This window comes from Oscillibacter sp. (assembly GCF_031978065.1).
GTDB lineage: Bacteria > Bacillota > Clostridia > Oscillospirales > Oscillospiraceae > Oscillibacter.
The window spans coordinates 1-41,072 of the sequence record NZ_DALZCH010000017.1 but is presented as its reverse complement, the minus strand read 5'-3'; the positions used below and the strand labels follow the sequence as shown (position 1 = coordinate 41,072).

Sequence of the window (41,072 nt, the reverse complement as noted above, 5' to 3'; positions counted from 1 at the left end):
GCGGGGGACCCTGTAAACCAGATTTTTTCTATCGCCGCCGTCCCCACCGACGCTCATGGCGCTGCGCAAAAGGTCTTTAAGGATAAGCTGGAGGAAATCTCCGGCGGCAACATGACTGTGGAGTGCTACGATTCCGGCACGCTGTACGGTCAGGACACGGAGACAGACGCCCTGAAAAACGGAGACGTGGACATGATTTACAGCTCCGCCTCCTGGCTGACCGATGGTTCTCCCTGGGTCTCCATGTTTACCGCGGGCTATGTGTTCCAGAGCTATGACCACATGACCAAGGTTCTCAACGGCGACATCGGCAAAGAGGTTTTCGAGAAGGTCGCCAGTGAGCAGGGCATTCTTCCCTTGGGCGCGTTTTATCTGGGCACCCGCCAGATCAGCCTTTCCGAAGACCGCGCCATCAAGACCCCTGATGATCTCAAGGGCGTGAACCTGCGGATGCCCAACTCCGAAGCGTGGGTCTTTTTGGGCAAGGCCATGGGCGCGAACCCCACCGCCATCGCGTTCAACGACTTGTATCTGGCGCTGCAGACCGGCACCGTGGACGGTCAGGATAACCCCCTGCCCACAGTGCAGTCCGCCAAGTTCTATGAGGTGCAGAAGTCCATTTCTCTGACCAACCATCTGGTGGATTCCGTGTGGCCCACCATGAACCTGAAGAAGTGGAACTCTCTCACCTCCACCCAGCAGGATTGGGTGATGCAGGCTGTGGAAGCCGCCCGGCAGTCCTGCGACGATCAGAACCTGAAGACGGAGTCCGAGGTTCAGGATTTCCTGAAGGAAAAGGGCCTGAATATCTATGAGGCCGACGTAGCCACCTTTGCCGACCATGTGCTGTCCGTCTATCTGAACGATCCCATCTCCGATAGCTGGGACAAGGATCTGCTGAGCGAGATTCAGGCAATGGCCTGATCTGAACCGCTACATCCCGACCGGGGGGCTGGCAAACCGGCCTCCCGGCCTTTTTAAAATTCTTTGGGGCGCTTACGCCGTGCCCCCTGTTCCTATCGGCAAGGTTCGCTTTCAGAGAGGAGAGATGTTTTTGGACGGTCTGAAAAAAATAGGGCGGTTTATCCGCAACTGCGTGGAATTGTATATTCCCATCGTGGCCTTTGTGGCGCTGTTTTTAATCTTCTGTTTTCAGGTTTTTATGCGCTATATCGTCAACAACCCCCAGTCCTGGACGCTGGAGGTGGAGCAAATGTGCTTTTTATGGCTGGTGCTTCTGGGCGCCTGCTTTGCGCAGCGGGAAAAGGCTCATGTGTCTTTCACGCTGCTGTATGACATACTGGATGTCAAGGGAAAGGCGATCACCGCCATGCTGGGCAATCTCCTGATTGCCGTGACCTTTGCGGTGGCGTTTATTCCCTCCCTTCGGTATATCTGGGGACTGATGAGCCGGGCGCAGGTCACCAGCATCCTGAAAATCCCCAAGACATTGGTGTTTTTCCCCTATGTGATTTTCCTTGGATTCATTTTGGTGTACTCGCTTTTGGATATTTACGAGGAAATCCGGGTTCTTCAGGGAGATCAACGGTATATTAACAAGATGCTGAATGAAGGCAAAACCGAGGCGGAGCAGGCCGTTGAGGATGCCATCCAGCAGGAAAACGGCGAAGCCAAAAAGGAGGAGCAATAACATGGAATATTTGCCTTTGATTGGCTTTCTCGTGGTGTTCGTCCTGATTTTTCTGCTGCGGATGCCCATTCCCACCGGCATGATCGCCGCGTGTATGACCTATTTTATTCTCGGCGCAATTCAGTCCGGTCAGCCCATCGGCGCGGTGCTAATGGGTGAGGCGGGCAGCTTGCATCTGGTGGCGCAGAAAACTATTGAACAGGTGTTTACCAACGGTACGCTGATTGCCGTCCCCCTGTTTATCTTTGCGGCCAACATCATGAACGCGGGCAAAATTACGGAGTATGTATTCGGCGTGTGCAAAGGTATCGTGGGCCGGTTCCACGGCGGATTGGCGCACGTAAATGTGCTGGCCTCGCTGGTGTTTTCCGGGATGACCGGCTCCGCCGTGGCGGACGCCTCCGGCCTTGGTAAAATGGAGATCGACGCCATGCGGCAGGAGGGCTATGATGACGGGTTTAGCTGCGCCATCACCGCCGCCAGCGCCACCATCGGGCCCATTTTCCCGCCCTCCATCCCCATGGTCATCTACGCCATGCTGACCAACGCCTCCGTGGGCGCTCTGTTCATGGCGGGCATGGTTCCCGGCGTTTTGCTGGCGCTGGCCCTCGGAATATATGTGTTCCTGATTGCCAGAGTTCGCAAATATCCCCGCAGCGAACCGCCCAAGCTGCGCGCTTATTTCCAATACTGCCTGAAGGCCTTCTGGGCCATGCTGACCCCGGTCATTCTGCTGGTGGGCATTTATACCGGCGTGATGACGCCCACCGAGGCGGGCGCCATTGCGGGACTGTACGCTCTGATCGTGGCGATTTTCGGTTATCGCGTCCTGAGCTGGGACGGTTTCAAGCAGGTTCTGATCGACACGGTGCGTTCCACCGGCTCCGTTTCCATTATGGTGGGCGCGGCCTCTGCCATCTCCTTCATCTTCGCCAAAGAGCAGATCGGCGTTATGATTGGAAACTGGTTGCTGGGCATTACGGACAACAAATATCTGTTCTTGCTGATTGTAAACATCGTCATCCTGATTTTGGGCATGTTTGTGGACACCTCGGTCATTCAGCTGGTGATGATCCCCATTCTGTGGCCCGTGGCCAACGCTTTGGGCGTGAATATCATTCACTTCGGACTGATCATCGTCTTTAACATGATGGTGGGCCTCTCCACACCGCCCTTCGGCATGTGCCTGTTCATCACCTCCGGGATTTCCGGCACGCCGCTCAAGGATGTGGTGAGAGAAATTAAGTGGCCCATCGTGGTGATGCTGATTGTGTTAGCCATCATCACCTATATTCCCGAGGTGGTGCTGTTCCTACCCCGGATGTTCCATATGATGTAAATACAGACCGAAGGAACGCCTATCATTTTTAAGGAGAAGAATCATGGCTTTTTCTATCGCTTCCGGCGTCTGGCCGGTGATGATTACCCCGTATCACGACGATAAGACAATTGATTACAAGGCGATTGAGCGCCTGTGCGACTGGTATGTTGAAAAAGGCTGCGCCGGCGTTTTCGCCGTGTGTCAGTCCAGCGAGATGCTTTATCTCACCCCTCAGGAGAAATTGGATATCGCCAAGGCCACCGTGGACGCGGTGGGCGGACGCATCCAGATCGTGGTTTCGGGCCACACCGCCGACGACAAGCCCTCCCAGTTCCGGGAGCTGGAGGATATGATGCGGATTCCCGGCATCGGCGCGTATGTTCTGGTAAGCAACCGGATGGACCAGAATCACGAGGGCGAGGCCGCCTTTGAGGCCAACGCCCGGGAGATTTTTGACCGGTATCCGGAGATAGACTTCGGAATCTATGAATGTCCCGCCCCATGGAAGCGCCTGGTTTCCACGGAGTTTCTCCGCAAGGCCGGCAAGGAGGGACGGATGGTGTTCTTGAAGGACACCTGCTGCGACTATGAGTTGGTTCGGGAACGTCTGAAAGCCGTGGAGGGTACGTCGCTGAAGATTTTCAACGCCAACGCCCAGTCTTGGTACGACAGCGTGCTTCATGGCGCGCAGGGCTACTGCGGCGTGATGGCAAACTTCCACCCCGAGCTTTACAAGTGGGTTTATGACCACAAGGACTCCGACCCCGAACGGGCGCAGATGGCGGCCCACTTCCTGACCATGGCGGGGATGATCGAGATGCGTATTTACCCCTGCAACTGCAAATACCATCAGAAGCTGGAGGACGTGCCCATGAGTGTCTACTCCCGCAGCGCCGACATGGCCAAGCTGGACAAAAATGCCCGAGGCGAGGTGGAATCGCTGATTGCCATGGAGAAATACGTTCGCAGGCAGTTGGGAATTTAAAAACCGAACGCTGCACCGTTTTCCAAAGGGTCGTCCACGGACGGAAATTTACGCAGGTTTTCCCTTGCATTTGGCGGTGACCCGGCCTTTGATGGAAGCGGCCAAAAATCAGCGGCGACCCCGCGCGAAGCAGAAAGAGAGGAGCGATTCTATGCTGAAAAGACCAAAAATTTTGGTGGTCGGCAGCTTTATGATGGATTTGATCGCGTCCGCGCCCAAAGCCCCCGCCTCCGGTGAGACTGTCATCGGCACCGATTTCCGCACCGCGCCCGGCGGCAAGGGCGCAAATCAGGCCGTTCAGTGCGCCCGGCTGGGCGCGGAGGTTGTGATGGCGGGACAGGTGGGCGACGACGCCTTCGGAAAAGAGATGCTGGAGACTGCGGCGCGGGCAGGCGTGGACGTAAGCCATGTTCAAAAGGATCCCGACAAATCCTCCGGCGTGGGGCACATTCTTTTGGAGGTCACGGAGCGGGGAACGCAGAACCGCATCACCGTGGTACCCGGCGCCAACTATTCCACCACCGTGGAGCAGGTGGCGTGGCTGAAAGATGAAATCGGGCGTTTTGACATGGTTATGCTCCAACTGGAGATTCCCATGGAGGTCAACATGGCCGTGGCGAAATATGCCAAAGCGGCGGGGGTTCCCGTGATGCTGAACCCCGCTCCGGCGGCAGCGCTGCCGGAGGAATTGCTGCGCTGCGTCACCTATCTCTCTCCCAATGAGCATGAGGCTGCGGCCATCGCGGGCCTTCCCCTGCGGGCGGATGAGAGCGGCGTCAGCAAAGACGATGTGGAGGCCGTCTCGGCGGTCTTGCGGAGCCGTGGCGTGGAAAACGTGATTATTACGCTGGGGGAGAACGGTTCCTCGGCGGCAGGTCCCGGTGGCATTGACTACACTCCCTGCGTGAGAATGCCGCAGGTGAAAGACCCCACCGCTGCGGGGGACTCTTTTGTTGCTTCGTTTTGCACGGCTCATGCCGCGGGACTGCCACGGGCGCAGGCGCTGGCCTTTGCCGGCCATGCCGCCGCCATCACCGTTTCACGAATGGGGGCTATGCCGTCTCTCCCCACCATGGAGGAAGTGCAGGCCCTGCTGCGGGAGCGGGAGTACCGCGAAGTTTATCTGGCGGAGCTGGACGCTCTGCGATAAGCGATACAAACAAAAGCTTTCGTCAGCAGCCCGGCTGCTGACGAATATGCTTTCCGTATAGAAAGGAAACAGCTATGAAACATGAGAGCAAGCAGGCGGCGGCAGCGTTTTTGTCCTCCGTCCGGGAGGAACTTCCCGCATTTGTGGAGAAGCTGGACGGCGAGACTTATGAACAGGCGGCGGATCTGATCCTCGCGTCCCGGGCCGGGGGCGGGAGACTGCACGTCACCGGCATCGGTAAGCCGGGACACGTGGCGGCGTATATGGCGTCCCTGTTTTCCTCCACCGGAACCCCGTGCTATTTTCTCCACGGAACCGAAGCGGTCCACGGCTCCTGCGGTCAACTGGCAGCGGGGGACGTGGTGATTGCCATTTCCAATTCCGGCGAAACGGCGGAGCTGAAAAGCACCGTTCTGGCAATTAAAAACAACGGCTGCAAAGTCATCGGCGTATCCGGAAATCCGGAGAGCTGGCTGGCTGGCCAGTCCGATGCGTTTCTCTATGCCGGCGTGGGCGCGGAGGGCGGCCCCATGAACCGCGCGCCCCGGAATTCTATTCTGGCGGAACTGGTGACGCTGCAAGCTTTAAGCGTGGCGCTTCAGGCGGAGCAGAACTGGACCGCGCAGGAATACGTCCGCTGCCATCCCGGCGGAAAGCTGGGCCAGCTCCGAGACGGCGAGAAGTGAGAGGAGGCGGTCTTATGCTGACCGGAAAACTGATTCACCCTGAGCTTTTGTATGCCCTGTCCCGCTGCGGACACGGAGATAAGGTGCTGATTGCCGACGGAAACTATCCTCTGGCGTCTAAAACCGGGGATGCGGAGAGGGTCTTTTTGGGTCTTGCGCCCGCTCTCCCCACCGTCACGCAGGTGTTGGAGGCCCTTTTGTCCGTATGCAACTTTGAAAAGATGGAAGTGATGCAGCCGGAGGACGGTTCCACACCGGAAATCTTCGGCGAATTTGAACGGCTCTTACCTGCCGCAGCTATGGAAAAGCTGGATCGCTGGGCATTTTACAGCGCCTGCGGTGAAAAATGCCTGCGTGTGGCAGTCTCCACCGGAGAAGGAAGAGCCTTTGCCAATGTGCTTTTGACGGTGGGCTGTGCGTAAAACGCCGGGCGCAGAGCCGATGAGAGGAGATGTGCCGGATGCAAACTCTGAATAGCCCCTTTCCAGATGTGTCGCTGGACGTTTATCCCGCAGAGGGGGCGGAGGCCGCAGTGGTGATCTGCCCCGGCGGCGGATACGCGTTCCTCTCAAAGTGGGAGGATTCGTTTGTGGCCCGGGCCTTTAACGAAGCCGGATACCACGCCGTTGTGCTGCATTATGGGGTGGAGCGTCCGCCGCTGAGGTGGCGTCCGCTGTGCCAGTTGGCTTGGGCGGTCGCGGCGGTGCGCGGGGGAGAGATTCCCGTGCTGCCCGCCATTCAAAAAGTAGCGGTCTGCGGCTTTTCCGCCGGAGGGCATCTTGCTGCTAGTCTTGGCGTGCAGTGGCACAACCCGGCGCTGTTTCCACATGGAACGGACTTGCTTTCCCACAGGCCGGACGCGCTGATTTTGGGGTATCCTGTGATTTCGGGCGGAGACTATGCCCACCCGGGCAGCTTCACCCAACTGGCGGGCGATGACCGCTCCGTATGGGCAGAGTTTTCTTTGGAGCGGCTAGTGGATGAAAAGAGCGTACCTGTCTTTTTGTGGCACGCCGTGCCGGATGAAAGCGTATCGGTGCAAAACAGCCTGTTGTTTTTTCAGGCGCTTTTGCGCAGCCGCATTTCGGCGGAGCTGCACCTCTATCCTTTTGGCACCCACGGGATGTCGCTGGCAACCCCGGAGGTTGCCCGTCCGGCAGAAAATCGTCTGGCGGACGCTCATGTGGCCACTTGGCTCCCCTTGGCGGAGCGGTGGCTGGCGGATATCTTTTCCTGCCGGGCGGAAGGCTGACGCGGGCCTTTCTATGGAAAGCGGCGGGTTTTCCGAACAATTCCCACGTCCTGCCATTTAAAAAACGCTCCCTGCCTTCGTCGGCAGGGAGCGTTTTGGGTGTGTTCTTCAAAGACCGCCGCAAACGGCGGATGGCGTTGCGGATTGCAGCCGCAGCCCGGGCCGGAGACGAAAAGGAAGCCGGACTGACAGTCCGGCTTCCTTTTGATATTGTAGGACACTCTCCGCGCGATCAGACGGTTTTAAATTCCGACACCATGTCGTCCAGCATCTGCATCTGCCCCAGCAACTCTTCGCTGGTGGCGGCGCTTTCCTCAGCCGTGGCGGAGTTGGCCTGTGTCGCATTGGAAATCAGCCGAACCCCCTCGCTCAGCTCGGACACGCTTTGGGATTGGCTGCCCAAGGATTTGGTGACCTCGTCCACCAGTGCGCCCACGCTGCTGGTCTGCTCCACAATTCTCTGGAACGCCAGCGCCGCGCCCTCGGCGGTCTGCTTGCCGGTTTCCACAGAAGCCAGCGTGCTGTCAATCAGCTCGGCAGAGTTTTTCGCGGCCTCCGCACTCTTGGACGCCAACTGGCGCACCTCGTCCGCAACCACGGAAAAGCCCTTTCCGGATTCGCCCGCGCGGGCGGCCTCCACGGCGGCGTTCAGCGCCAGAATATTTGTCTGGGCGGCAATGTCGTCGATGTAATGGATGATGGCTTGTATCTTCGTGGTAAAATCGTCAATGCTCTGCATAGCATCCAGCATCTTCTGCATTTTTTCGCGGCCCGTCTGGGTTTCCTGCAAGGCGGTCTGGGTCATATTCTGCATGGATTCGGAATGGTGCGCCGTCTCCTGAATTTGCTTGGAGACGAACTCCAGCGAATTTTCAACCCGCTCCGCCGCAGACGCCTGCTCGGAAGAATTTTCCGCAAGATTCTGCCCGCCCAGAGCCACCTGCTCCGCGCCGGAGCGAACCTGCGCCGTGGACTGGGAAATCTGCTCCAAGGTGCCATTTAAGGACTGTACGATTTTCTCAAGCGCGGACTGAATGGATACAAAGTCGCCTGAATACTCCACGCTGCTGGTCACCGTCAAATCCTTTTCCGCGACACTGTGGAGAATGCTGGAAATATCTCCGATGTACGTCTGAAGTCCGTGGATGGTATTTTGTATGGCGGTCATCAGGCGGGCGCCCTCGTCCTTGCCCTTCACCGGCTCCACCTCGGTTTGAAGGTCGCCCTGCTCCAGCAGCTCCAGCCGCCGGGTGGCAAGAACGATGGGGCGCGTAATCATCTGTGAAAAAATACGGGTAAAGATAATAGAGATGAGAAGCAGGACAAGGCCTGTACCCACGCAGAAGGCCAGGGTCATTTTCGCGTTTTGCTCCACCTGCGTCAACGGTCTTGTCACGGCAATGGACCAGCCTTCCGGCCCGTCAAGGGGCGTAAAGCCGACCATGCGGCGCACGCCGTTGTAATAGCTGTATCCAATTCCCGTCTCCCCGGAAATCATACGCTTAAACATGGCGGCGGTAGGTGCGTAACTGGAGTCCTTTTCGGCCAGTTCAAAATAGTCCACTGGATCTGCAATGTTGGTTACGTCCGGGTGCAGCACCGTGAATCCGTCGGCATTGATGCCGAACGCATATCCGTTTTCGCCGATTTTGATCTGATCCAGCACGTCGCTGAACACCGTATAGGGAAATTCCCCATACAAAAGCCCCTTGCTGCCGGGAATGGGGGCCGCTACATAAAGCACCAGCTCCTGCGCGCTGTTGAGAGCGGGGCTGGAGATATAGGTCTGACCGGATTTTGCCTGCTGGAAAAACGTTTGATCCGCCAATGCGACCCCGTGGGTGTTGCTTCCCTGTGCGTCGGCGATGGCCAGATAATTAAACCCGTTCTGCTTGGCCTCCTCCGTCAGGTATTGTTGGAGCGCCTGCGTGGAAACCTCAGGATTTGTCAGTTCACTCCGCGCGGCCTCAGCCTGAATGGCACTGCGGTAAGATTCCATCACAATATTAAGTCCCTGACTATACGCGGACACCAGCGAGGAAGAGGTGGCCTCCTCCTGCGCCATGGAGCTTTTGTAGTAAAGCATAGAAGAAATCGCGGTCAGAGAAAGTATAGTGAAAGCCAAGAGCAAAGAGATGTAAAGCAGCAGCTTGTTTTTCAGATATTTCATATGGTAATTCCTTTCAGGCCTGATGATAGGCGGCTGGCGCACGCGCATTCTGCTTGCGCTCCTTGTAAAAATAAAGTGCAACCCTAGCAATTTTTTGGGAAATACAGAAATGGCAGATTAAAGCAAAAAAAGTACCAATATCTATCATTTGTCCCGCAATAGCTAATACTAACTTATTTCGACAAAAAGTGCAAGCAAAATACATGTAAAGCCCGCAGAAAATTGCAATTAAAAGCCGCTTGCCGGGCGCCTTCTGCGGGTGTTATTTAAGCTTTATAGAGAAGTCCGGGTTTGATGCTTGTTGACAGCCGCTGCGCAAAAGGGAAAGGAAACCTTTTCTTTACGCGACCATGCGCTCAGGCTCACAAAGGATAAGCCAGTCGAGGCCATACATAAGCTCCCCGCCGGGTGAGCATGCTGGCGGTGAGGAAAAAGGCACGTCCCAAACGACAGGTGAAATGCCTGCCGTTTCGGACGTACCCGTTCTACTAATAGCTGGTCACTTTAAATACGTTTACGCTTTCCTTCAAGCAATCGGATTGACTTAAGAGTTCTTCGCTGGCTGCCGCGCACTCCTCGGCGGAGGCGGCGTTGGTTTGGACAACCTGTGAAATCTGCAGTAATCCCTGATTGATCTGTTCCAAGGCAACGGCCTGCTCGTTTGAAGCAGAGGCAATTGCTCCAACCAATTGGTCGGCCTGCAAAACCCCCTCTACGATATTGCTGAATGCGACCGCAGTCTCTTTAGCAATATTTGTGCCGCCATCTACCTTTTTTATGGAGGCTTCAATTAATTCAGTGGTCTCTTTCGCCGCCTGCGCTGACTTGGCGGCGAGATTTCGGACTTCATCCGCCACCACGGCAAAGCCCTTTCCCGCGTTTCCGGCTCTGGCCGCTTCCACCGCTGCGTTCAGCGCCAAAATATTCGTCTGGAAAGCAATATCATCAATTACTTTGATGATTTTACTGATATTTACGGAAGAAGTGTTGATTTCATCCATAGCACGAAGCATTTCCACCATTTGCGCATTGCCGGAGGTTGCATCGCTTTGAATATTTGCTACCAGTATGTTGGTTTTTTGTGCGTTTCCGGCATTTTGTTTCGTCTGCGACGTGATTTCCTCCATCGACGCCGACAGTTCTTCAACGGAGCTGGCTTGTTCGGTGGCGCCTTGGGAAAGGGCCGTGCTGGAATATGCCACCTGATTTGCTCCGGAATTGACCTGTCCGGCAGAGGAAATAATGCTTCCCGTAAGAATATTAAATTTTTTCACTAACCCGAACAGCGCGCTGCCCAGCACATCGTCTTCCGAACGAATTTCAATGTCAATGGTCAGATCCCCGTCTGCAATTTTCCCCACTTCTTCTGCCATTTTAGCGGTGCTTGACGTCATGTTCACGTATGCGCGGGCAAGCATTCCGCATTCATCTTTTCTAAATTTGGTATACCTGTCCCTGTCCTCACACACAGCGTTAAAGTCCAAACCTCCAACTGCGATCAGGTCTGCAATTGCCACAAATTTTCGCATGGGATCGCTGATAATATCCGCCATATACAAAGCCAGGGGAATGGAAATCGCAATAGATATAATTAGGAAAGCAAATGTTGCGATGGTAAAATTTCGGGCGGTATTGCTGTTATTCTCATTTTTTTGGTATGCTGCTTGGGAAATACTTTCAAGCAGCATAGAAAAGTCTTCACATAGCGTATCTGCCAACACGGCTGTGGCTGAATCTACCATAGGCGCCTGCTTATGGGCATCTTTATTCTCTGTGGTTACTGCTGACCTAAATGTACTCCAGCCCTCTTCAATTTTGTCCAGGAGGGCGATGGCTTCCGGAGTCTTTACCGTATCGCGGCATTGGGCAAGCAGCGCATCCATTTGATTAAGGGAAGAATTGTCATGGCTTTCCGCCGCAGAATGCCCCATGTTAATTTTTAAAAGTAGTGAGACGGCATCCCCGGCATATTTAAGGCTCATCGCATCTTGATTGTAAAGCACGTCACTTCTGTAATTTACGGCTGAAATACCAACTATTCCGGCAGCACCTATAAAGATTGACAGGATCAGCACCACCGAAAAGCCCATCAGAAGCTTTTTTGAAATTTTTAGGTCCATTAACCACTTTTGAAGATAATTATATTCTTTCATTTAATCTCTCTCCTAAGAATAAAGCTGGCACGTTTTATGCCCGCTAAATAATTTAACCTCAAGAAATACATGGTTACGCGGCCAACTTTTTATGCTGGGCGCAGAAAAAGCGACCAAAACCAAATAGCAGCGTACACGCCGGTTATGGTTCCCTTATATAAATTAAAAGAAGAATTGTTCTTAGTTAAAATCTTTAAGTCTTCACTTTTCCTGTAAAATCCGTATTCTGGGATTGAAGCCAATTTTTCTTCCAAGGAACAAAAAAGGCCTGTATCGCATGCAATACAGGCCTTTTTTAAATTATAGCTGTGCTGGTGACAAACTTTTCCCGGACCTGAATAACAGCTTGTCAACTCTTGCTGTGTTTAGCCATATTGGGCGAAATCGGGCGTGCCATCTTCCAACGCAGCGCAATGGGAATCAATCCTCGGTAATTGGGCACTCTCCAAAATCGTCCCAGTCGCCGTCTTTCCATGTGCGCCGATTTTTTAGGGTCACGCTTACCCGGGTTGTATTCATCAGGTGATACCAGGCCAAGTTTTCAGAGATGCTGTTGTTGCCCCAAGTGCCGCAGCCCAGAGTGGACGTGGTGGGCATGCCGTTGTTGATTCCGAAGGGGGTCTGGTTGATCTGGAAGCGGGAAACAGGCAGCAGGTTTGCGGCATACTCAATTTTATCCTGATTGTGGGTCCAGATGCAGCTATTGTGTCCGGCTCCCTCCATCTCCAAATTGGCGACTGCGGCGGCAACTGTATCCTCAAACTTATCATAGGTAACATAGCGCACCAGCGGGAACAGAATCTCTCTGGAAAGGACATCGTCCTCTGCGCTGCCGGAATACTTGGTCATCAGGGTTTTACAGGTTTCCGGAACAGCAATTCCCAGCATCTCGCCCACAGCCTGGGGAGAACGTCCGACCACGGCGCGGTTAATATGCTCTCCGTCGGGGAACACCAGCTTGCGCAGGCTGTCCTTCAACTCGTCCCCTTCAATAAGATATGCGCCGTTTTTCTGCATGGACTTCAAAAAATTCGCTTCCATAGCGGTGGGGACATGAATGGTCTGTTCGCTGGTGCAGGGTACACCGTTGTCATAAGAGCGATTGTTGATTGCAACGGTTGTCATAAATTCCAGATCATCCCAGTCCTCACAGATGATCTCCTGACAGTTGCCCTGACCCACGCCGAAGCCAGGGCGTCCGCAGGAGTATACGGACTTCACCATGCCAGGGCCGCCGGTGGCAATATTGCAGTCGCACTGGGCCAGCAGTTCACTGGTTGCTTCAATGGAAGCGTGCCCCGCGTCAACAATCTGTATCAAATCGGCAGGCGCACCCAGCGCGGCAATGGCCTCGCGCACCATATCAACGGTTTTGGCGGAAACATTTTTTGCGGAAGGATGAGACGCAATGATACAGGCGTTTCTGCACTTAATGGACATCATGCCGTTTGCGGCAATCGTAATAATGGGGTTGGTACTGGGCATTACGCAGCCGATGACACCCATCGGCTTTGCCATTACCTTCACGCCCGGTTCGTCGCGCAGGTTTTTGATGTAGCCGACGGACTTCTTCCCGCGCATAATATTCCACTGTGACGTGGTGGTGGCCACAATTTTGCTCTCTTTCATCTTAACGGTGCCATACTGCGTCTCATCGCAGGCATCCTTTGCGAGAACCGCGCGATTGTCGTAAATGGTCTTTCCGATTGCACGAACCACCTCGTCAATTTTGACCTGATCAGTGTAGGTTTTCTCGAACTCCTTTTGAGCCACCTTTGCGCGTTTCACTAATTCGCCGATGTACTCTCTTACGTCTGTTTCAGCCATGTCAATACCTCCAAAAATAAATTACAATACACTTTCCGAAATTCGTCATTCTCTGGAAATTAAGACGCCGGAAACTCGGACGAGCCACGGAAAGCAATGAATGTACTATGTTTTATGGTGGTTTCATAGTAGCATTTTGACTAATTTGTCACAATGTGCACTCTGCTCAAATAAAAAGAGATTTTTGTCTTTTTTTACAGACCGATTCTTTCAGATGTTTAGTTTTTGTGACATTTTTCTATATTTCGGTGCGATTTTTATGAATAATGCAATTGCAAAGCGACCCGTTCTTAATCCATATACAGTAAATCTCCTGTACAATTGCGGGTGCAAAGTAAAGTATCAGCTTGCTTCCTTCAGCTTAAATGGCAAAGACCCATGGCACGGCGGGGTGGGACCATTTGATGATAGGGATTTTTTTCGTGCTGTGCCTTCTCAAAGAGGGCAATTTAACGGTTTGCAAGAAGTTGTTTCATCCCGCAAGTCAGCCCGTCTACGGTTAAAGGATACATGTCAAAGTAGCTGCCTAAAACTTCAAAGGCCTTTGTAAAATAGCTGCATTTAACCGGCCTCGACTGCGGATGCAGCCAAATAATATGCGAATACTTATTTTTAAACCTTAAAAAACTTTGAAGGCTGGAGCCATCCGGGACCGGGCCAATGCTTCCCTGTTTTCCTGAAAGTAGCTCTTCCGGAGGCATAATGGCATCCCCCACAAAGATCACCCGATAATCCGGGGATAGCTGATTAAAAATTAAATTTAAGGGGACGCTGTTTCTCCAATCGCAGGTTGGGTCCAGATAGACATTTTTTTGAAGAACATTATGAAAGTAGTATATTTGCAGCTCTTTAAAGTTTCCCGCTTTTTGCACTGACTGGAATAGTGTGCTGCACAGCAACTGATAGGGCTCCATTGATCCGCCCGAATCTATAAACAGCGCAACCTTGATGGAATTTTTTCGCGGACGGCCCGGCTCGATTTTTAAAATTCCGCCGCTCTCGCATGTCTTTTGTACGGTTGCATCCACATTCACAGTCTCTTTTGAACCGTCCGACTCCGCCGTGAGCTGCCTTAACCTGCGAAAAGCAACCTGAAATTGCCGCGCATCCAGCTTGTTATCTACGCGCCAGTCCCAGTATCTTCGCTCTTCCACGATGTGGTAGGCAGAGCCATACCCAGCTTCTTCCCCAACCCTGATTCCCCCTGCCTTTTTTCCCTGATTCCCATATGCTGTATATCCGCCTGTCCCAATCCAACGTTTTCCCTCGTTATGCTCTTCTTTTTGGTCCCGCAGCCGTTTGGCAAACAGTTGATCAATCAGCTCTTTAGGCAGGTCAGTTAATTCAGGAAGCCCTTCCCGCGTATTTTTCAACAGCTCCGGGTGATTTAGCCAGGACAGCAGCTCTTTAGAAACCTCCGACTGCTCGTCCATGCCTTTAAAGTACTCCCAAAAGGTATAATCAAACTTGTCATAATCCGCCTCACTGTGAATTACGACAGATTTGCACAGTCGGTAAAAGCCTGTCAGCGTGGACGCGTGAAGTCCCATGCTCAGGCCTTCCAGCATGGTGAGCCATTCGTTTGGCGAGATACTTAATCCGCTTTCCCTCAGCAAATAAAACAGTGAAAGAAACATGGGCTTCACGCCCCCTGAAAATTTTTAGCAAGCGTGAGAAGGTCTTCATTTTTCTTAATTAAAACACCGGCAAACGGAATTGAATTCTTCTCCGAATCAAATTCCGTTCCGCTAAGCTGCAAAGCGAGAATCCAGTCCAGAACCTCGCTGGTACTGGGCCTTTTTTGGAGACTGCTTAAATTGCGGACCCGGTAAAAAGTCTCAAGCGCCTGCCCAAGCAATTTTTTATGAAGCTCCGGATAATGTGCGCGGATTATTTTCTCCATCAACTCTTTATCCGGAAACTCGATATAGTGAAAGACGCATCTTCGCAAAAACGCATCCGGCAGCTCTTTTTCTGCGTTGGACGTAATGATGACGATTGGACGGTGCTTGGCAGCTACGGTTCGTTCGGTTTCTGAAATGTGAAATTCCATGCGGTCCAGCTCCCACAGCAAATCATTGGGAAACTCCAAATCCGCCTTGTCAATCTCATCAATCAACAGCACAACTTGCTGCTCGCTTGAAAAGGCCTGCCCCAGCTTTCCAAGCCGCACATACCGTTCAACTTGATCCACACCCTTTATGCCCAGCTGGCTATCGTACAGGCGCTGTACAACGTCATAGACATACAAGCCGCTCTCCGCTTTTGTTGTTGACTTTATATTCCAAACAATCAGTTCTTTACCCAGAAAATCGGCAATGGCCTGGGCAAGAACCGTTTTTCCTGTCCCGGGTTCTCCCTTAATCAATAAGGGCTTTTGAAGAGCCATCGCAATATTCACGGCTTGCAGCAGCTCATCGCCGGCCACATAGTCTTTGCCGCTCTGAAATTGCTCCATTGTAAGCAGCCCCCTGTATTTATGAATTTAAGAATTTGGCGGATGCTATGGTAAAGCAGTCTGTGGGACTTGGCCCCACAGACTGCTTTTACCAAAGGGTTCAATTGGTCTTTTGTGGGAAGTGGCATACCCGCCACCTTTGGGGTTGAAACGGATAATAAGCCTTTGCGCCGTTACGCCTTCAGCTTTTTAATCTCGGCTGTCATTGCCGGGAGAACCTGATACAGATCGCCAACAATGCCGTAATCAGCCACGCCAAAAATGGGTGCGTCGGGGTCTTTATTAATGGCGACAATGCAGTCGGATCCGCTCATACCGGCAAGGTGCTGAATCGCACCGGAAATGCCGCATGCAATGTAAATCTTGGGAGCAACCGTCTTGCCCGTCTGTCCGACCTGATGAACATGAGCAATCCAGCCGGAGTCGACGGCGGCGCGGGACGCGCCAACCGCGCCGCCCAGCGCGTCTGACAAAGGCTTGATGACAGTTTCAAACCCCTCGGGACCACCCAGACCGCGGCCGCCGGAAACGATAATTTCAGCATCCTCCAGCTTCACCATTTCCGCCACGGCTTCCCGAATGGATTCAATTAGCTTGGTGCGAATTCCGCCTTCAGGAACCGAAACGCTCTCCTTGATTATCTCGGCTGTACGGGAAGCATCGGGCGTTATCTTTTTAAACACGCCGGGACGAACCGTGCCCATCTGCGGTCTGGTTCTTTCGCACATAATGGTAGCCATCAGGTTTCCGCCGAATGCGGGCCGCGTCCAGGCCACATTGCCGGTTTCCGTCTCCACATCCAGCTCTGTGCAATCGGCGGTCAGGCCGGTTTTCAGGCGGCACGCCAGCCGGGGACCCAGATCGCGCCCGATGATGGTTGCGCCGATCATCAGGATAGAGGGCTTGTATTTTTCAACCAGTTGAACAAAGCCGTAGGTATAGCCTTCGGTGGTATAAGTTTCGTAATCATCACCCTCCACGGAAATGACGCTGTCGGCCCCATAGATAACAGCGGCTCTTTCAGCCTCGGCGTTGTTTTTCCCAAAAATCACGGCCACAATCTGCTGGCCCAGCCGGTGTGCCATCTGCGCACCGGGATTCAGCAGCTCCAAACCGCCGCTGACTGCCTTGCCGTCGTCGGTCTCAATAAATACCCAAAGGTTTTTGTAATCAGAAAATTCCATTGTTGCTACCCTCCTTAAATTTTCTTGTCATTGCTTAATAAGGCAATTAACTTGATCCCGGAGGCGCTGGGGCTGTCCTCTTCGACAATGTTGCATACCTTGCTCCGGACCGGCGTAAAGCTCTTTTTCACTTTGGTGGGAGAGCCTTTTAATCCGCAACAGGCCAGATCAATCTGAGACTGGGCTTCCATGTCTTCGGGGGTAATTACGGGAATTTGCGCACGGTTGGCGGCCAATCTTTTCTTCACTGTGGGAAAACGCAGTTCAAAAGGAGTTTTGGTGACAGACACCACCGCGGGCAAAGCGGCTTCCAGCACGTCATAGCCGTCGGCGGTTTCCTTGCGGATACGCACCTTGCCATCGGTGCAAGAAACCACCTCGGTGGCATAGGTAATCTGCGTATAGTCCAAATGCTCCGCCATCTCGGGACCAACCTGACCGGTGTCCCCGTCAATGGCCTGCTTGCCGCAAAACACAACATCAAACCTCGCACCGCGCTTTTCTTCAACGGCCTTTATGGTGCATGAGAGAATGTAGCTGGTAGCCAGCGTATCGGATCCGCCAAACGCACGCCCCGAAACAAGATAGGCATCGTCGGCGCCCACAGCCATGCTCTCTCGCAGAACAGCCTCCGCCTGCGCAGGCCCCATGCTGATGGCCGTTACCGTGCCACCGGTCTGGTCCTTCATGCGCAGAGCCATCTCCAGAGCAAAGCCGTCAAACGGATTTAAAATACTGGGAATTCCCTCCCGGATCAATGTATTGGTAACCGGATCAATCTTGACCTGTGTTGTATCCGGCACCTGCTTTACACATACAGCAATATTCATGCAGGTTATTTTCTCCTGTTACTATAAATTAGGTTGAGGACATGGCAACCAGCCATGTTTTTTTCCAACTTGTTGCCTAAGCTGATAGAATGAGAGGACAAAGGGCCTGACGGACACCTCCAAGGACTTAATTACAGCTTGCCTACCAAGGTTTTGCCGATAATATAGCGCTGAATCTCGCTGGAACCCTCGTAGATCGAGTAAATTCTGGCGTCACGGACCAGCTTTTCCAGTGGATATTCCTTGGAATATCCATAGCCGCCATAAATTTGCTGAGCCTGAAGGCAGATATCCAAAACCGCCTCGGATACAAAGCACTTGGTGCAGGAGCCCACCAGAGTATCGTAGATTCCCTGATCGACCAGAGCGGCGGAATAGGCCAGTTGAGAGCGGCAAGCTTGTAGTTTCATCTCCATATCGGCCAGCTTGAACTGAATACCCTCCAGCTTTCCGATGGGAGCGCCGAAGGATAGTCTGGTGCGGGAATAATCAAGCGCCAGGTCCATTGCCCGCTGGGCCACGCCCACGGCGGGCGCCACGCCGGTGGGTCGGGTGAGGGACAGCATTTTCATGATGGTCTTAAACCCGCTGCCCTCGGGGCCAATCATATTGGCGGCAGGTACGCGAACCTCGTCAAGCGCCAGATCGGTGGTGTCGGAGGTGCGAATGCCCATTTTATTCTCGTGCTTTCCCACAGAAACGCCGGGCATATTGCGGTCAATGATAAACAGGGAGATTCCCTTGTTGCCTTTGGTGGGATCTGTGCAGGCGGTCACAGTATACAAATCGGACACACCGCCATTGGTGACAAAGCACTTACTGCCGGTAATGATATAGTCGTCGCCGTCCTTTACGGCCTTGGTTTTGCAGTTGCCCGCATCGGAGCCCGACTGGGGCTCGGTAATGCACATGGACCAAAATTTGCGGCCCTCCTCGGACAGCAGCCGGCCATACTTCTCCTTTTGCTCCTCGCTGCCAGAGAGCAGCACAGGCTTCCATCCGAAGGTTTGGGCGCTGAAGGTATTTGCAAAACCCGCATCATGATAGGCCATGGCCATGCGAATGTACATAATCGTGCTGACATCCAGTTCAGTGCCACCGTACTGCTCGGGTACGTCCAGCCCCCAGAAGCCAAGGTCCATCAGTTCTTTTACCGTGTCAATGGGACAAACGCTTTGCTCGTCCCACTCAGATACATAAGGGTCGACCTTTTTTACGCAGAAATCATGAACCATCGCGCACAAATCTTTTTGATCCTCTGTCATTAGCTGATATTCGCTCATAATCAGTTGCCTCACTTCTTTTAACTATTTATCGCTTCATTTATTGTAAACGGCGCTTTTCGGTGGAAGCGCGAATTTACTTTCCCTGAAACACCGGCTTGCGCTTTTCCAGAAATGCTTCTACTGCTTCTGCGTGGTCCTGAGACAGACTGCAAGCATACTGTGCCTGTACTTCCCGCTGCATACAGGCGTTCCACTGGTCAAAATTCACACTGTTTATCAAGGCCTTAATCTGCGCATACGCAGCGCTGGGGCCGTGAGAGTATTTGTAAATATACTTTTGAACGGTTTCCTCCAACATCTCTTTGGGGACGGCGTCAGTGATAATGCCCCACTCTTTGGCCTCCGCGCCGCTAAAGTGCCTTCCGGACATCAGAAGTTCCGTAGCTCTGACAGGGCCCACCGTTTTGCTGAGCGTATATGTTATGCCGCCGTCCGGGACAAAGCCGATGTTCACAAACGCAAATACCATTTTTGCGGTTTCCTCCGCAATAGAAAAGTCACAGGCCATTGCCATACTCATTCCAACCCCGGCCACAGCCCCTTCGATCCAGGCGATTGTGGGCTTTGAAATCATCCGCAGTCTGGTGATCAGCTCGCCTCCAATGCGAATGGCTGCTCTGGTATTGTTGATCCCCTTGTCCATGCGCTCTTTCATTCCGCGGACATCGCCGCCTGCCGTAAAGTTTCCGCCTGCGCCGCGCAAAACAACCACACGCACGGCGTCGCTGCTCTCGCATTCGTTTAGGCACCGGATCAGATCCTGCATAACTTCAGCAGGAACCGGATTTAATTTTTCCGGCTGATTAAGCGTGATGTACGCAGCGCCGTCCTTTATGTCAAACAGGACCCGGTCTGTCATTAAATTCACTTTCAAAATAATCTTTCCGCCTTTTCACCATCATCAAGCGCAAGGGACCTTGCGAGAGACAACTAGCTTTTGGATTTTGCTTTTTCTTCCCATTCGCCCTCCATAGCGTCAACCTCTTCCGCGCTTAAGCCAAGCTGTTCCAAAATTTCGTGGTTACTTTCGCCCAGATTCGGCGCAGCACCGTATTGGGCCTGAATTTCAGAAAATGTAAACGGGTTGCTGGGAAAGCGGCGCGTGCGAACAGACATCATGTCGTTCGCCATCGGCATATCTGCAATCCAGCCGCACGCATTATAGTGAAGATCTTCGTCGATATCCATCATGTTATAGATCTTCGTGCAAGGAACGCCCGCCTCTATCAGCGCATCAACGGCGGTATTCACGCTGTCGAGGCTCTTCAGCCATTCCTCAATCATCTCAATTAAAATGTGTTTGTTTTCCACCCGCTGATCGTTGGAAATAAAACGCGGGTCCTCTGTCAACTCCGGCCTGTTCATAACATTGCAAAGCTTGGTCCACAGATTTGAGCTCAGCGCGCCGATTACCACGGACTCTCCGTGATTTCCCTGAAAAATACCGTACGGCGCAAGGTTACTGTGATGGTTGCCCGTGCGGGTGGCAACCGTTCCCGTAATTCCATGATCCAGCTTTGCGGCCATCCACATAAGGGAGCGTGCCAGGGCAATGTCAATATGCTGCCCTCTGCCGGTTCGCTCGCGGTAATACAGCGCCGTTCCGATACAGCCAAACGCATTCAGAGCGCCAACCCAGTCACCGATTGCCGAGCCGATTTTTGTAGGTGCGCCATCCGGCTCCCCGGTCATTTCCATCATTCCAGAGACTGCCTGCGCAATGACATCATAGCCCGGCCGGTCGGCATACGGGCCGGTTTGACCGTATGCGGAAACCGAGCAGTAAACAATTTTGGGGTTTATTTCTCTGATGGCCTGATAATCCAGCCCCAGTCTCTCCATCACGCCGGGACGATAGCTTTCTAAAATTACGTCTGCGTCTTTTGCCAGCTTTTTAAACGATTCCGCACCGCGAGGGTCCTTCAAATCCAGCACCAGAGACTTTTTTCCGCGATTTGAGACGCAGTAATTAATGCTGATTCCATCAATTATGGGAGGAAAAAAGCGATTGTCGTCGCCAAGCACAGGCTTCTCAATATGAATTACATCGGCTCCATAATCAGCCAGCATGGCTCCTGCCATTGGCCCGGCATAGTTGTTTGTGGCATCAATTACCTTGAGGCCCTCGTAGAGTTTTCTTTCCATTTATTAAAACCTCGTTTATTTCTGAAAGCAAATTTGCGGGGATGCTTTATAATCAAGCGGACGTTTCGCCCCGGAATCAGACGTCACTTTTTTAATTCAGTGTTCTCTCCCCCTCGCAAGCAAGGGGGAGAGAATGTTTCAAGGGTCACCAGGCCCACATTTCCTCAAAATAGGCGTGAAGCTCGTCCTTATCGGTCACGCAGGCGACGCTGAGCATTCCCTGCTCGTTTGTCCAGCAGGCCAAGTAAGCCGCTTCCATTTCGTCCTTTGTGCCGATGCCATATGTCTTGGGCGTAGGAATGTTCAAAGAAGTGTTCATGTCTCCCACAATCTTGCAGCAATCGACAATTAGCATCTCACGACTTTTACCTTCGGATTCAATCCCCATAAATCTGGCCAGCGCTTGCAGCCGCTCCATATCAACGGATTTACCGCAATGCTGAATAGCAAAGTTCAGGCCCCAGGCGCAGGCAATGCCGTGAGGCACATGCAGTGCGCCGCCAAGCGCATGGGCAATGGCGTGACCGGCTTGCAGCGTGCTGCTTGCAAAGCTGACGCCGCCATAGGTTGCAGCCTGCATCATTTGGCCGCGGGCCTCCAGATTCTTGCCGTCTTCCACAGCCACGGGTAGCCACCTGATAACCCGGCAAATGGTATTTTCACAGAACATGTCCGCAAACTCGTTGTGTCTACCCACCAGATACGCTTCAACAGCGTGGGAAAGCGCATCCATACCGGTGGAGGCAGTCAGCCCCTTGGGCAGGCCCAAAGTCAGCTCGGGGTCCAGATACGCCGCATAGGGACACATTTTTACAACGTCCTTAATGCAGACCTTCCTATGCGTTTCGGTATCTGTTACGATTGACAGCGCAGTTACTTCGGAACCCGTGCCGGAGGTAGTGGGGACAGCCAGCACATGGGGACACATGTTGGCAATGGGCTTTCCGGCACCCAGCACATAATCCAGCAGCCTACCGGGATTTGTCTGCATAACCGCCATGCACTTGGAGGTATCGATAACGCCGCCGCCGCCAATTGCCAAATAGACGTCAACGTTCTTTTCCTTTGCTGCCCTTGCAGCATCCTCAATCATTTTCACTGGGGGGTCTGCGGTTACGCCGCCAAACTCTTCAACGGTAAAGCCGGCCGCGCGAATGGGCCCGATTACACGCTCGGCAATTCCTGCTTTTTGAATGCCCTCGTCATAAACGGCCATCACCGTCGTCACTTGCAGGCTTTTCAAAAGGTCCGCCACCTTTGTGGAAACGCCCTCGCCGTAAATAATCCGCGGCGCATTGTACGCATCAAAAGCAATCATGTGGTAAGCCTCCTCAAAAATATTAATTGTTCGCTGTATCATTAAGGCGCTTGCGCGCAAGCTTTGGAATAGAGAAACCGCAAATGACACCCAGCGTGCACAGAATAAACGCCATGACAAACGCAATGGTATAGGTACCGGTTGCCGCAATCGAAGCAGCGGTAACTCTGGGGATAATCTGTGTCATCGCCATGTAGCCCAGCAGCGCGAACCCATAAATGTTGCCGGCGTAAATAGGCCCGAAGGAAGTCGTGGTAATCACAGGATACACAGAGTTTGTTGAGCCAAAGCCCGCGCCTAGGCAGAAATACGCAATCAGAATTGTAGCCACGGAATTTCCGGTAAGCAGGCAGGCTCCGGAAACCATGCACAGCGTCCAGCACACACCGTAAACCTTCTTGTAGCCGATGTTGTCGGTCAGCTTGCCCAAGCCCAGCCGGCCCACCACGTTTCCGATATTATAAATGGAAACGCCCAGGGTTGCATAGGCCAAATCAATACCCTTGTCCGTCATAAACATGGAAAATCGTGAGAACATAATTAAGTAGAAAGAGGGGAAAAATGCCATCGCGCCCAGTTGAAGCCAAAACTGTCTGGTTTTCCACGCCTTGGAAATCGGAATGCTCTCGTACTGAGAAACCAGACCTTCTCCGGAAGCAGGCGGTACATAGCCCTCCGGAACATAGCCCACAGGCGCGGACTTGATCCCCAGACCGCAGATAATGCAAACCACCATGGCGACTACGCCGCAGGAAATTAGAGTGACCTTTACATTGCTCATGGCGGTGATACTGGCGCACAGGGGCGCCAGAAACGCGGAAGAGCCTCCGTTAAACGCCATGCACAAACCGGTAGCCAGACCCTTTTTATCAGGGAACCAGCCCATGACGCAATACATCGTGCCGCAATATGTAATGCCATTTCCCATGCCGATCAGGAAACTAAAGGTGAAATACAGCATACCGGGATTGCCGACGGGAACCATGGCGGTTGTAATCAGGCCTGTGCCAAATACAATTGCGCCGATCAAGACCACTGTCTTGCCGCCGAGTTTTTGCAGCAGCTTTCCTCCCAGCAGAGATCCAATAGGCCAGAAGGTCAGCATGGTTGTGCCGATATTGGCGATTGCCGATGGGTCCCACCCATAATAAGCAGCCAGAGGAGTGACAAATACGGAGGTGGCGTTAATGATTCCCGCGCAGACCAGAACGATGAGGCCCCTGATCAAAATCGCAGATCTATTTGTGCCTTGCAAATCCTTTGTAGACATAAATAAATTCTTCCTTTCTTTTTGCTCGTAAGAGGCAGTGGCAGGCAACAGCTAGGTGAACCGTTCCTAGTGTTGCGTTTAGTTTAACAAATCCGAGACAAAAGCCCTATGTGCACTAAAAACAGTATTGAACTTCTTTTTGTCTTTTTTGACAATTCATTTATTGCTGCCTTCTGTTAAAATGATTTATAGACTACTTTAACAAGCTTTGGGGTTGCGCTCTATTATAAATTGATATATTTTTATAAAAAACAACAAGGGTGGGAGTCGGTTTATGAAGCTTTCAGTTTTACTGGACATCTTGCAAAACGCCGGAATGATTTCCGATGTCAAAATTGATAATGACTGCGAAATTATGGATTTGACTTTGATGGACAGTGAGTTTCAGGATTTTAATAATTCCACGCTCTATTTCTTTGACGGAACCCAAGTCGGCTATGGAACCAAGCTGCCGCAAACCCTGCTTTATACCGGCGATATTCCGCCTTTTCGCGCCGCCGCGCTTCAGAATGGAGCGAAAATTATGGTCAGCCTCCCCACGGCCTTTCGCTATGTGAAATCGCAACTGGATTCCTCCCCCTTGGCCCAAATTCAATATTCCGAAACTATTTCAAAACTGGTAATGGGGCACGACCTTAATTCCATTTTGACCGAACTGTTTATTAGGAGCGGAAATCAGTTCGCAGCCATTGACCTTTCGGGAAAAATTCTCGCAAATTCTTCGCCGTTTTATGTGGATTACTCTTTGTGGATGCAAAGTGTGCAGCAAGGCTATTGTGACGATGTGCTAATGGACTATATTAATTCCCGCAGACAAAACATCCGGGCTCCAAAGGGCCCCGCGGTGTTCAGCCTGTATTGCTCGAAAATCAATATGTATATTCTTGTCGCACGCATTCTGGACAAGAACGAGCCGCTTGGCTATTTGTTTGCCATTAACTCCAAACCAAATTTTGATAAGCAAACGGAAAAGCTGATGCCGCTGCTGGCCCAACGCATGGGAGAATCTGTTCTCCGTCTTAAAAACGCCAACTACTGCTACAATGTTTTTGAGAACAACATTTTGCTGGATGCGGTAAACGGTGCTTCAAAAAACGAGATTTTTATCCGTGCCAAGCGTGTTAATCTCAAGGTTCCGGCCCATATGCGGATTCTTGTCATTAAGTCGTCGTCAAATTACCACAGCCAATTTCTCTCCAAGTCATTGCTGCCGCAGATTTCGGATGCGATTAATCATCAGCCCTGCTTTGTTTATAAAGGTGCGCTGGTTGCAATTGCCCAAACGGACGAGACGGGCAACCTCTCATCCGAGCTGCTTGCCGCAATTGAACAGTGCATACAGAAAAACCACTTGCTTGCAGGCGTCAGCAATCACTTTTCTGACGTCTCCTCCCTTTTGGAGTATTATCAGCAGGCGATTACGGCGTTAAAGCTCTCCAGCCGTTTCTGTTGTAAAAAGCCTTTAAACTATTATCTTGAATGCTCGGTGTATATATTTTTAGATCTAGTGGAGGATGACGCGCTTTTAGAGCAGTGCTGCCACCCTGTGCTCCCAGCGCTCATAGAATACGATTGCCAAAAGAAAACGGAATTTTTTGATACTCTGCGCATTTTTACGCAAACTGGCTTCAATAAAAACCGCACGGCGCAGATCATGTTTGTTCATCGGAATACCATCAACTACCGTATTCAGCAAGTAGAAAATATCTATAAATTGGATTTTTCTGAAGAACACCTGCTTTTTACCCTGCAGCTTTCATTTATTATTTACGCTTGGCGTAAAAACCAATATCTCACGGATCATTAAATAAAGTCTCAATTGCAGCTTAAATAAATAGTACACAAAAATCGAGCCTTCTCAAGGAAATTATTTAGGAGTTATTTGGTCATGATGAATAACACATGCTCCAACCTTCATTTAGGGTCCGGCTGAATTTTTTAATAAGCAAAGGTCCCCGGCGCATCGCGCCGGGGACCTTGAAAAACGCACTGCTTAAAATAAGCCGGACTGCGCCCGGGCCCTGATTCTTAAAAAGCAGAGCTTTTTAATTGCTCCGAAAAACCTGACAAGACCCGCTGTTTAGCGGCGGATTACTACGAAAAAAACGATCAAACCAGACCCGGAAACAGCGTACACATCAACACAACAGCCGCCGTGCCGAAGGACGTTGCCACAACCGTGGTGATAAACATGGAAGGGTATATCTCCCGCAGTTTCATGTGGCACATCGGAAGCAGCATCAGAATGGAACCGCAATAGGGCATTGAGTCCAGCGTTGTTGCGGCAAATGCGGAGACACGGTGAATCGCGTTTACATTCAGTCCCATATCCAGCAATTTTGGCGCAATTTGCGGTAGTGCAATGAGTTGTCCCGTGGAAGACCCGCCCGTCAGCATACACATCAGAGCAACGACTACCCAACAAATTAAAATGGGTGAGAGATTGATGCTGACAATTGCGTTCAGCATTGTCTGAAACGCATCCGTACTGGTAATAACGCCCGCAAAACCGCAAATACCGCCAACGGTCATGGTCATTGGGATGGAGTCCGTGGCGGCTTTGCTTAAAATCTGCTTCAAGTCCTTTTTTCTCAGTTGCTTCCAGAACAGTGCAATGGACAGCAGACAGGTAAAAATCAGGCAAACTACGATGTTTAAATTAAACGCATTAAATGTCAAAAACAGGATTGCCATGGGAATAACGGATATCAGAAAGCCCGGCGTATCCATATTCGGATCGGTTGCAGGGTCCAACTCGTGCCGCACAAAATGCTCCCCATTATTTCTTGCCTTATTAATCATGATGTTCATTAACACCAGAATTACGATAATTTCTACCACGGCTCCCACAAGCCCGGGAACCATCGCAACCCCCGCACTTGTGTGCAAAACAGACATGGCAGCCACATTTGTTACCTGGGGGCTGCCGGGAATCGTCAGCGTAAACGTATAGCAGCCAGCACCCAAAACGCCCAAAATAAATTTTTTGGGAATATCGCAGCGCTCAAATACCGCCAATGCAATGGGATACATTAAGACAATTACCACACCGGCAATAATTCCGCCGAGATTTAATATGGTGCCAATCACCAAAATAATTGCCATAGCAATTAAGTTTTTTTTGGTGCCGCTGGCGTCATCCCGAATCAATTTTTTCATAATTGAATCGGCAATGCAAAATGCGGCGCCGCTTTCGCGGTACAGATAGGACTGGAGACAGCCAAATACCATGAGAAAAAAGAAACTCTTGATAGCTGTATACACGCCAGCTACATAGGTATCTGTCAGCGCGGTTACAAAGTTCAGCCGGTTCAGCAGAACTACTACACACACACCGAGAAAGGTTGCCAGATATACAGACCAATCCTTATATGTTAAGTAAATGACCACCAGAAAGCCCAAAATACATCCAAGAACGCCCATATAAACGATAGTCCCTCCCAACTTGGTTTTATCAGCCAAAATAAGTATTTTTGCCAGAAACCACTTACGATCTACTAATATAATTACACATTTTGCCTAAATCATCATTGGTTTCTTTGCACAATATGGAGACGGATTTTGTCGAAATTGACAATTGCCTGTTTTATAGAATTTACGCAGCACTACCGTCAGGCCGCAATTTCAATATATCGGCTGGGTAAACTATCGTTCATTTGATCTGTTTTCCTGGAAGTCCGAGGTGAAGGCATATCTGCAGTTGTGCTATATTGGGATCGATATTTCAAATTGTATTGTACAGTGCTGTGCAAAAAGATCCTAGAACCATAATGGTTCTAAGGATCTTTTTTTGTGTATAATACAGGACTTAAACCTGTGACACTCTGCACCTCAAGCAGAAGCGCATATTATCCTTGACTCAGTAATTATAAATTAAAATTCTTTGCTCTGCAAGGTGCATAACGGGTCTAACTTTCTTCCTGTATTTTCGACATTTTTTTGCGGGCATGGAGCGTATCGCGAGCGCTCCCGGATATTTACAATCAGAGGTTGCCTCCCCAAAGCTCTGGGGCTGTGTTTTGGCAGTTGGGTCATTGACACAGATGTCTCCTTACATTCTCTTAATTGCATCCATGGCCAAAGCGGAACGTTCACATTCATCAGCCGACAATGTAATTTGGTAGCAGAGGGGGCTGCCCTTCATTTTTTCCGCCGCATAGCTCAGTCCGTTGGTGCGTTCGTCCAGTAGGGGGTGGTCAATTTGATTCGGATCCCCAAGCAGAATCACCTTTGTGCCGATTCCGGCCCGGGTAATGATTCCTTTCGCCTGCTTGGGCGTCAAGTTCTGCGCTTCATCAATAACCAGATATGTTTTGGTGACCGAGCGGCCTCTGATAAAATTGAGTGCCTGCGCGATAATAATACCCCGGTCGAACAGCTCTTCCACCTTCCCGGAAAGGCTGCGCTCATCCTTAAACCGCTCCTTTTCATTTTGATCAACCAGCAGCTCCAGATTGTCAATGGCGGGGCGCAGAAGGGGCGCGATTTTTTCGGACTCGTCGCCCGGCAAAAACCCGATATCGTCATCGAACTGGACATTCGGGCGGCAAATAAGGATTCTTCTGTAAGCCGACTCCTCCAACTCCATCACGGCGTTCAGACCAACTGCCAAGGAGTAAAAGGTTTTTGCGGTTCCCGCCGTTCCCCTCACGATGACCAAAGGCGCCTTGTCTGTATCGGTCATCAGGGCCTCCTGCAAAAAATACTGCCCCACATTTCGCGGCGTAACGCCGTAAGGTCTCTTCTTCCCGTATGCCAGCGGGACGATCTTTTGCCCGTCAAACCGCCCCAGCTGAGTTTTGCGGTCGGACTGATCCGCCCTGAGGATAACAAACTGATTCGGTACGAGCTCAACAGCGCGCTTCTGGCCCGCTTCATCCATCAGGTACAGCTCGTTGGGAGAAATGTGCTTTTTCTTGAAGGATTCAAACTTTTTTTCGGAGACGTACGCTTCGCAGCGCCCGGTGTACTGTTGGTCGCCGATGGGGGCCTGTTCTGTTGTAAAGTCCTCCGCCTCTATCCCCATCATCTGGGCCTTTATCCGCACAAGAATGTCTTTTGTGACCAAAATCACGGGTGCCTGCGTTTCTTTCAGTGCCTGACAGACCTTTAAAATGCGGTTGTCGCTTTTGTGCTCCGGAAAGCCTTCCGGAAGCTTCACATGAACACAATTGACCTCCAGACGCAGCGTTCCACCGTCCGGCAGAGATACGCCTTCAAGGAGATTGCCCGTGGTCCGAAGCGATTCCAGATAGCGAATTGCCTGCCGCGCGTTGGCTCCTTTTTCTCCATCACTGGTCTTTAGGGCATCCAGTTCCTCCAGAACCGCAATGGGCAAAACAATATGGTTATCCTCAAAGGATTGAAGTGCATATGGGGCCTGAATTAAGACGTTCGTATCCAAAACATAGGTTTTCGGCATCATCGTCATTCCTTTCCTGTATTCATTCAAGAAATAGCTGCGGCAGACAAAAACGGCCCCAGTCGGACAGGGTACGTAACTGCGCACACTGTCCCATTGGAAGCCGCTATTGCATGGGCGTCTCCGATTTTAAGTATCTCTCTTTTATGAGAGAGTCCAACCTGAGCCACGGACAAAGATACATTCACGCACTCACCCCTAATAGAATATTGCTGCGGAGATTTTTATTGTACTAAATTAAGAATAGCCGCCGTATGCAAAATCTGTTATCACATTTGTGTAAAAGCTGTAAACAGATTCGCATTCATATCTCCTTAACAGACCGGTAAATTACCTCATGGCCGCTGTGGCGCTGCCTTTTGGGCTGCGTTTATGCTTTACCTGCGCTTCACACAGGCTTTACTGCTCCGGGATATTCCGCGCCGCGTTTTTCGGGGTATACTAAGCCATCATAGGAGGCATTTGTCTCCTATACGACGTGGGAAGATAGAAAGTAAAAGTAGAGGAAGATCACATGAAACAAGCCATGATTGACATTGGTTCCAATTCCATGCGTTTGACGGTTTATGAAACGGAGGGCAACTCCTTCAAAATCCTGTTCCGGGAAAAAAGCATGGCCGGTCTTGCCGGTTATGTGGAAAACGGAACGCTGTCCGACGAGGGGGTTTTATGTGCCTGCCGGGGTTTGCTGAAATTTAAAAAGATGCTTACGTCTCTGAATATTCGGGACGTGGTCATTTTTGCCACTGCCTCTTTGCGGAATATCAGCAATACCGAAGCGGCCGTCTCGGCGATCCGGGACCGCACCGGCTGGGAGGTGGAGGTGATCAGCGGGGAGGAAGAAGCGTTGTACGGCTATATCGGCGCCATGCGGGAATTTCAGCTCTCTCGCGGCGCGGTCCTCGATATTGGCGGCGCCAGCACGGAGCTTGCGCTGTTTGACGAAGACCGGCCGCTCCGTTCTCTCAGCCTCCCCATCGGGTCGCTAAATCTGTATCGAAGCTGTGTCAAGAAAATTCTTCCGGGCAGGCATGCTCTGAAAAAAATACGGGAGACGATTCAAGCCGAGCTGGACAGGAGCAGTCTGCCCGATTTTGAGAGGCAGTTGCCGCTGGTCTGCGTGGGCGGCACGGGGCGCGCCGTCTTAAAGCTGGCGGGCGCGGTGTACGCGCAGCCGGAGGGCTGCCGCGCCATTGGCGCGGAGCAGCTGGACGGGCTGTGCGCCATATTGTGCCGGGGAGACAGACAGGCCATAGACCTGATTTTAAAGCTGTCGCCTGATCGGATTCACACCATTGTGCCCGGAATTCTCGTGCTGCACAGCCTGTTTCATCTGCTTGACGCCAAAACTCTTGAAATCGGAAAATACGGAGTGCGGGAGGGATATTTGTGCCGCAAGATTCTGTAATTGACCCGGGACAGTACGCCTATACCCAGAATCGGGAGCTGAGCTGGCTGCGATTTAACCAGCGGGTGCTGGAGGAGGCGGATGATTGCACCAATCCCCCTTTGGAGCGGCTAAAATTCATTGCCATCTTCTCGGGTAATCTGGACGAGTTTTTTATGGTCCGGGTGGGCAGCCTGTTTGACATCGCCCTCGTCTCCCCCTCCGAAGCGGACAATAAAAGCGGCATGACCGCCTCAGAGCAATTGGGAGGAATCTATCGCTCTATACCGGGCCTGATCAAGCTGAAGGAACAGCTTTACGCGTCGGTGATGGTGGATTTGGCGCGGCAGGGCGTGGCGGATCTCGCTTTTTCTCAGCTCACGCACTGGGAACAAAATACGGTTAACGCCTATTTCAAGTCGAATATCCTACCCATTATTTCGCCCATCATCATTGGAAGCCGTCACCCGGCGCCTCATCTGGTGAACAAAGCCCTGTATGCGGCGGCGCTTTTATCGGATAAGAAGGGGAAGCCCTCCGTGGGGCTGGTTCCCATACCCGAGATCCTGCCTCCCTTTTTCAGGCTGGAAGGTGGGGTTCTGCGGTATATCCGCGCGGAAACGATGATTTTGCATAGAGTTTCATCTCTGTTTGGCGCTTACCAGGTGGAGGAATCCTGCATTGTCAGCGTCACTCGCAACGCGGACATCGGCTTCGACGATGAAAAATTTGAGGACAGCGAGGAAGATTTTCGCATTCGAGTGACAAAGCTTTTGAAGAAGAGAGGCAGCCTGTCGGCAATCCGGCTGGAAATCAGCAAAAATATATCAGACGGATTTTTAACCCGGCTGACAAAGCTGGTGAAGGTAGAAAGGCAGCAGGTCTACGTGGATTCCTGTCCGCTGAATATGCGGTATGTATTTGAGCTTGCAAAGGAGCTGCCGGACTCAAAGGCCGCGGCCCTGCTCCATCAGCCGTACCGCTCCCGGTGGCCGGAGGATATCCGCCCGGAGGAAAGCATTATGGAGCAGGTGCAGCGGGGGGACAAGCTCCTGTTTTTCCCCTTTGACTCTGTGACCCCGTTTCTGCGCCTGCTGAGCGAAGCTGCGGAACATCCTGATGTGCTGTCTATCAAAATCACCATTTACAGACTGGCGTCCTCTTCCAAAATCGCCCACACCCTGTGCCGCGCAGCCGAAAATGGCAAGGAGATTATTGTCCTGATGGAGCTGCGGGCCCGATTTGACGAGGCCAACAACGTCTCCTGGTCCAAACTGCTGGAGGATGCGGGATGTCAGGTCATCTATGGGATGGACGGCTTCAAATGTCACAGCAAGATTTGTCTCATCACCCTGCGGGGAAAACGGAAGGTGCAATATATTACCCAGATCGGAACCGGAAATTACAACGAAAAGACCAACGCCATGTACACCGATCTGAGCATTATGACCGCTTCCGACACCATTGGAGAGGATGCCACGGCCTTTTTCCGAAATATGCTGGTAAATAATCTGAACGGAGAATACCGTGAGCTTTTGATCTCCCCCAACGGAATCAAATCAGCCGTTTGTGACCTCATTGACGAGCAGATTGCGCTGGGGTATAATGGATACATCTGCATTAAGGTCAATTCCGTCACGGAACGGGAGGTCATCGACCGGCTCCGCGCCGCCTCCCAAGCGGGAGTGGAGGTGCAGATGATTGTCAGGGGGATCTGCTGCATTCTCCCCGGAGTTCCCGGGGAAACCGAAAACATCCATGTGACCAGTATCGTGGGCCGCTTTCTGGAGCACGCCCGCATCTATTGCTTTGGAAAGGGCGCGGAGGCCAAGGTGTACCTCTCCTCCGCGGATTTGATGACCCGCAATCTCAGCCGACGGGTGGAGATTGCCTGCCCCGTTCACGACAGGGATCTGAGGGATCAGCTTTTATGGATTTTGTCCTGCCAGCTCAGGGATACCGCAAAAGCCAGCTTTATGACGCCGGACGGGCTGTATTGCCGGAAACGGGGGCAGCAACCTATTCCCTATGACAGTCAGGTCCAATTTATGGAGGCTTCGATTCACAGTGCGGCCCCCTGCCTTCCCCCAAAGCCTACTCTGGCGGAGAAAATTACCGGGCTGGCCCACAGGGCGCTACGCGGCCTTTATTAGAGCTATAAAAGAAAAGTGAGGCGTATAGATTTGAAACAGCTTCTTGAGAAAAAGGGATTTATCTGCGACATGGACGGCGTGATTTACCACGGGAATCGCCTGCTGCCGGGGGTCAAGGAATTTCTCGACTGGCTGAAAAAGGAGGAAAAGAATTTTCTTTTCCTCACCAATTCCGGCCAGAACACGCCCCGGGAGCTGCAGCAAAAGCTGGAGCGGATGGGCCTTGCGGTGGACGCGTCCCATTTTTACACCAGCGCCCTGGCCACGGCGCATTTCCTGAACAACCAGGCTCCCGGATGCAGTGCCTATGTCATGGGGGACCACGGTCTTCAGAATGCGCTGTACGACGCGGGTGTCACCTATAACGATGTGGACCCGGATGACGTGGTGGGGGGGGAACCGGCGGGATATGGCCTTGCCATGAGTACAAAAGCCATCCGGCTGGTGAACGGCGGCGCAAAGCTGATTGCCACCAATTACGACCTGACGGGCCCCACGGAGTCGGGCATTGCCCCGGCCTGCCGGGCGCTGCTGGCGCCGATTGAGTTGGCCACGGGAAAGCAGGCTTACTATGTGGGCAAGCCCAACCCGCTGATGATGCGCACAGGGCTGAAGCTTCTGGGAGTGCATTCGGAAGACGCCGTCATGATCGGAGACCGGATGGACACCGACATCGTGGCGGGCATCGAATCGGGACTTGACACCGTGCTGGTTCTCTCCGGCGTCACCACCCGGGAAGAGTGCCTGAACTTCCCCTACCGGCCCCGGCTGATTCTGGACGGTGTGGGCGACATTCCCGCCGCCGCGGAGACCCTCCTCCTTTGAACATGCGTGTTCACGGGAGAGAGACGCTCTGCGCGATAAAATTTCACCTGATCCTTACACAAATGCGGTGACATGCTTCTTAAAACGGAGGTAAACTGGTACTATCCGTGGGAAAGGAGTCTGCTTTGATGTCGTATGCCTTGATTTTCCGGGCGGGCGCGCCCTGCTTCTTTCCTGTGCCTGAATGGACTGCCGCACAATTTGCGGGCAGGCCCGTTCAGGTATTTTTTTATCATAATTAAGAATAGGAGCGATGAAAAATGCTGCCATGTCAAACCGATTGTCGCGAGTATCAGGAGGGCTGCCACAAGGGCTGTGCCCGCTGGCGCAGCTTTCAAGAGAGACAAAGTGCCCAGCGTCAGGCGAAAAAGCAATATTTGCGGCTCCACGACCCGCGGCGTACCCAGACGATTCACCAATACGCGTCCATGATGGCAAGAGCCCCCATGCGGTGAACCGCAGGGGGTCGATCATACAAAAATTCTCAAAAACCGGGCAATGCCGCCTACCGCGTCTTTCATGCAGGCGGCGTGTTCCTTACAAAATTTCAATATAATTCCCTGGCTGTTTTTTACATTTCTTTTTTAGCTGGGCAATGTCCTGTGAAAAATCCCCGATGTTTTTGTAGTCTCTGGCCCGGTTTGAAATCCCCGCGACGGAAAGTCCTGCAATGGGGAAGCTTTCCGTCACGCCATTTCTGTTCTTTGAAATGATGTAGCCGTTTCTGATATCCTCATCGCGGTACAGCGAGGTCACCTCCCGGGAAAAGCGTTCCACCACCGACTCGCAGTACCCCTCTCCTTCATTGTAATCGCAGATGACAATGAAATCGTCGCCCCCGATGTGTCCTATAAATTCTCCTTGCGCGGCGCAGATTTTTAGAATTTTGGCCAGAAGTGTGAGCATTCTATCCCCATTTTCAAAGCCGTAAGCGTCGTTGTACGCCTTGAAATTGTCAATGTCATAATAAGTAACACAATAGGGGGCGTCCGCAAAAATGCGGCTCTGGATTTCCTTTTCAATGACCAGATTACCCGGCAGGCCCGTCAGGGGATTGGAATGCCTTGCAATGTCTACCTCCACCTTGGTGCAGGCATCCAGCAGGTTTTTAATAGTCACAATCCCCAGATACTTCCCGTCCTTTTCCACCACAATGGGATTGTACAACTGCTCGAACGGCCTTTGCATGGCGAGCCGTGATACCGCGTCGACGGTCATTCCGTAGTTTACTCTGGAAAAATCCGGCTTCATCGCCTGCTGAACCGTCTTTTTGGAGTGGAGCCCGTAGCCATATCTGCCGCCAAGCAGCTCATTCAAGTCCGTGCGCGTCATAAACCCCATGGTAATATCATCCCGCACCACAGAAAACTCCGTGACGGAGAGATTCAGCTTCAGCGTCTCATAGATGCTTTCAAGCTTTTCGTTGGGAGAAACGATATGGCCGGGCCTTGCCAGATGCCCCACGATGGGATAGACGGAGCTTATGAGATTCTCGTTGTACTGCTTTGCGTGGCATCGCTTGATGGTTTCCACCTTTTCGGGCGCGATCGGGGAAAAGGACTCCTGCGGAATCCCAAGAAAATAGCCTTGTCCCAAATCCACGCCCAGCTTGACGAGAACCGACAGCTCCTCTTCCGTCTCGATTCCCTCGGCAATCAATTGAATGCCGGCGCTTTTTCCAAAGTCGACCATTGCTTTGCACAGCAGTCGCTTGATCTCGTCCTTGTCGATATTCCGGACAAGGCTCATGTCCAGCTTGATCAGATTGGGCTTTACGCTGGCGATGTTGTTCAGCCCCGAATAGCCCGCCCCCACGTCGTCGATGGCGATTCCATAGCTCTGCTTTTTGTAATGATCAATGGAACATAAAAACGCGCTGCTATCAAGGGCTGCAACGCGCTCGGTGATCTCAAATATGATGCTGTTGGCGTCCAGGCCGTATTCCCGCAGATGTTCTCTGGTAAAACCCGTCCTGAATTGATGGTCGTAAAGAATGTTGGAATTTACGTTGAGAAACAGCTTTTTGTCGGCGGAGAGCCGCGCAGCGTTTTCCAGCGCCCGCGCTCTGCACAGCTTTTCCAGCTCCCACGCCTTGCCATCTTTGTCGGCGAGTCGGAACATCTGCTCAATGTTCATCTGAAGCTCTTGCTTCGAAATCCTGCTGAGGGCCTCGTATCCGTAAACCTGTCCGTTGGACAAAGATACGATGGGCTGGTATACGGACTTGATGTATTCCCCCTTCAGAATTTCCTCAAGAATATCAGAATTCGACCGGTCCCCAACCGTTTCAGAATTTTGCATTAGTTCACCTCCATGTGGTCGTTTATGCGCTTTCGAGGATGCACAAACAGGCTACTACAACCGGCGGCGGAGTACAAGTGACGTGCCGTTAAAACTGTGTAACGTCTCTTTAAAAAAGAAATGCAAAGCGCAAAAAGGCGCGCCCATTCGGGCGCGCCTCTTTCTTGATCTGCTTATAAAACTGCGCGTTCATGCAGTGCTTTTTCTTCGTGCATGGTTATTCCAAAACCTCCAGAATCGGGTCAATGACCTTCTGCTGCAAAACGTCGATAAAGCCCTTGTCGGTGATGGCATAGAGGGGAATCGCCGCCAGACAGATAAAAGAAAGAAACATACAGGTATAGTTGATTTCACAGCCGTACTCTCGGAGCGTTGCATTGAATTTGCGCTTTTCCTCCGCCAGTTCCTCTGCCGACAAATCCGACTGAAGTCCGCATACCGGGAAGGGAATTTCACAAAGGACCTCCCCGTCCACCACAAACACCTGCCCGCCCTGAAGCGCTGCCACCCGGTTGACAGCCGCGGCCATGTCGGCGTGGTTGGCGCCCATCACGATGATGTTGTGGTTGTCGTGGCCCATGGAGGAGGCAATCGCGCCCTTTTTCAGCTTGAATCCGCCCATAAACGCCTTGCCGATGCCGCCGGTTTTGCCGTGCCGCTCCACCTGCGCGATATAGAGCACGTCCTGGTCCAGATCGCACTGCACCACGCCGTCCACGACGTTCAGCGCTACATCCCTTGACTGGGTAATGGGAATCCAGGGGAGTGTATCCATCACCTTGACCTTGGCAGCCTTAGCGGATTCGGACACGCAGACCTGAAAATCAGAAGCTTCCACGGCTTTCTTGAGATGGACCGTATTCAGCAGGATCGGATTGTGCTCCGCCACGGGATAATGAACCACAGACTCGCCGCCTTGGGCAACAATGCGGCCACCCGAAACAACGGTATCCACCCGAAAGTCCTCCGGCCCGGTGGTCAGGTTGATGTCCGCCCGCCGCCCCGGGGCAAGGCAGCCCACAAAGCGGTCCAGTTGGAAGGCACGGGCCGCGTTGATGGTGACCATCTGAATGGCGGTTAGAAACTCCACGCCCGCTTTCAGCGCGGTGCGCACCGACTCGTCCAGATGCCCTGTTGTGGCAAGGTCGATGGTATGCAGGTCGTCGGTGACGATGGAGAGGTTGGATGTATCCAGATGATCGGCAAGCACCGGCTCCAGCAATTGCGTCAGGCTGCGGGCGGAGGAACCCTCCCGCAGCATCACGGAGCAGCCAGCCCGCAGACGGTCCACCACATCCTTGCCGCTGAGAGACTCGTGATCTGTGGACACGCCGGCGGCAATGCAGGTGTTGAGGGTGGCGGTATCCGCGTCGGGAAGATGACCCTGAAGCGATTTTCCCTTGGCAAGCGCCGTGTCGCAAGAGGCCATCAGCTCCGGAAACCCCGCCGCCAGATACATACCCACGCACTCGGACAGACCCACCGCGTCCGGCCGCTCCAGCGCGCGCTTGATAATCTCCGTGTCAAACCGTCCGCCGGAGGTTTCCAGATTGGGCGAAAAGGGAACGTGGGAAGGGACGATGAAGTAAAGCTTCAAATCCGTGGTCTCCGCTTCCTTCAGCACCGCTTCGATGGCTTCAAGCCCCCCTACCACGCCGATTTCGTGCAGGTCGGTCATGATAACCGTGGTGCCGTGTTTCAGCACCGCTTCGGCAAAGGAGCGGATGGCAAGGTTGGAGCTTTCGGGATGAATATGTCCGTCGATAAAGCCGGGGGTGAGATACTTGCCCTGCGCATCAAGAATTTTTGTGCTCTCGCCGATGGTATAGTCCACATCGCCCACGGCGGCAATTTTGTCCCCTGCCACCGCAACGCCGCCATCATAGATTTCTCCGGAGAAAACGTTTACAATCTTGCCGTTTTTCACTACCAGATCGGCGGGTTCTTTCCCGCCTGCCACCGCCAACAGCTTCTGATCCATAGTTACAACCCCGCTTTCTTAAAATAGCTTCTTTTCCTTGCCGATCTTGACCACCGGAAATCTTGCGGGAAGCTCAATACCCGCGCGCTTGTAGATGGCGGCTGCACGGGCCGCGCCCTCCGCCAGAATTGCTTCCTCGTCCAGCGTGAGAATTTTGCGGTCCTTCATCAGCCATTTGCCGTCGCACATGGAGCAGGTGATATTCTCCGAATGCATGGCCGTGACCAGCGCGGCAATTTTATCGTTAACGGGCATCATGGATGGGCCTTGCGGGTCAATGACAATCATATCCGCCTTTTTCCCCGGCTCCAAAGAGCCGTATAGCTTGTCGTCCAGCAACGCTCGAGCGCCCCACCGCGTGGTCATCCGCAAAATGTCCTGACTGGGAACCACCGTGGGGTCCAGCCGCCAGCCCTTGTGGATCAGAGAGGTCAGCCACATTTCATCCACCATGTCCATGTGGTTGGAGGAGGAGGCTCCATCAGTGCCGATGGACAGGCAGATCCCCTCGCTCAGCATTTTGGGGATTCTCGCAAAGCCCAGCACCCGCATGGCGGAGGCCGGATTGTGAGACACCTTCACATCCCGCTTTTTAAAGAGGGCAATTTCCTCGTCCGTCAGCCACACGGTGTGGACCGCCAGCAGGTTGGGACTGAGAATCCCTAACTCCTCCAGATGCTGCACGGTACCCTTGCCCCAGCGGGCGTAGGTGTATTCCTTCTCTTCCTTTGCTTCGGCCACGTGCATATGAATGCCAACGCCATATTTGTCCGCCAGCTCCTTTGTTTTGACGCATAGCGCGTCGGTGTTGTTGAAAATCGTGCGCAGGCCGAACCAGACCTGAACCCGTCCATCCGCGGTGTTGTGATACTTCTCCAGATCAAGAACCTGCTGCTCCAGCTCTTCCTCCATGGTGCGCTGCCAGACGGAGGGTAGCCCCTCGCCGCAGTCCATCACGGACTTTGCAAGCTTTGCCCGCAGACCGGATTTTGCCACGGCGCGGCACATGCCGGAAACAAACTGTCCGCCCGGCTCCGCAAAGGAAGTGACGCCGGTTTTAATCATCTCAAGACAGGTGGCCAGCGTGGAGATATAGGAATCCTCCTCCGTCATGCTGCTCTCAAAGGGCCACATCCGCTTGTGAAGCCAGGTAACAAAGTCCACGTCGTCGCCCACGCCCCGGCTGATCTGCTGGGAGGTGTGGACGTGGGTGTTGACAAAGCCCGGCAGAACGTATTTCCCGTTCAAATCCATAATCTCGGCATCCGGAGCAACCGCTTTGGGGTCAATCCGGCCCACTGCCTTGATTTCGCCGTCCTCCACCAGAACGCCGCCGCCGTCATATACCGTTTCATGCCCCTCGGCCATGGTGACGATGAAACCATTTTTCAGGAATATCTGTTTCATGGAACGTAACTCCTTCTTTTAATATAAGGAAATCACCGGGTCAATCAGCTTAAATTCCCGCACATCGAACAGGCCCTGATCGGTGATGCCCAAGCAGGGAATAAAAATCAGGGTGATAAAGGAGAGGGTAATGTTGGGAGAGGGAACCTCGCAGCCCAGCGTTCGGAGAATTTCAATCATCTCCGCAAGCTTTTCTGCCACGGCCTCGCCGTCCAAATCGGAAAGCAGGCCGCAGATGGGCAGCGGAATTTCGGAGAGGACCTCGCCGTCCTTTACCAACACAAGGCCGCCTTGCAGCTCGGCAATGCGGTTAACCGCAAAGGCCATATCCTCCGCGTCGCTGCCCACCACGGAGATATTGTGGTGGTCGTGGCCCACACTGATGGCAATGGCCCCGGATTTCAGGCCGAAGTTTTTGATAAACGACCTGCCGATGCTGCCGTTTTTTCCATAGCGCTCCACGCAGGCGATACGCAGCACGTCGCTCTCCACATTCGGCAGAATCACGCCGTCTTCAACCGTCAGCTCCGCTTCCAGCGCGTCGGTGAGCAGGGTGTCGTGGGAAGCGCCGATGACATGAACCTTTGCCCGGGTATAGCCGGGGTCTGCCTTTAAAACCAGATCGTCTCCCGTGATTTTCCGGGAAAGCTTGACGGTGTCCCGCAAAAGACCGCTGTAATTGGGCGCGGGCAGCTCTTTAATAAGGGCACGTCCGTCCACCACCAGCTCGCCGTTTGCGATGACCCGCTCCACGCGGCACTCCTCCAACGAGGAGAGAAACACAATGTCCGCGATTTTGCCCGGGGTGATGCTGCCCACCCGGTCCTGAATGCGCAGGCTCTCGGCGGGATTAAGCGTCACCATCTGGATGGCAGTGACGGGGTCCACCCCCTCCGCCACGGCAATGCGGACCTTGTTGTCAAGATGCCCGAGGCGGCTGATGTGCAGCGCGTCGATGTCGTCACTGACCATAGAGCAGTACCGGGTGTCCACGTGCTCCTGCGTAATGATGTTCAGGCAGGGGCGCAGGTCCGTGGAGGCGGAGCCTTCCCGCATCAGCACGTGCAGCCCCATCCGCAGCTTGGCCAAAGCCTCCTCGCGATTGGTGCTTTCGTGGTCGCTGGTGACGCCCGCGCCCACATAGGCGTTCAGGCTTTCGCCCATAACGGCAGGCGCGTGGCCTTCTGCGGTTTTGTGATACCGCTCCGCCAAGTCCAGCATATGGGCAGAAACCGGGCTCTCCGCCAGAATCGGCGGGGCCAGCACCTCGGCAAGTCCCACTGCCTCGGGAAGCGTAATCAGCTGGTCAATCATCTCGCTGTGGAGCGTACTGCCGGTGGTCTGAATGCCGTTTTCCTCCATAAAGGCGGGGATGGGATAATAGAGCTTCACCGGCGTGTTTTTGGACTCTGCCAGCACCTCCTTCATCCCCTCGATGCCGGAGACAATCGTGACCTCCATCAGGTCCGTTGCCACGGCGGTGGTTCCGTGCTTGACCACCATCTTTGCAAACTCTGTATAAGAGAGCATACTGCTCTCAATGTGAATGTGCGCGTCCAGAAATCCGGGGGCGAGAAACATGCCCTTGGCATCAATAATCTGTGTATCCGGGCCTACCGCGCCCGCAGGTACGGGACCGATGGAGGCAATTTTGCCCTTTGCCACCGCAATCTCCGTCTCATAGACCTCATGGGTGACGACGTTTACCAGTCTGCCGTTTTTAATCACAATGTCGGCGGGCTTTTTTCCCAGCGCCACTTGAATCAGTTCGTTGTCCATGACAACCTCCTGCATGTTTAATATTCACAAAACCGGAATGAAATGTGGGCGGAAGGCATACTCATCGGGCCTCCCGGAAATAGGGCTTTCCAACGCTGGCCGGACCTGCGCCCGCGCCCTTTTTGGAAATG

At 52.7% G+C, this 41,072-nt stretch carries 31 protein-coding genes; 13 read left to right on the top strand and 18 right to left on the bottom strand.

All coding sequences use genetic code 11. The annotated features are described in order from the left end of the window. From RTK01_RS04345 to RTK01_RS04310, 8 genes are all read left to right on the top strand, one after another. A partial coding sequence (locus tag RTK01_RS04345; RefSeq protein ID WP_312279797.1) for a sialic acid TRAP transporter substrate-binding protein SiaP occupies positions 1–924 on the top strand: 924 nt, incomplete at its 5' end. A 130-nt stretch (positions 925–1,054) separates the two neighbouring features. Then, on the top strand, positions 1,055–1,651 hold the full coding sequence (locus RTK01_RS04340; protein WP_312279796.1) for a TRAP transporter small permease: 597 nt from the start codon (positions 1,055–1,057) through the stop codon (positions 1,649–1,651). Between the two features lies 1 nt (position 1,652). Further along, on the top strand, positions 1,653–2,990 hold the full coding sequence (locus RTK01_RS04335; RefSeq protein WP_312279795.1) for a TRAP transporter large permease: 1,338 nt from the start codon (positions 1,653–1,655) through the stop codon (positions 2,988–2,990). Between the two features lie 43 nt (positions 2,991–3,033). Further along, positions 3,034–3,957, top strand: coding sequence for a dihydrodipicolinate synthase family protein (locus RTK01_RS04330; RefSeq protein WP_312279794.1), 924 nt, complete (start codon positions 3,034–3,036; stop codon positions 3,955–3,957). A 151-nt stretch (positions 3,958–4,108) separates the two neighbouring features. Beyond that, on the top strand, positions 4,109–5,107 hold the full coding sequence (locus RTK01_RS04325) for a ribokinase (protein ID WP_312279793.1): 999 nt from the start codon (positions 4,109–4,111) through the stop codon (positions 5,105–5,107). A 74-nt stretch (positions 5,108–5,181) separates the two neighbouring features. Further along, the gene (locus tag RTK01_RS04320) at positions 5,182–5,793 is read left to right on the top strand and encodes an SIS domain-containing protein (protein WP_312279792.1); all 612 of its coding nucleotides are present in this window, start codon (positions 5,182–5,184) and stop codon (positions 5,791–5,793) included. A 14-nt stretch (positions 5,794–5,807) separates the two neighbouring features. After that, the gene (locus RTK01_RS04315) at positions 5,808–6,215 is read left to right on the top strand and encodes an RbsD/FucU family protein (RefSeq protein ID WP_312279791.1); all 408 of its coding nucleotides are present in this window, start codon (positions 5,808–5,810) and stop codon (positions 6,213–6,215) included. 38 nt (positions 6,216–6,253) lie between these two features. Continuing rightward, positions 6,254–7,045, top strand: a complete 792-nt coding sequence (locus RTK01_RS04310) for an alpha/beta hydrolase (RefSeq protein WP_312279790.1) — start codon at positions 6,254–6,256, stop codon at positions 7,043–7,045. Positions 7,046–7,277: 232 nt separating this feature from the next. Here the strand turns inward: RTK01_RS04310 and RTK01_RS04305 are convergent, their stop codons facing one another. The 12 genes from RTK01_RS04305 to RTK01_RS04250 form a co-directional block, all read right to left on the bottom strand. Continuing rightward, complete coding sequence (locus tag RTK01_RS04305; protein ID WP_312279789.1) at positions 7,278–9,215, bottom strand: methyl-accepting chemotaxis protein; 1,938 nt, start codon at positions 9,213–9,215, stop codon at positions 7,278–7,280. Between the two features lie 488 nt (positions 9,216–9,703). Next, a complete protein-coding gene (locus tag RTK01_RS04300) occupies positions 9,704–11,368 on the bottom strand; it encodes a methyl-accepting chemotaxis protein (RefSeq protein ID WP_312279788.1) in 1,665 nt (554 codons plus the stop codon). A 420-nt stretch (positions 11,369–11,788) separates the two neighbouring features. Then, positions 11,789–13,195 (bottom strand): aldehyde dehydrogenase family protein, encoded by a 1,407-nt coding sequence (locus RTK01_RS04295; RefSeq protein ID WP_312279787.1) that lies wholly within the window; start codon positions 13,193–13,195, stop codon positions 11,789–11,791. 449 nt (positions 13,196–13,644) lie between these two features. Then, the gene (locus RTK01_RS04290; RefSeq protein ID WP_312279786.1) at positions 13,645–14,832 is read right to left on the bottom strand and encodes a VWA containing CoxE family protein; all 1,188 of its coding nucleotides are present in this window, start codon (positions 14,830–14,832) and stop codon (positions 13,645–13,647) included. A gap of 5 nt (positions 14,833–14,837) precedes the next feature. Then, positions 14,838–15,653 carry a MoxR family ATPase gene (locus RTK01_RS04285; protein ID WP_312279785.1) on the bottom strand — a complete coding sequence of 272 codons (816 nt, stop codon included), beginning with the start codon at positions 15,651–15,653 and terminating at the stop codon, positions 14,838–14,840. Between the two features lie 173 nt (positions 15,654–15,826). After that, the gene (locus tag RTK01_RS04280; protein WP_312279784.1) at positions 15,827–16,837 is read right to left on the bottom strand and encodes an electron transfer flavoprotein subunit alpha/FixB family protein; all 1,011 of its coding nucleotides are present in this window, start codon (positions 16,835–16,837) and stop codon (positions 15,827–15,829) included. 14 nt (positions 16,838–16,851) lie between these two features. Continuing rightward, complete coding sequence (locus tag RTK01_RS04275) at positions 16,852–17,667, bottom strand: electron transfer flavoprotein subunit beta/FixA family protein (RefSeq protein WP_312279783.1); 816 nt, start codon at positions 17,665–17,667, stop codon at positions 16,852–16,854. A gap of 131 nt (positions 17,668–17,798) precedes the next feature. After that, a complete protein-coding gene (locus RTK01_RS04270) occupies positions 17,799–18,950 on the bottom strand; it encodes an acyl-CoA dehydrogenase family protein (RefSeq protein ID WP_312279782.1) in 1,152 nt (383 codons plus the stop codon). Between the two features lie 76 nt (positions 18,951–19,026). Continuing rightward, a complete protein-coding gene (locus RTK01_RS04265) occupies positions 19,027–19,821 on the bottom strand; it encodes an enoyl-CoA hydratase-related protein (protein WP_312279800.1) in 795 nt (264 codons plus the stop codon). A 62-nt stretch (positions 19,822–19,883) separates the two neighbouring features. Further along, complete coding sequence (locus RTK01_RS04260; protein WP_312279781.1) at positions 19,884–21,098, bottom strand: CoA transferase; 1,215 nt, start codon at positions 21,096–21,098, stop codon at positions 19,884–19,886. Between the two features lie 145 nt (positions 21,099–21,243). Further along, the gene (locus RTK01_RS04255; protein WP_312279780.1) at positions 21,244–22,416 is read right to left on the bottom strand and encodes an iron-containing alcohol dehydrogenase; all 1,173 of its coding nucleotides are present in this window, start codon (positions 22,414–22,416) and stop codon (positions 21,244–21,246) included. A gap of 22 nt (positions 22,417–22,438) precedes the next feature. Beyond that, positions 22,439–23,686, bottom strand: coding sequence for an MFS transporter (locus RTK01_RS04250; RefSeq protein ID WP_312279779.1), 1,248 nt, complete (start codon positions 23,684–23,686; stop codon positions 22,439–22,441). Between the two features lie 274 nt (positions 23,687–23,960). On the opposite strand from RTK01_RS04250, the gene RTK01_RS04245 reads away from it, so the two are divergent. Beyond that, positions 23,961–25,493 carry a helix-turn-helix domain-containing protein gene (locus RTK01_RS04245; RefSeq protein ID WP_312279778.1) on the top strand — a complete coding sequence of 511 codons (1,533 nt, stop codon included), beginning with the start codon at positions 23,961–23,963 and terminating at the stop codon, positions 25,491–25,493. A gap of 302 nt (positions 25,494–25,795) precedes the next feature. Here RTK01_RS04245 and RTK01_RS04240 read toward each other — a convergent pair whose 3' ends face one another. Together RTK01_RS04240 and RTK01_RS04235 are read right to left on the bottom strand one after the other, a co-directional pair. Continuing rightward, on the bottom strand, positions 25,796–27,109 hold the full coding sequence (locus RTK01_RS04240; RefSeq protein ID WP_312279777.1) for a hypothetical protein: 1,314 nt from the start codon (positions 27,107–27,109) through the stop codon (positions 25,796–25,798). A 628-nt stretch (positions 27,110–27,737) separates the two neighbouring features. Further along, on the bottom strand, positions 27,738–29,108 hold the full coding sequence (locus RTK01_RS04235) for a PhoH family protein (protein WP_312279799.1): 1,371 nt from the start codon (positions 29,106–29,108) through the stop codon (positions 27,738–27,740). A 514-nt stretch (positions 29,109–29,622) separates the two neighbouring features. Between RTK01_RS04235 and RTK01_RS04230 the strand changes: the two genes are divergently transcribed. From RTK01_RS04230 to RTK01_RS04215, 4 genes are all read left to right on the top strand, one after another. Further along, positions 29,623–30,516: a hypothetical protein gene (locus tag RTK01_RS04230; RefSeq protein ID WP_312279776.1), complete on the top strand. Its 894-nt coding sequence runs from the start codon at positions 29,623–29,625 to the stop codon at positions 30,514–30,516. Then, positions 30,498–32,648: a polyphosphate kinase 1 gene (gene ppk1, locus RTK01_RS04225; protein ID WP_312279775.1), complete on the top strand. Its 2,151-nt coding sequence runs from the start codon at positions 30,498–30,500 to the stop codon at positions 32,646–32,648. Before RTK01_RS04230 ends, ppk1 begins: the two co-directional genes overlap by 19 nt. Positions 32,649–32,672: 24 nt before the next feature. After that, complete coding sequence (locus RTK01_RS04220; RefSeq protein WP_397352305.1) at positions 32,673–33,473, top strand: HAD-IIA family hydrolase; 801 nt, start codon at positions 32,673–32,675, stop codon at positions 33,471–33,473. Positions 33,474–33,733: 260 nt separating this feature from the next. Further along, complete coding sequence (locus tag RTK01_RS04215) at positions 33,734–33,928, top strand: hypothetical protein (RefSeq protein ID WP_312279774.1); 195 nt, start codon at positions 33,734–33,736, stop codon at positions 33,926–33,928. A gap of 82 nt (positions 33,929–34,010) precedes the next feature. On the opposite strand, the gene RTK01_RS04210 is transcribed toward RTK01_RS04215, so the two are convergent. From RTK01_RS04210 to ade, 4 genes are all read right to left on the bottom strand, one after another. Next, positions 34,011–35,774, bottom strand: a complete 1,764-nt coding sequence (locus RTK01_RS04210; protein ID WP_312279773.1) for an EAL domain-containing protein — start codon at positions 35,772–35,774, stop codon at positions 34,011–34,013. Between the two features lie 217 nt (positions 35,775–35,991). Continuing rightward, entirely contained in the window at positions 35,992–37,755 is a 1,764-nt protein-coding gene (locus RTK01_RS04205; protein WP_312279772.1) for an adenine deaminase C-terminal domain-containing protein, read from the bottom strand. Positions 37,756–37,773: 18 nt separating this feature from the next. Then, complete coding sequence (locus RTK01_RS04200) at positions 37,774–39,162, bottom strand: amidohydrolase (RefSeq protein ID WP_312279771.1); 1,389 nt, start codon at positions 39,160–39,162, stop codon at positions 37,774–37,776. Between the two features lie 18 nt (positions 39,163–39,180). After that, positions 39,181–40,941, bottom strand: coding sequence for an adenine deaminase (gene ade / locus RTK01_RS04195; RefSeq protein ID WP_312279770.1), 1,761 nt, complete (start codon positions 40,939–40,941; stop codon positions 39,181–39,183). Between the last annotated feature and the right edge of the window lie 131 nt (positions 40,942–41,072).

Coding starts and splice junctions, on each gene's coding strand:
- RTK01_RS04335 (WP_312279795.1), top strand. CDS start 1,653: ATGGAATATTTGCCTTTGATTGGCTTTCTCGTGGTGTTCGTCCTGATT.
- RTK01_RS04330 (WP_312279794.1), top strand. CDS start 3,034: ATGGCTTTTTCTATCGCTTCCGGCGTCTGGCCGGTGATGATTACCCCG.
- RTK01_RS04325 (WP_312279793.1), top strand. CDS start 4,109: ATGCTGAAAAGACCAAAAATTTTGGTGGTCGGCAGCTTTATGATGGAT.
- RTK01_RS04320 (WP_312279792.1), top strand. CDS start 5,182: ATGAAACATGAGAGCAAGCAGGCGGCGGCAGCGTTTTTGTCCTCCGTC.
- RTK01_RS04315 (WP_312279791.1), top strand. CDS start 5,808: ATGCTGACCGGAAAACTGATTCACCCTGAGCTTTTGTATGCCCTGTCC.
- RTK01_RS04310 (WP_312279790.1), top strand. CDS start 6,254: ATGCAAACTCTGAATAGCCCCTTTCCAGATGTGTCGCTGGACGTTTAT.
- RTK01_RS04305 (WP_312279789.1), bottom strand. CDS start 9,215: ATGAAATATCTGAAAAACAAGCTGCTGCTTTACATCTCTTTGCTCTTG.
- RTK01_RS04300 (WP_312279788.1), bottom strand. CDS start 11,368: ATGAAAGAATATAATTATCTTCAAAAGTGGTTAATGGACCTAAAAATT.
- RTK01_RS04295 (WP_312279787.1), bottom strand. CDS start 13,195: ATGGCTGAAACAGACGTAAGAGAGTACATCGGCGAATTAGTGAAACGC.
- RTK01_RS04290 (WP_312279786.1), bottom strand. CDS start 14,832: ATGTTTCTTTCACTGTTTTATTTGCTGAGGGAAAGCGGATTAAGTATC.
- RTK01_RS04285 (WP_312279785.1), bottom strand. CDS start 15,653: ATGGAGCAATTTCAGAGCGGCAAAGACTATGTGGCCGGCGATGAGCTG.
- RTK01_RS04280 (WP_312279784.1), bottom strand. CDS start 16,837: ATGGAATTTTCTGATTACAAAAACCTTTGGGTATTTATTGAGACCGAC.
- RTK01_RS04275 (WP_312279783.1), bottom strand. CDS start 17,667: ATGAATATTGCTGTATGTGTAAAGCAGGTGCCGGATACAACACAGGTC.
- RTK01_RS04270 (WP_312279782.1), bottom strand. CDS start 18,950: ATGAGCGAATATCAGCTAATGACAGAGGATCAAAAAGATTTGTGCGCG.
- RTK01_RS04260 (WP_312279781.1), bottom strand. CDS start 21,098: ATGGAAAGAAAACTCTACGAGGGCCTCAAGGTAATTGATGCCACAAAC.
- RTK01_RS04255 (WP_312279780.1), bottom strand. CDS start 22,416: ATGATTGCTTTTGATGCGTACAATGCGCCGCGGATTATTTACGGCGAG.
- RTK01_RS04250 (WP_312279779.1), bottom strand. CDS start 23,686: ATGTCTACAAAGGATTTGCAAGGCACAAATAGATCTGCGATTTTGATC.
- RTK01_RS04245 (WP_312279778.1), top strand. CDS start 23,961: ATGAAGCTTTCAGTTTTACTGGACATCTTGCAAAACGCCGGAATGATT.
- RTK01_RS04240 (WP_312279777.1), bottom strand. CDS start 27,109: ATGGGCGTTCTTGGATGTATTTTGGGCTTTCTGGTGGTCATTTACTTA.
- RTK01_RS04235 (WP_312279799.1), bottom strand. CDS start 29,108: ATGCCGAAAACCTATGTTTTGGATACGAACGTCTTAATTCAGGCCCCA.
- RTK01_RS04230 (WP_312279776.1), top strand. CDS start 29,623: ATGAAACAAGCCATGATTGACATTGGTTCCAATTCCATGCGTTTGACG.
- RTK01_RS04215 (WP_312279774.1), top strand. CDS start 33,734: ATGCTGCCATGTCAAACCGATTGTCGCGAGTATCAGGAGGGCTGCCAC.
- RTK01_RS04210 (WP_312279773.1), bottom strand. CDS start 35,774: ATGCAAAATTCTGAAACGGTTGGGGACCGGTCGAATTCTGATATTCTT.
- RTK01_RS04205 (WP_312279772.1), bottom strand. CDS start 37,755: ATGGATCAGAAGCTGTTGGCGGTGGCAGGCGGGAAAGAACCCGCCGAT.
- RTK01_RS04200 (WP_312279771.1), bottom strand. CDS start 39,162: ATGAAACAGATATTCCTGAAAAATGGTTTCATCGTCACCATGGCCGAG.
- ade (WP_312279770.1), bottom strand. CDS start 40,941: ATGGACAACGAACTGATTCAAGTGGCGCTGGGAAAAAAGCCCGCCGAC.